At 57.7% G+C, this 57,671-nt stretch carries 50 protein-coding genes, 3 tRNA genes and 1 other RNA gene (2 of these 54 running past the window's edge); 15 read left to right on the top strand and 39 right to left on the bottom strand.

All coding sequences use genetic code 11. The annotated features are described in order from the left end of the window. Positions 1-1,902: the 3' portion of a M3 family metallopeptidase gene (locus M4NBBH2_RS04845; protein ID WP_116269934.1), read on the top strand. It extends 135 nt beyond the left edge of the window; only the last 1,902 of its 2,037 coding nucleotides appear in the window; its start codon lies beyond the left edge, outside the window; it ends in the stop codon at positions 1,900-1,902. After that, positions 1,899-2,690, top strand: a complete 792-nt coding sequence (gene xth, locus M4NBBH2_RS04840; RefSeq protein WP_116269933.1) for an exodeoxyribonuclease III — start codon at positions 1,899-1,901, stop codon at positions 2,688-2,690. Before M4NBBH2_RS04845 ends, xth begins: the two co-directional genes overlap by 4 nt. Before the next feature lie 5 nt (positions 2,691-2,695). Here the strand turns inward: xth and M4NBBH2_RS04835 are convergent, their stop codons facing one another. Further along, positions 2,696-3,772, bottom strand: a complete 1,077-nt coding sequence (locus M4NBBH2_RS04835) for a radical SAM protein (protein WP_235005585.1) — start codon at positions 3,770-3,772, stop codon at positions 2,696-2,698. A 106-nt stretch (positions 3,773-3,878) separates the two neighbouring features. Between M4NBBH2_RS04835 and M4NBBH2_RS04830 the strand changes: the two genes are divergently transcribed. Then, positions 3,879-4,649: a glycosyltransferase family 2 protein gene (locus M4NBBH2_RS04830; protein ID WP_116269931.1), complete on the top strand. Its 771-nt coding sequence runs from the start codon at positions 3,879-3,881 to the stop codon at positions 4,647-4,649. A 27-nt stretch (positions 4,650-4,676) separates the two neighbouring features. Here the strand turns inward: M4NBBH2_RS04830 and ntrC are convergent, their stop codons facing one another. The 6 genes from ntrC to rph form a co-directional block, all read right to left on the bottom strand. After that, a complete protein-coding gene (gene ntrC / locus M4NBBH2_RS04825; protein WP_049686653.1) occupies positions 4,677-6,110 on the bottom strand; it encodes a nitrogen regulation protein NR(I) in 1,434 nt (477 codons plus the stop codon). A gap of 16 nt (positions 6,111-6,126) precedes the next feature. Then, positions 6,127-7,230, bottom strand: a complete 1,104-nt coding sequence (gene glnL, locus M4NBBH2_RS04820) for a nitrogen regulation protein NR(II) (protein ID WP_116269930.1) — start codon at positions 7,228-7,230, stop codon at positions 6,127-6,129. 77 nt (positions 7,231-7,307) lie between these two features. Beyond that, complete coding sequence (gene glnA / locus M4NBBH2_RS04815; RefSeq protein ID WP_116269929.1) at positions 7,308-8,720, bottom strand: type I glutamate--ammonia ligase; 1,413 nt, start codon at positions 8,718-8,720, stop codon at positions 7,308-7,310. Between the two features lie 245 nt (positions 8,721-8,965). Next, complete coding sequence (hemW, locus tag M4NBBH2_RS04810) at positions 8,966-10,153, bottom strand: radical SAM family heme chaperone HemW (RefSeq protein ID WP_116270592.1); 1,188 nt, start codon at positions 10,151-10,153, stop codon at positions 8,966-8,968. 5 nt (positions 10,154-10,158) lie between these two features. Then, positions 10,159-10,755, bottom strand: a complete 597-nt coding sequence (rdgB, locus tag M4NBBH2_RS04805; protein ID WP_116269928.1) for an RdgB/HAM1 family non-canonical purine NTP pyrophosphatase — start codon at positions 10,753-10,755, stop codon at positions 10,159-10,161. 24 nt (positions 10,756-10,779) lie between these two features. Further along, positions 10,780-11,517, bottom strand: a complete 738-nt coding sequence (gene rph, locus M4NBBH2_RS04800) for a ribonuclease PH (protein WP_116269927.1) — start codon at positions 11,515-11,517, stop codon at positions 10,780-10,782. A 162-nt stretch (positions 11,518-11,679) separates the two neighbouring features. On the opposite strand from rph, the gene M4NBBH2_RS04795 reads away from it, so the two are divergent. From M4NBBH2_RS04795 to greB, 6 genes are all read left to right on the top strand, one after another. Beyond that, positions 11,680-12,582 carry a YicC/YloC family endoribonuclease gene (locus M4NBBH2_RS04795; protein WP_116269926.1) on the top strand — a complete coding sequence of 301 codons (903 nt, stop codon included), beginning with the start codon at positions 11,680-11,682 and terminating at the stop codon, positions 12,580-12,582. A gap of 180 nt (positions 12,583-12,762) precedes the next feature. Beyond that, complete coding sequence (locus M4NBBH2_RS04790) at positions 12,763-13,182, top strand: DUF4431 domain-containing protein (protein ID WP_116269925.1); 420 nt, start codon at positions 12,763-12,765, stop codon at positions 13,180-13,182. 96 nt (positions 13,183-13,278) lie between these two features. Next, positions 13,279-13,355, top strand: a tRNA-Pro gene (locus tag M4NBBH2_RS04785). A gap of 26 nt (positions 13,356-13,381) precedes the next feature. Beyond that, a tRNA-Arg gene (locus tag M4NBBH2_RS04780) sits at positions 13,382-13,458 on the top strand. A 20-nt stretch (positions 13,459-13,478) separates the two neighbouring features. Then, positions 13,479-13,554 (top strand) — tRNA-His (locus tag M4NBBH2_RS04775). A 70-nt stretch (positions 13,555-13,624) separates the two neighbouring features. Then, complete coding sequence (gene greB / locus M4NBBH2_RS04770) at positions 13,625-14,197, top strand: transcription elongation factor GreB (protein WP_116269924.1); 573 nt, start codon at positions 13,625-13,627, stop codon at positions 14,195-14,197. Between the two features lie 51 nt (positions 14,198-14,248). Here greB and M4NBBH2_RS04765 read toward each other — a convergent pair whose 3' ends face one another. The 3 genes from M4NBBH2_RS04765 to gmk form a co-directional block, all read right to left on the bottom strand. Then, complete coding sequence (locus M4NBBH2_RS04765) at positions 14,249-16,555, bottom strand: RelA/SpoT family protein (protein WP_170135103.1); 2,307 nt, start codon at positions 16,553-16,555, stop codon at positions 14,249-14,251. A 135-nt stretch (positions 16,556-16,690) separates the two neighbouring features. Next, positions 16,691-16,894, bottom strand: a complete 204-nt coding sequence (gene rpoZ, locus M4NBBH2_RS04760; RefSeq protein ID WP_022443819.1) for a DNA-directed RNA polymerase subunit omega — start codon at positions 16,892-16,894, stop codon at positions 16,691-16,693. Positions 16,895-16,932: 38 nt separating this feature from the next. Then, positions 16,933-17,565 (bottom strand): guanylate kinase, encoded by a 633-nt coding sequence (gene gmk, locus M4NBBH2_RS04755; protein ID WP_116269922.1) that lies wholly within the window; start codon positions 17,563-17,565, stop codon positions 16,933-16,935. Positions 17,566-17,782: 217 nt separating this feature from the next. Between gmk and M4NBBH2_RS04750 the strand changes: the two genes are divergently transcribed. Continuing rightward, positions 17,783-19,021, top strand: coding sequence for an IS256 family transposase (locus tag M4NBBH2_RS04750; protein WP_116269921.1), 1,239 nt, complete (start codon positions 17,783-17,785; stop codon positions 19,019-19,021). A gap of 40 nt (positions 19,022-19,061) precedes the next feature. Here the strand turns inward: M4NBBH2_RS04750 and phoR are convergent, their stop codons facing one another. The 16 genes from phoR to ffs all read right to left on the bottom strand — a co-directional run bounded on the left by phoR (position 19,062) and on the right by ffs (position 34,474). After that, complete coding sequence (gene phoR / locus M4NBBH2_RS04745) at positions 19,062-20,408, bottom strand: phosphate regulon sensor histidine kinase PhoR (protein WP_238691398.1); 1,347 nt, start codon at positions 20,406-20,408, stop codon at positions 19,062-19,064. A gap of 25 nt (positions 20,409-20,433) precedes the next feature. Further along, on the bottom strand, positions 20,434-21,144 hold the full coding sequence (locus M4NBBH2_RS04740) for a response regulator (protein ID WP_116269919.1): 711 nt from the start codon (positions 21,142-21,144) through the stop codon (positions 20,434-20,436). A 28-nt stretch (positions 21,145-21,172) separates the two neighbouring features. Continuing rightward, on the bottom strand, positions 21,173-22,507 hold the full coding sequence (glmM, locus tag M4NBBH2_RS04735) for a phosphoglucosamine mutase (RefSeq protein WP_116269918.1): 1,335 nt from the start codon (positions 22,505-22,507) through the stop codon (positions 21,173-21,175). 8 nt (positions 22,508-22,515) lie between these two features. After that, on the bottom strand, positions 22,516-23,358 hold the full coding sequence (gene folP, locus M4NBBH2_RS04730; protein WP_116269917.1) for a dihydropteroate synthase: 843 nt from the start codon (positions 23,356-23,358) through the stop codon (positions 22,516-22,518). A 59-nt stretch (positions 23,359-23,417) separates the two neighbouring features. Beyond that, positions 23,418-25,436, bottom strand: coding sequence for an ATP-dependent zinc metalloprotease FtsH (ftsH, locus tag M4NBBH2_RS04725; RefSeq protein WP_116270591.1), 2,019 nt, complete (start codon positions 25,434-25,436; stop codon positions 23,418-23,420). Positions 25,437-25,600: 164 nt separating this feature from the next. Beyond that, positions 25,601-26,254 (bottom strand): RlmE family RNA methyltransferase, encoded by a 654-nt coding sequence (locus M4NBBH2_RS04720; RefSeq protein ID WP_022443812.1) that lies wholly within the window; start codon positions 26,252-26,254, stop codon positions 25,601-25,603. A 24-nt stretch (positions 26,255-26,278) separates the two neighbouring features. Next, positions 26,279-26,734, bottom strand: a complete 456-nt coding sequence (locus M4NBBH2_RS04715; RefSeq protein WP_116269916.1) for a YhbY family RNA-binding protein — start codon at positions 26,732-26,734, stop codon at positions 26,279-26,281. 23 nt (positions 26,735-26,757) lie between these two features. After that, positions 26,758-27,234: a transcription elongation factor GreA gene (greA, locus tag M4NBBH2_RS04710; RefSeq protein WP_022443810.1), complete on the bottom strand. Its 477-nt coding sequence runs from the start codon at positions 27,232-27,234 to the stop codon at positions 26,758-26,760. 285 nt (positions 27,235-27,519) lie between these two features. Beyond that, on the bottom strand, positions 27,520-28,128 hold the full coding sequence (gmhA, locus tag M4NBBH2_RS04705) for a D-sedoheptulose 7-phosphate isomerase (RefSeq protein ID WP_235005586.1): 609 nt from the start codon (positions 28,126-28,128) through the stop codon (positions 27,520-27,522). Positions 28,129-28,232: 104 nt separating this feature from the next. After that, on the bottom strand, positions 28,233-29,057 hold the full coding sequence (locus M4NBBH2_RS04700; RefSeq protein ID WP_116269915.1) for an ABC transporter permease: 825 nt from the start codon (positions 29,055-29,057) through the stop codon (positions 28,233-28,235). 3 nt (positions 29,058-29,060) lie between these two features. Next, positions 29,061-29,891, bottom strand: coding sequence for an ABC transporter ATP-binding protein (locus M4NBBH2_RS04695; protein WP_116269914.1), 831 nt, complete (start codon positions 29,889-29,891; stop codon positions 29,061-29,063). An 86-nt stretch (positions 29,892-29,977) separates the two neighbouring features. Then, on the bottom strand, positions 29,978-31,015 hold the full coding sequence (locus M4NBBH2_RS04690) for an ABC transporter substrate-binding protein (protein WP_116269913.1): 1,038 nt from the start codon (positions 31,013-31,015) through the stop codon (positions 29,978-29,980). 327 nt (positions 31,016-31,342) lie between these two features. Further along, a complete protein-coding gene (gene recR / locus M4NBBH2_RS04685; protein ID WP_022443651.1) occupies positions 31,343-31,957 on the bottom strand; it encodes a recombination mediator RecR in 615 nt (204 codons plus the stop codon). Between the two features lie 30 nt (positions 31,958-31,987). Beyond that, entirely contained in the window at positions 31,988-32,305 is a 318-nt protein-coding gene (locus M4NBBH2_RS04680) for a YbaB/EbfC family nucleoid-associated protein (RefSeq protein WP_116269912.1), read from the bottom strand. Positions 32,306-32,318: 13 nt separating this feature from the next. After that, positions 32,319-34,100, bottom strand: coding sequence for a DNA polymerase III subunit gamma/tau (gene dnaX / locus M4NBBH2_RS04675; RefSeq protein ID WP_116269911.1), 1,782 nt, complete (start codon positions 34,098-34,100; stop codon positions 32,319-32,321). 275 nt (positions 34,101-34,375) lie between these two features. Further along, positions 34,376-34,474: signal recognition particle sRNA small type (ffs, locus tag M4NBBH2_RS04670), an RNA gene on the bottom strand. Positions 34,475-34,692: 218 nt separating this feature from the next. On the opposite strand from ffs, the gene trxA reads away from it, so the two are divergent. From trxA to M4NBBH2_RS04645, 5 genes are all read left to right on the top strand, one after another. Next, positions 34,693-35,019, top strand: coding sequence for a thioredoxin (trxA, locus tag M4NBBH2_RS04665; protein ID WP_022443656.1), 327 nt, complete (start codon positions 34,693-34,695; stop codon positions 35,017-35,019). Positions 35,020-35,124: 105 nt separating this feature from the next. After that, the gene (gene rho / locus M4NBBH2_RS04660; RefSeq protein WP_116269910.1) at positions 35,125-36,387 is read left to right on the top strand and encodes a transcription termination factor Rho; all 1,263 of its coding nucleotides are present in this window, start codon (positions 35,125-35,127) and stop codon (positions 36,385-36,387) included. Between the two features lie 172 nt (positions 36,388-36,559). Beyond that, a complete protein-coding gene (locus tag M4NBBH2_RS04655) occupies positions 36,560-36,847 on the top strand; it encodes a type B 50S ribosomal protein L31 (RefSeq protein WP_116269909.1) in 288 nt (95 codons plus the stop codon). Between the two features lie 77 nt (positions 36,848-36,924). Continuing rightward, positions 36,925-38,694 carry a glycosyltransferase family protein gene (locus tag M4NBBH2_RS04650; protein WP_116269908.1) on the top strand — a complete coding sequence of 590 codons (1,770 nt, stop codon included), beginning with the start codon at positions 36,925-36,927 and terminating at the stop codon, positions 38,692-38,694. A gap of 1 nt (position 38,695) precedes the next feature. Continuing rightward, on the top strand, positions 38,696-40,087 hold the full coding sequence (locus M4NBBH2_RS04645; RefSeq protein ID WP_116269907.1) for an MATE family efflux transporter: 1,392 nt from the start codon (positions 38,696-38,698) through the stop codon (positions 40,085-40,087). A gap of 119 nt (positions 40,088-40,206) precedes the next feature. Here M4NBBH2_RS04645 and htpX read toward each other — a convergent pair whose 3' ends face one another. From htpX to hemN, 13 genes are all read right to left on the bottom strand, one after another. Beyond that, positions 40,207-41,100 (bottom strand): protease HtpX, encoded by an 894-nt coding sequence (htpX, locus tag M4NBBH2_RS04640; RefSeq protein ID WP_116269906.1) that lies wholly within the window; start codon positions 41,098-41,100, stop codon positions 40,207-40,209. A 126-nt stretch (positions 41,101-41,226) separates the two neighbouring features. Further along, positions 41,227-42,405, bottom strand: coding sequence for a lipopolysaccharide assembly protein LapB (locus M4NBBH2_RS04635; protein WP_116269905.1), 1,179 nt, complete (start codon positions 42,403-42,405; stop codon positions 41,227-41,229). A gap of 257 nt (positions 42,406-42,662) precedes the next feature. Then, positions 42,663-44,360 carry a 30S ribosomal protein S1 gene (rpsA, locus tag M4NBBH2_RS04630; protein WP_116269904.1) on the bottom strand — a complete coding sequence of 566 codons (1,698 nt, stop codon included), beginning with the start codon at positions 44,358-44,360 and terminating at the stop codon, positions 42,663-42,665. 127 nt (positions 44,361-44,487) lie between these two features. Further along, on the bottom strand, positions 44,488-45,153 hold the full coding sequence (gene cmk, locus M4NBBH2_RS04625) for a (d)CMP kinase (protein WP_116270589.1): 666 nt from the start codon (positions 45,151-45,153) through the stop codon (positions 44,488-44,490). A 42-nt stretch (positions 45,154-45,195) separates the two neighbouring features. Continuing rightward, positions 45,196-46,539: a 3-phosphoshikimate 1-carboxyvinyltransferase gene (gene aroA, locus M4NBBH2_RS04620; RefSeq protein ID WP_116269903.1), complete on the bottom strand. Its 1,344-nt coding sequence runs from the start codon at positions 46,537-46,539 to the stop codon at positions 45,196-45,198. Next, positions 46,536-47,420: a prephenate dehydrogenase gene (locus M4NBBH2_RS04615; protein WP_116269902.1), complete on the bottom strand. Its 885-nt coding sequence runs from the start codon at positions 47,418-47,420 to the stop codon at positions 46,536-46,538. The genes aroA and M4NBBH2_RS04615 overlap by 4 nt, the downstream gene beginning before the upstream one ends. Positions 47,421-47,430: 10 nt before the next feature. Beyond that, positions 47,431-48,552 (bottom strand): histidinol-phosphate transaminase, encoded by a 1,122-nt coding sequence (hisC, locus tag M4NBBH2_RS04610; RefSeq protein ID WP_174703612.1) that lies wholly within the window; start codon positions 48,550-48,552, stop codon positions 47,431-47,433. Positions 48,553-48,600: 48 nt separating this feature from the next. Continuing rightward, entirely contained in the window at positions 48,601-49,686 is a 1,086-nt protein-coding gene (gene pheA / locus M4NBBH2_RS04605) for a prephenate dehydratase (protein ID WP_116269901.1), read from the bottom strand. After that, the gene (gene serC / locus M4NBBH2_RS04600) at positions 49,679-50,776 is read right to left on the bottom strand and encodes a 3-phosphoserine/phosphohydroxythreonine transaminase (protein ID WP_116269900.1); all 1,098 of its coding nucleotides are present in this window, start codon (positions 50,774-50,776) and stop codon (positions 49,679-49,681) included. The genes pheA and serC overlap by 8 nt, the downstream gene beginning before the upstream one ends. 95 nt (positions 50,777-50,871) lie before the next feature. Beyond that, a complete protein-coding gene (locus M4NBBH2_RS12020) occupies positions 50,872-54,042 on the bottom strand; it encodes a DNA gyrase subunit A (protein WP_370685642.1) in 3,171 nt (1,056 codons plus the stop codon). Positions 54,043-54,416: 374 nt separating this feature from the next. Next, positions 54,417-54,674, bottom strand: a complete 258-nt coding sequence (locus M4NBBH2_RS04590) for a sulfurtransferase TusA family protein (RefSeq protein WP_116269898.1) — start codon at positions 54,672-54,674, stop codon at positions 54,417-54,419. A gap of 15 nt (positions 54,675-54,689) precedes the next feature. Next, positions 54,690-57,320 carry an alanine--tRNA ligase gene (gene alaS, locus M4NBBH2_RS04585; protein ID WP_116269897.1) on the bottom strand — a complete coding sequence of 877 codons (2,631 nt, stop codon included), beginning with the start codon at positions 57,318-57,320 and terminating at the stop codon, positions 54,690-54,692. A 166-nt stretch (positions 57,321-57,486) separates the two neighbouring features. Next, on the bottom strand, positions 57,487-57,671 hold the end of the coding sequence (hemN, locus tag M4NBBH2_RS04580; RefSeq protein WP_116269896.1) for an oxygen-independent coproporphyrinogen III oxidase. 1,216 nt of this gene lie beyond the right edge of the window; the window shows 185 of its 1,401 coding nt (coding positions 1,217-1,401); its start codon lies beyond the right edge, outside the window; it ends in the stop codon at positions 57,487-57,489.

Below are 57,671 nucleotides of genomic sequence, written 5' to 3'. Positions count from 1 at the left end.
GTGCCCGCGGATTTTGACTCGGTCGCCGAGACTCTCACCACGGCGACACTCCGTCTATCCCGCGCCTGGGGTGCCGTGAGCCACCTGATGTCCGTGAATGACAGCGAGGCGCTCCGCAGCGTCTTTAACGAGATGCTCCCTGAGGTCACGCAGTTCTGGATCGGACTCTCTCAGAATGAGAGCCTGTACGGAAAGTACAAGGCGATGCATGACGCCGCCGGGTTTGAGTCCCTGACACCTGTCCGCCAGAAAATCATCAATGATGAGCTGCGGGACTTCCGCCTTTCCGGCGCGGAGCTCCCTGAGTCTGAGCGCCAGGAAGTGAAGGCGATCAGCGAGCGGCTTTCCGCCCTCTCTCAGAAGTTCTCCGAAAACCTCCTCGACGCGACGAACGCCTGGACGCTCGATCTCGCGGATGATTCCCGCCTGAAGGGCATCCCCGAGGACGCCCGTCTGCTTTTCAGCGAAACCGCAAAACAGGCCGGCAAGGAAGGCTATCGGATCACGCTCCAGTTCCCCTCTTACATCCCCGTGCTCCAGTACGCGGAAGACCGCGCGCTGCGTGAGGAAGCCTACCGGGCGTTCTCGACCCGCGCTTCCGAACTCGGCCCCGATAAGTTCGATAACACGCCGGTGATCCGTGAAACGCTTGAGCTCAGAAAGAAGCTCGCGTCTCTCCTCGGTTTCCGTAACTACGCTGAATATTCTCTCGCGACGAAGATGGCTGAGACCCCCGAACAGGTGGTCGGATTCCTGCGTGATCTGAATAAGAAGAGCCGCCCCTACGCGCTGAAGGATATGGAGGAGCTACGGGAATTTGCCGCGAAGGAACTCGGCATCGAATCGCTTCAGCCCTGGGATCTCAGCTTCGCTGCGGAAAAACTCCGTCAGGCGCGCTACGCCTTCTCTGACGAGGAAGTGAAGCACTACTTCACGCAGGACGCGGTCTTCAAGGGACTCTTCCATCTTGTCGAAACGCTCTACGGCATTCATATCCGCGAGGATCACGCAAGCGTCTGGGATCCGGATGTGAAGTTCTTCCGGATTGAAGATAAGAACGGCAAACTGATCGCCCAGTTCTACTTTGACCTCTATGCCCGTCCCACGAAACGGGGCGGCGCCTGGATGGATGGCGACAGAACCCGCCGCCTCTACAAGGGCAAGCTCGATACACCGGTTTCCTATCAGGTCTGCAACTTCACGAAACCCGCGCCCGGCAAGACCGCCACGATGACGCATGACGAAGTGCAGACGCTCTTCCATGAGTTCGGCCACGGCCTTCACCATCTCCTTACCCGGGTTGATGAGGCTGAGGTCTCCGGCATTTCCGGCGTTGAATGGGACGCGGTGGAAATGCCCTCGCAGTTCATGGAAAACTTCTGCTGGGACTGGTCTGTCGTTGAATCCATTTCGAAGCATGACGTGACGGGTGAACCGCTCCCGCGCGCGCTCTTCGACAAGATGGTGGCAGCGAAGAATTTCGAGTCCGGCATGGCGATGGTGCGTCAGCTTGAATTCGCGCTTTTCGACATGCTCCTTCACATGGACTTCGATCCGGAGCATGACAGCGTGCTACATCTGCTGAATCAGGTCCGCAAGGAAGTCTGCGTAATCCCGGTGATCCCCGAGAACCGCTTCCCGATGAGCTTCTCGCACATCTTCGCGGGCGGCTACGCGGCTGGCTACTACAGCTACAAGTGGGCTGAAGTGCTTTCCGCGGACGCTTTCTCGCTCTTCGAGGAAAACGGTGTTGTCAGTCCTGAAATCGGCAAGAAGTGGCTTGACGAAGTGATTTCCCGCGGCGGCTCCCGCCCCGCGATGGAAAGCTTCGTTGCCTTCCGCGGACGCAAGCCCACGGTGGACGCCCTGCTTCGCCACTCCGGCATGAGTGAAGACAAATGAAAATCGCGACCTGGAACGTCAACTCCCTGCGCGTCCGGCTACCGCACGTTCTGCAGTTTCTGCAGGATGAGCAGTGCGACGTGATCGGGCTTCAGGAAACCAAAGTCGATGACGACAAGTTCCCGGAAGATGAAATCCGGAAACTCGGATACAGCTGTCTCTTCTCAGGGCATAAGGCTTATAACGGAGTCGCTATCCTGACCCGTGACGAATCAGTGGCCGTGTCGGACGCATCGTTCGGAATCCCGGGCTATCCGGATCCTCAGAAGCGTCTTGCCGCGGCGACCATTACGGCTCAGTCAGGAGCGTCGTTCCGGTTCGTCTGCGGTTATTTCCCAAACGGTCAGGCCCCGGGCGCGGCGAAGTATCTCTATAAGCTTGAGTGGTTCTGCGCGCTCAGGTCCGCGATTGAAGCGCGCCTCCGTACGGACCCCAACCTTATTCTGGTGGGCGACATGAATGTGGCGCCTACTGACGAGGATATCTGGGATCCGGAAGGCTGGAAGGGACACATCCTCGTCTCTGACGCGGAGCGCGACGCCTTCAACTCCCTTATTGCCCTGGGACTCACGGACGCGTTCAGAAAAGCACCGGTCACGGAAGGTGACTGGAGCTGGTGGGATTACCGCAATAACGCTCTCCTTCGTGATCAGGGCGCGCGGATTGACCATACGCTCGTCAGCGATCCGCTCGTCGGAAAGATTGAATCCGTGAAAATCCGGCGCGCCTACCGGGAGCTGCCGCAGCCTTCCGACCACGCTCCGGTGGTGCTGGAACTCAGTCTCTGAGTCTCTCAGAGCTGAAAATTCTTCAGAGTGCGGGCTCGGAGCTGCCCGCACCCGCCCTCCACATCCTGAGCCGCGGAGACGCGGATTTTGGCAACAATCCCTCGGGAGCGGAGGATTTCCGCAAGCTCCAGACACTTTTCTTTGTCGGGCCGCACAAAGTCCGATCCCTCCACCCGGTTCACCGGGATGAAGTTCAGCATCGCGTTTTTCCCTTCAAGAAGGCAGGCGAGTTTCTCAATCTCATCCTTCCCGTCATTCACGCCGCGGATCAGCACCCACTCATACTGAACCGGATACTTCACCGCGTCCGAATACGCCTGGGCGCGGCTGATGATTTCTGCGACGGAAAGCGCTCCGGGTTTCGCGATCAGATGCCGGCGCTTCTCATCAATAGCCGAGTGAAGCGATACCGCGAGTCCCGGCCGGACATCTGTTGGCTTCAGGCTGAGCAGCGCATCAAATATCCTCGGATCCCCAACCGTCGAAATGACCAGGCTCTTATGCCCGAAATCCCCATAAGTACCGAGAAACTGGACCGCTTCGAGAACGGCCCGGAGATTGTGGGACGGCTCCCCCATCCCCATAAAGTCGACTTTCCGGATACCGGGATTGATCCGGCGGGCCGCAGCCACCTGGGCCGCGATCTCGGCGCTTCCAAGCTGCCGGATGAGTCCCGAGCGGCCCGTCATGCAGAACGCGCAGCCCACAGCGCACCCCACCTGAGTCGACACGCAGACGCCATCCTTCGGGAGCACGACCGTTTCCACGGTCTCTCCGTCCCGAAGCTTCATCAGAAGTTTTTCTGATCTGCCGTCCCCGCCCCCGCTTCGCAGCGCGGGCACCACGAGCGAGTCAAGATACCGCCTGAGTTCGGGCAGCGCTTCCCTCACGGGTTCCGGAAACCGGAGATCATCCTCTCCCGGCCACGCGGCCCTCCCAAGCCAGGCCCGCGCAATGCCTCTCAGATGCTGCTCCTTCGCTCTGAGCGACCGCAGCTTCTCCGTTACATCACTCAGGCGCGGCGCGCCGTCATTCACTATGAACTCCATCGAGCAGTTTTCCTGATTGGGCAAAGGCGTCATTTTAAAGCCTCCCGGCTTTCCGTTTTCTCATCCTCCCTCATGGACAGGTATCCTCCGGCGATTAAAATGCATCTACTTATCCAACATTTGGTCCGGCCGTATCTCCATGAATAATCTTGCTGTACTGATCCTCACAAAGAATGAAGAAAAGAATATTGCGGAAACCATACAGAGCGCCAGGCAATGTACGGACGAAGTGATTCTGATCGACAGCGGCAGTACGGACCGGACAGTGGAAATCGCGGAAAAAGCCGGTGCCCGGGTGGTCTACCGGGCCTGGACAAATGACTTTTCGGCTCAGCGGAACTTCGGCCTCTCGGCAACCGACGCGACGTGGGTGCTCTACCTCGACGCGGACGAACATCTGACACCGGAACTCGCCTCCGCGATCCGCCGCGCCACGGAGCCGGGAGCGGAACCCGCCGCATACCGCATGCTCAGACTCTGCTGCGCCTTCGGAAAAACATTCCGCCACGGCGTGATCGGCCCCAACTGGGTAACGAGGCTCTTCCCGAGAACGGAGGTGACCTGGGTGAACCAGGTTCACGAGCATCCGGAGTGCAGCCTCCAGGAAAAAACACTGCCCGGCTACATGGAGCACTACACGTATGCTGACTGGAGATCCTGGGAGCGGAAGATGAGTCTCTACTCAACGCTCTGGGCCGAGAACGCTTTCCGCCAGGGACGCAGAACATCGCTTGGCGGGATCTTCGGGCACAGCGCAGGCAGCTTCTTCAAAATGCTGATCCTGAAGCTCGGGTTCCTCGACGGTGCTCTTGGAACCTACCTCTGTTTCCTCAACTTTTCCTACACGATGATGAAGTATCTGAAGTTGCACGAGCTTCAGCGCACCGCGGCGAATAAAAAAGAAGCCTGAGAAAATCTCTCAGGCTCTGCCGGATGTCTACTCCTCCATCCGCAGTTCCTTGATCTTCCGCGTGATGGTGTTCCGGCCCATGCCAAGCCGGGCCGCCGCGTCGATTCTGCGGCCGGATGTCTTTTCAAGAGCGGCCTCAATCACCGTCCTCTCAAACTGATTCCGGAGCGACTCCATGATATCGGGTGCGCCGCGGTCGAGCATATCGGAAACGGTCTGCGAAAGCGCGTCCTTCCAGTCTGAAAGCGCCCCCATGTGTCCTTCGGGAAGCGCGGCGTCCTTCCCGGCCTCCCAGTTCCTCACTTCCTCAGGCAGATCCTCCGCTCTCACATTCTGAGAGGGGGCCATGACCGTAATCCAGCGGCAGACGTTTTCCAGCTGACGCACGTTTCCCGGGAAGGGGTAGCGGGTCAGCGCTTCCATCGCGTCCGGCTCAAGCCGCTTTACTTCAACCCCAAGCTCCTTCGCGGTCCGGATCAGAAAGTGGTGAGCAAGAAGCGGGATATCCTCGGATCGCTCTTTAAGCGATGGGAGCCGGATCCGGATCACATTAAGCCGGTGGAACAGATCCTCACGGAACTTCCCCTCCGCCACACGGCGCTCGAGATTCTGGTTCGTCGCTGCGATGATCCGCACATCGGCGTGCAGCGGCTGATGGCCGCCCACCCGATAGAAATTTCCGTCTGAAAGCACCCGGAGAAGTCTCGTCTGAAGCTCCATCGGCATATCGCCGATTTCGTCGAGAAACAGCGTACCGCCGTCAGCCTGCTCAAACCGGCCGCTTCGTGTCGCGAGGGCTCCGGTGAAAGCGCCCCGCTCGTGGCCAAAGAGTTCAGACTCCATCAGCTCACGGGGAATTGCCGCCATGTTGAGCGCGATGAAAGGGGCTTTGCTTCTCGGGCTGCTGCGGTGCAGAGCCCGGGCCACGACCTCTTTGCCGGCGCCGGATTCACCCGTAATCAGGACAGTCATGCTGGAGTGAGACAGTCTGCCAATCGCCCGGAAGACATCCTGCATCACCGGGGCCTTCCCGATCAGCTCCAGCGTCCCATGTCCCTCTTCCTCATTTTCCTCAGCTTCGTCAGCCGCGGCAGAGGGCTCCTGATCCGCCATCGCGCGCTGCACAAGCTGGACCGCTTTATTGATGTCAAAGGGCTTCGGCAGATATTCAAACGCCCCCTTCTGGAAAGCGGACACCGCGCTTTCCAGATCGGAAAACGCCGTGGTAATGATCACGGGAAGCTTCGGATACTTTTCCTTGATGCGCGTGAGAAGATCGATGCCATTGGGACCCGGCATCCGGATATCGGAGATCAGCACGCCGGGGCAGTCATTCTGCAGGGCGGTCCAGGCCGCATTTCCGTCAGAAAAAGACCGGCAGGTGAACCCCGCCTTTGTCAGCACCTTTTCCAGAACCCAGCGGATCGAGCGGTCATCATCCACAATCCAGACTTCATTCATGAGCTTTTCTCCTTAATCACGCTGGGCTGATATCGCCGGTCTCAGGCGGAGAGAGCGGCAGAAGAATCCGGAAATCGGTTTTCCCGGGTTCGCTCTCCACATCGATCGATCCGTCATGCTGGCGTATGAAATTCTGCGCGAGTGAGAGTCCAAGACCGCTCCCATTCGCTTTCCCGGTCACGAGCGGATAGAAGATCCGATCCCGGATTTCTGGCGGAACCCCCGGACCGTTATCCTGGATATGAATGGAAAGCGCGAGCCGGTAACGCCTGAGCCCGATCTGCACCTGCTGGGCCACGCGCGTTATCACCCGGATCTCAGCCGTGCCTTCGGCAATCTTTCCGTCAAGCGCCTCGGCTGCATTTTTTTCGATATTGAGAAACACCTGCAGCAGCTGCTCACGGTCACCCCGGAGTGTTGGAACCGAAACGTCATAGTCCCGGATAAAAGAGAGTCCCTTCGGAAACTCAGCCAGAATGATCTGCCGGACCCGCTCCAGCACTTCGTGGATGTTGATGTCAGAAAGCGACCGCCCCGTGCGGTAAGGGGCGAGCAGCCGGTCAACGAGATTCTGCAGCCGGTCCGCCTCGCTGATGATGACTCCGGTGTACTCACGGAGCTCCGGATTCGTGAGCTCCCCTTCGAGGAGCTGCGCCGCGCCCCGGATTCCGCCGAGCGGGTTCTTGATTTCGTGAGCGAGGTTCCGGAGCACCTGACGGCTGGTTTCCGAGAGCCCTACCTTCTGCGCCTCATTCTCCGCGATCAGCACGGCTCCAAGATCCGACACTTCCATCAGAATGCCGCCGGTTCCCGGGAAACGGCTGACCGTCACACGGACCTTCCGGCTTTCTGTCGGATTGCTCGGGCAGAACATTTCAGTCCGCTCGGTGAGGGTTGGCTCCCCCCGGACGGTATCCGACAGAAAACGCTCGGTCCAGCGGCGGGCTGATGGAAAAACGGCTTCGGCAGAAATACCAAGCAGGCGGTTCTTTGAGGCTCCTGAAAGGATCTCACTCGCCGCATTGGCATAGACGATCTTTCCCTTCGGGTCCGTCGCGAGGACACCCGTTGCGAGGGAATCGAGAAAAGAGCCCTCAGGCCACGCCGCGTTCTTCGTCATTCAGCCCTCCGCCGTTTATTGAAAAAAAGAGGGGGAAAAATCCCCCTCCTCTGCTGCTTACTGCTTACGCAAGCGCGTTAGCTCGCGAAGTAGAGCGCGTACTCGAGCGGGTGCACCGCAGCGCGGTACGTCGTCACTTCTTCCTGCTTCACCGCGATGTAGGCGTCGATCAGGTCATTCGTGAAGACACCGCCACGGGTCAGGAACTCGCGGTCCTGATCGAGGTAAGCCAGGGCTTCAGAGAGATCGCTGCAGACCGTCGGGATCTTGGCGTTCTCTTCGGGCGGCAGATCGTACAGGTTCTTATCAGCCGGATCGCCCGGGTTGATCTTGTTCTGGATGCCGTCGAGACCGGCCATCAGCAGAGCCGAGAAGGCGAGGTAGGAGTTAGCCGTGGGATCCGGGAAGCGGACTTCAACGCGGCGGCCCTTTTCGCTGAACACCTTCGGAATACGGATAGCGGCGGAACGGTTGCAGGCCGAGTAGGCGAGCTTCACCGGAGCTTCAAAGCCCGGGACCAGACGCTTGTAGGAGTTGGTCGACGGGTTCGTGAAAGCATTCAGGGCACGGGCGTGCTTGATGATGCCGCCGATGTAGTAAAGCGCCGTTTCAGACAGACCGGCGTAGCCGTTGCCCGCGAAGACGTTCTTGCCGTCCTTCCAGATCGACTGGTTGCAGTGCATGCCAGAGCCGTTGTCACCCGGATAGGGCTTCGGCATGAAGGTCGCGGTCTTGCCGTAAGCGGCCGCCACGTTCCAGATCGTGTACTTCTGGATCTGGGACCAGTCAGCACGCTGCACGAGGGAGGAGAAACGGGTGCCGATTTCGCACTGGCCGGCAGCGCCCACTTCGTGGTGATGCACTTCAACCGGGATGCCCTGCTGAGCGAGCAGCGTGCACATTTCAGCACGGATGTCCATCAGCTTATCAACCGGCGGAACCGGGAAATAGCCGCCCTTCGTCAGGGCGCGGTGGGCCAGGTTGCCGCCTTCATACTTGAGGCCGGTGGACCAGGGAGCCTCTTCGCTTTCAATCTTGTAGAAGCAGTCCTGGGAATCATTGCGATAGCGGACGCTGTCGAAAATGAAGAACTCGAGTTCCGGACCAAAGTAAGCGGTGTCGCCGATGCCGGTGGACTTCAAATAGGCTTCAGCGCGCTTCGCGAGGGAGCGGGGATCACGTTCGTAACCCTTGCCCGTGTCCGGTTCCACAACGTCGCAGGTGAGCAGCAGCGTGTTCTGCTCACGGAAGGGGTCCATGCGGGCCGTTTCCGGATCCGGAAGCAGCAGCATGTCGGAGGCCTCGATGCCTCTCCAGCCCTTGATCGAGGAACCGTCAAAGACGTGGCCCACTTCGAACTGGTCTTCAGTCAGCTGATCTGCGGGGATCGTGACGCTCTGCTCTTTGCCGAGCGTATCAGTAAAGCGGAAGCCAACGAACTTCACGTCGTTGTCTTTGACCATCTGGAGGACGTCATTAGCCGTCGTCATCTTTTTCTCCTAAATCAATCTTGGGCCGGGAGAGCATTTCTCCCTGGCATTCGCCCATATATAAGCAACTACCGTGCCAGTTTTTACTTTTCAGCAAAACCTCAGCAAATAGCCCTTCTCCGGCAGACGGTCAGAATTTCACCGTCTGCGCGAATCAAAATGAGGCAGAACCATGCACCATGATAGTGCATCTGCTCCCCAAAAATGAGATTTTTTCAATCGGCAACACTTTACAGGGCACCGGATCAGGGCAGGAAAAGCTCCTGAAGATCGGAAAGGAAGTCGAGCCCCCTGGCGGTTGGCACAAGACGGCCGCTTTCCGCGGTGAGAAGTCCTTCGCCCACTGCCTCGTTCACTGCCGGCTCGATCACGCTGTAACCGAGCCCGGTTCTTTCCTCAAACGACTGGACTGTGACCCCGTCCGTAAGCCTCAGCCCATCCAGCATGAACTCAAACGGCAGCTCATCACGTCCCACCCAACGGGATTCCTGGAATGGCGTCTCCAGCGTCCGGACGTTATCCATATAGCGCCTCGGATCCCCTGTCTGGGCGTAGCGGAAGACGCCCCGCTCATCACTGATCTTTCCATGAGCTCCGGCCCCGATCGCCAGATAGTCGCCGTAGCCCCAGTAGTTCAGGTTATGGCGGCAGCGGCGCCCTTCCTGCGCGTATCCCGACACTTCGTAACGCCTGAACCCCGCACGGGCAAGTTCACTCAGCACCAGGTCTCCCATTTCAGCGAGCGTATCCGGATCCGGAATTCCTTCCGGCACCCGTCGGGCAAAGGCTGTTCCCTCCTCAATCGTGAGCTGATAAAAAGAGAGATGCGTGCTGCCGGATCCGATTGCTTCCCGCAGATCCTCGGCAAGCGACTCCCGGGTCTCCCCCGGAAGGCCGAACATAATGTCGATATTGAAATTATCAAAGGCTGCTGCGGCCTGACGGATTGCTGCTCTCGCATCGTCCGCGGAATGAATGCGGCCGAGAATCCGGAGCTCCCGGTCATTAAAACTCTGAACTCCAAGTGACAGCCGGTTAACCCCGGCCTCGCGGTAGCGGATCAGGGAATCGGATTCCACCGTCCCCGGATTCGCTTCCATTGAGATCTCACACTCGGGCGATACCTCAATCAGATTCCGGACTCCCTGCAGCAGAGTTCCAATCTCCTTCCCTGCCATGAGAGAGGGAGTACCGCCGCCGATATAGATCGTCTCAAGACGTCTTCCGGGCCTGAGATACTCGAGCTGAGACTCCAGATCGCGAAGCAGCAGCGATACATAGGTCTCTGTCGGCAGAGCTCCCATCACCGGACGCGAATTGAAGTCGCAGTAAGGACACTTGCGGACGCACCAGGGCCAATGAATATAGAGGGAGAGCGGGATGCGGCTGCTCTCCGGAACCGGCACTCCGCCCGTGCCCGGAAGCGTCTTCATGCGGCTCACCACCCCCAGTGATTCCTGAGAAGCGAGAGAAGGCCCTGAACCGCCTGGCCGCGATGGCTCACGCTGTTCTTTTCTTCCTCGGAAAGCTCGGCCGCGGTCTTTCCTTCCTGCGGAAGGAAGAAGTACGGGTCATAGCCAAAACCGTTCTCACCCCGGGGCGTATCCACAATTTCGCCGTGCCAGTAACCGGTCGCCACCAGCGGATCAGGATCGTCTGCCGACTTAACTCCGATCAGAACGCAGACATAGTGAGCCTTGCGGTTTGCTTCGCCCTGAAGCCGGCTGATGAGAAGCTCGTTATTGCGGGCATCGCTTTTCGGCAGACCGGCAAAGCGGGCGGAATGAACGCCGGGGGCTCCCCCCAGGGCGTCCACGCAGATCCCGGAATCATCCGCGATTGCCGGGAGTCCCGTCTGACGGGAGGCATTGCGGGCCTTTGCGAGGCAGTTTTCAAGGAATGTCTCAAAGGGCTCCTCGGCGGGCGTGACGCCAAGCGACCCCTGAGCCACCACTTCAATCCCGAGAGGAGCGAAGAGCTTATTGAATTCACGAATTTTCCCCGGATTATCCGAGGCCAGAACCAGACGCTTCATCCGTCGATCTCCAAATGGTTTCTTTCAGGCCTTCAGCGCTTCGTTCTGCGCCTCGGCAAGTTCCTTATTGCCCTTTTCCGCAAGGTCAAGCAGGCGGTTCAGATCATCGCGCGTGAAGGGATCGCCTTCAGCCGTGCCCTGGATTTCCACAAAAGCGCCGCTCCCCGTCATGACGACATTCATATCGGTGTCGCTCGAAGAATCTTCCACGTAGTCGAGGTCGAGCACCGGCTGACCTTCGCTCATGCCGACAGAAATCGCGGACACCGAGTCCTTGAGCGGACTCTTTTCAATGAGTCCCTTGGAAATCATCCAGTTAACCGCGTCTGCGAGTGCCACATAGGCACCCGTAATCGAGGCGCAGCGGGTACCGCCGTCAGCCTGCAGCACATCGCAGTCGATCTTGATCGTGTTTTCGCCAAGCGCCTTGCGGTCGATCACCGCGCGGAGGCTGCGGCCGATCAGACGCTGAATCTCCTGAGTCCGGCCGGTCTGCTTTCCCTTCGCGGCTTCACGGTCCGTACGGGTTCCGGTCGCGCGCGGCAGCAGTCCGTATTCCGCGGTCACCCAGCCTTCACCCCGGCCCTTAAGCCAGGAAGGAACGCCCGTGATCACCGAGGCCGTGCAGAGAACCTGCGTTTCGCCGTCTTCAATCAGGACAGAGCCCTCGGCGTACTTCGTGAAGTGGCGCGTAATTTTTACGCTCCGTTTTTCATCTGCTTTCCGGCCGTTCGTACGTTCCACTTCGCTTTCTCCCTGCAGCCCGTCGCTGCGTGTATCTGATGAAACAGAGCCGCAGGGCTGACCTGAGCCCGCGCTTCCCTGTTGATGATCCCAAAACCGTTACAATCTGCATGCGCCTTCCGCCTGGACTTTCGCATCGCAGGCAGAGGCATCCAGCAAACTCGGACAAGGATATATCTTATGGCATCCGTTTTCAGCATGACAGGTTACGCGACGATCCAGTCAGCGATCGCGTCCGGCCAGCTCACTGTCGAACTGCGCTCCGTCAATTCCCGTTTTCTCGATCTCACGCTCAGAATTCCTGATGATCTCCACTCTCTGGAATCAGCCATCCGTGAAACGATCGGTTCCCGCGTAAAGCGCGGCAAGATGGAGTGCCGGCTCTCCCTTAAGTCTGAGACGCTCGGTGCCACGTCACGTCTGAGCCCGTCTGCTCTCACGACGCTCGCGTCCCTGCAGGGGGAAGCGCTCAAAGCCTTCCCGGAAGCCCGCGCGCTCTCTGTCAGCGAAATTCTCTCTTACCCCGGCGTTCTTACGTCTGATTCCGTCGACGCGGAGCAGGTGTCAAAAGACGTTCTCGACGCGCTGAACCGCGCGCTGGATGCCTTCCTCGCCTCCCGCGAACGCGAAGGCGCGGCTCTTGCCAAAGTGCTTCTGGGGTACTGCGACAACATCGAGGGAATCGCCCGCGATATCGCGTCCCGACTCCCTGACATTCTTGCCGCCATGAAGTCGAAGCTCGAGGAACGGCTCTCTGAGGCACTCACCCAAGCGCTTTCCGATAAGTCTTCCCTGACGCCGGAAGACGTGAACGAACGGATCCGCGCAGAACTTACGCTCTACGCTCTCCGCATGGATGTGGCTGAGGAAATCAACCGCCTCATCACCCACGTCAATGAAGTCCGCCGTGTGCTGACCGCTGGCGGTCCTGTCGGCCGCCGCCTCGACTTCCTCATGCAGGAACTGAACCGCGAAGCAAATACTCTGGGCTCCAAGGCTGTGGCAATCGAGATGACCAATGCTTCTCTCGATCTGAAACTTAATATCGAGAAGATGCGCGAGCAGATCCAGAATCTGGAGTAACAGAAGAAAGAGCGGGTTACGCCGCTCTGGATTCTTTTGAAAGTCCCGCCTCCGCGGGGCTTTTTTTATTTCACACCATTTTCCGTCAGGGTTTCTCTGCAAGCCTTAATCGTTATCTACATTATTACTTTATAAAGTTTGAGTCTATAATTCTCTCAATTTTTCTTCAGGAGTCTATTTATGTACCGCTGGCTTCTTGCAGGCCTTCTCGGTCTCACTTTCACGCTTTCCGCATCAGCTGCCACGTACCGCTACGGCACCCCGGTTTCTGTGACGGGTACGCTCGGCAGCCGTCAGGGTGTTGACTGCTGCAACATGGGGAAAGAAGAGGTGGTCGAATTCCCCGCCATTATCCTGGATCACCCCATCAACACGATCCCGGCCGACAGACAGGATGAGGAAGGTCCGGTCAACGGCGTTCTCATCATGCAGCTTGTCATGGGAAACGACAGCCAGTGGAAGTTTTATAAAAACAATCAGGGACACCGGGCCCGCCTGACCTGTTCCATGTTCGTCGCACAGACCGGTCACCATCTGACGCAGGTCCTGTGCAATGTGGACTCCATGAAAAAGGCGTCGCCGAAGGATACCTTCCGGTAAGAGACACGCTGCAATTTCATCGTTCTCCGGTCATTTCCGGGCGTCTGAAATTTAAATTTTGCTTTTTGGCTTTCCTTATGTATAATTGACTTCTCTCGGGGTGTGGCGCAGTCTGGTAGCGCGCCTGCTTTGGGAGCAGGATGTCGGGAGTTCGAATCTCTTCACCCCGACCAGACAGAGTCTGCAAAGCAGAATCGATCCGCCCGTAGCTCAGTTGGATAGAGCATCTGCCTTCTAAGCAGAGGGTCGCTGGTTCGAATCCTGCCGGGTGGACCAGTAGTAAATCAGTTGTAATGGTGGGTGTAGCTCAGTTGGTAGAGTCCCGGATTGTGATTCCGGTTGTCGTCGGTTCGAGTCCGACCCCCCACCCCAGATTCAGAGTCCGTGAAGGTTGATGCCTTCACGGACTTTTTTCATATCTCTCCCAGAAAAGGAGCAAGGCATGAATACGGCTCAGGATGAAGATGACGACGAAGAAGGCGTAAAGCTGCCAGGACTGCCAGCCAACGCCCCGAACTACATGACGCCGGAATGCTATCGGAGAATGCTCGACGAACGGGAAAACCTCGTGCGGACAGAACGTCCGAAAGTCGTGAGCATTGTCTCCTGGGCGGCGTCGAACGGCGACCGGTCCGAGAACGGCGATTACCAGTACGGCAAGCAGCGTCTGAGAGCTATTGACCGCCGGATCCGCTTCCTCAATAAGCGTATTGAGTCCGCCCAGGTGGTGGATGTCCGGGGGCGGGATACGGATCAGATTTTCTTCGGCGCGACCGTGACCTATGCCAATAACCTTGGCGAAGAGCACACAGTCCGCATCGTCGGCATCGACGAGATGGATCCGGAGCATGGCGATGTTTCCTGGATCAGCCCGGTTGCCCGCGTTCTTATCAAGGCGCACGAAGGCGATGAAGTGAAGCTTCCGACACCTAAAGGTGTGCAGACGCTCGAGATCCTTGAAGTCCGCTATACCGGCGAACCGCCGATCCCTCACGAAACACCGAAAGACGAATAAGAGAAAACGGAGCGGAATTTTCCGCTCCGTTTTTTATTTCCCGCTGTGGAATCAGGCTCCGCCGCCTGCCGGGCTCTCCGCGTAAAGATCCTCGGAATTGAGTTTCTTCATCCGGGGTTCCTCAGGCGCGGCCTTCGGAATATCGTCCTGCTCAGAAGTCCGGCGCCAGACCTGCTGGACACCCGGGATTCTCGCGAGATGACGCATCACGTGGGAGAGGTGGGTCTTATCCCTCACCTGCACCACCATGTGGAGGCGGGTTGTATTGCTGTTTTCTGAATCCACGGAGAAGCCGACAATCGCCGACTGCTCTTCAGCGATAGCCGCGACGCTGGCCGCGATCACCGCTTTCTCCTGTTCCTCATCCGCGGTCACTTCAACCGGCACAGGGTACCGGGCAGAGAGCGGCTGCGGGAGCCACTCGGCCGCCATCCAGCGGCCCGGATCCGCGGAACGCCCCTTCACCGTATGCTCGCAGGACGTGCAGTGAATGGAGAGGCCCTTTCCGGGGCGCATGAAGCCCCAGATATCGTCGCCCGGGATCGGGTGGCAGCAGGTCGCGAGACTGACCGCGACGCCCTCATTGCCCGTCACCTTCACCGCCTTCATCATGGGGCTCTCGGTCCGGCCGGCAAGTCCCGTGATCGGGGCCGTCAGCGCGGTAAAGCGGTTCACAATGGCACCCGCGAGATATTTTCCAAGTCCCAGATCCGCGAAGAACGACTCCTTTGAGTCGACACCGGAGTCTCTCAGCACCGCCTTCCAGACCGCTTCAGGAACTGTGTCGATATCGAGATTCACCTCCTCCCCGGCGCGCTTGAGAAGCTTGTGGCCCAGCTTCACTGAGTCATCAAACTTCATCGTACGGAGGAACTGACGGATTTCGGCGCGCGCCTTGCCGCTGCCGACATAGCGCACCCATTCGGGGTTCGGCGTCGCGTCAGGCGAAGTGCGGATTTCAACCATGTCGCCGTTATTCAGTTCCTGGGTGAGAGAGCTGGGTTCGCCGTTCACGCGGCAGGAAAGCGCGTGATTGCCGACGTCGGTATGAATCTGATAAGCGAAGTCGATCGGAGTGGAGCGTTTCGGAAGAGAAATAATTTTCGACTTCGGGGTGAAAACGTAGATGCGGTCCGGGAAGAGATCGATCTTGATGTTTTCAATAAATTCAGAGGAATCCGCGCTGTGCTGCTGAATTTCAAGCAGCGACTGAAGCCAGGCGGTCGTTCTCTGCTGAATTTCCGTGGCACTCGCCCCGTCATCATTGAAAAGCCAGTGCGTGAGAATGCCGTACTCGGCGATCCGGTTCATTTCCTCTGTCCGGATCTGATACTCGATCGGCGTGCCGTTCGGACCGATCACCGTCGTGTGAAGACTCTGATATCCGTTCGTCTTCGGCACCGCGATAAAGTCCTTGAAGCGCTTCGGCACCGGCTTATACATCGCATGCAGGGCGCCGAGAGTGAGGTAGCACTCCTCAGGGGTGCGCACAATTACCCGGAAACCATAGACGTCCAGCGCTTCGCGGAACCGGATGTGCTTATCCCGCATCGTGTTATAGATGCCGTACATCGTCTTGTCACGGCCGATCACGCGGGCCTTGATGCCGGCCTTCGGAAGCATGCGGCGGGTTTCATGCAGAATCCGTTCGAGAATATCCTTTCTCTTTTCGCGCGTTCTCACCACGGCGTCATGCAGCACCCGGTAGCGGATCGGGTGCATGTTGAGAAACGCGAGTTCCTGCAGTTCGCGGAATACGTGATTCATGCCGAGGCGATGGGCAATCGGCACGTAGATATCCAGCGTTTCGCGGGAAATGCGGCAGCGCTTCTCGTAGCGCATGATGCCGAGAGTGCGCATGTTATGCACACGGTCAGCGAGCTTCACGAGAATGACGCGGACATCCTTCGCCATGGCGAGAAGCAGCTTTCTGAAGGATTCTGCCGCGGCGACCTGAGTGCTCTTGAATTTGAGCTTATCGAGTTTGGAGACGCCGTCGACAACGTTTGCCACTTCGATACCGAAGCGCTCCGCCATCTCGATCTTCGACACGCCGGTATCTTCCAGCACGTCATGCATGAGCCCAGCCTGAATGGTCACGCAGTCCATATGCCAGCTCGCGAGAATAGACGCCACCGCGAGAGGATGCGTGATGTAAGGCTCGCCCGATTTGCGGAACTGCCCCAGATGATGTTCGTCAGCGTAGCGATAGGCCTTGAGAATCGTCTGGCAGTCGCTTTCCGACAGATAAAGCCTGCACCGGGTCAGCAGCTCGTTCGCAGAAACGATCTTGACGTCAGCCGGCTGCATGTAGAGTGGCAGATCATCTGACGAGTTATCGTCCGTCAGACTTTCCATGTGGGGTATGACCACTTGCGAGTCCGCATTGATTGCAGGCATAGGATGTTCCTCGCTTCCGGTTCGGCGGGTTAGAAATTAAAAAGGTCCTGTCCCTTTCTTGGAACAGGACCCGTAAACGGACTGAGAGGCGTCTTAGCGGGGAACTTTCTCCAGCATCTCTTTTCCGGTCTTGCCTTCGGCGATTTCGCGCAGGGCGACCACCGTCGGCTTATCCTTCGCGTCGACCTTCGGGGCATAGCCCTGGGAGATCTGACGGGCGCGGTAAGCGGCGCACAGCACGAGCTCGAAGCGATTCGGAATCTTCTTCAGGCAGTCTTCAACAGTAACACGAGCCATTTATATTTTCTCTTTCAGAAATTTTGAACTTTCAACGATCAGGCGGGAACACCCAAAGATGCAAACAAAGCCTGCTCACGCCTCGCCTGGCACTCATAGCGCAGACGCGCGGCGCGGATGATGGACTGAAGCTCGCAGGAAGCCTGATTGAAATCATTGTTAATTATAACGTAGTCGAATTGCGGGGCATGGACTATCTCAGCTCCTGCCCCCTTCAGACGACGCGCGATGACTTCCGGCGCATCCGTGCCGCGGCCGACGAGACGCTGCTTCAGTGCCTCGATCGAAGGCGGCAGGATAAAGGTGGAAATCACCTCGGGGAAAATCTTTTTCACCTGGAGCGCGCCCTGCCAGTCAATTTCCAGCATGACGTCGTATCCGGCGGCGAGTTCCTGCTCAATCCAAAGACGGCTGGTGCCATAGTAATTTCCATGGACGAAAGCCCATTCGAGGAACTCGTGGTTCTTCTTTCGCTCTTCAAAATCCTCCTGCGAGATGAAGTGATAGTCCACTCCATTCTGTTCTCCGGGGCGAACCTCGCGGGTTGTGTAGGAAATTGAGAGATGCACTTTCGGATCTTTCGTGATCAGATCATGCACAAGAGAGGATTTCCCTGCGCCGGAAGGCGCTGAAACGAGGAAAAGAAGTCCTTTCGCTTTCGAATTATCCATCGGTTTAATCCTGTCAATGGGCGAAACCGCTGTCTGGAAATAACTTGATCAAGCTATGGAGAGAAGCGCGAGCCGCAAGAAAAAAATTTTCAAGATTCTAGCAAAATAAAACGGGCAGTTTTTCCAACTGCCCGTCTCCATCTTTATGACTTATGACGCGAGGGTGAGGAAAATTTTGTGGGTGACTCTGAGATAATTGCTCTTGGAGGAGCCTCAAATGAAACGAAAGACAGACCCCTTGGATAGTGTTGCAGGACAGATTTTAGAAAACGCCAAGAAATCCGGGCTTGAGATTAATACCGCAGAGGATGCGGAAAATCTTATGGCCCATATGCTCGGTCGGCTGCTGACTCAAATGCTTGACGGTGAAATGACCAATCATCTCGGTTACGAAAGAGGCGGTAAACGTGTCACCGAAAATGAGCGTAACGGGCATAGTTCGAAAACCCTCAAATCGTCCAGCCTTGGAAATATCCGTATTGACGTACCCAGAGACCGCAAGGGAGAGTTTGAGCCGAGGGTCGTTCCTAAGCATAAACGCCAGCTGGCGGGGTTTGAGGACAAGGTTCTGGCCTTGTACGCCAGAGGGCTCTCAACCCGGGAAATTCAAGGCTTTCTCTATGATGAATACGGTATGGAGACCAGTGCCGAATTTATCAGCGATGTTACGGACGCCATCCTTCCTGAGGTTGAAAAATGGCAGAACCGTCCTCTGGATCCGTTTTATACAACTGTTTTCTTTGACGCTATTCGAGTCAAAATCCGAGGTGATAATGGCATTGTTACCCCGAAAGCGGTCCATCTTGCCTTGGGCGTAAACGCCCAGGGCCGCAAGGAAGTTTTGGGGATGTGGGTCGCTGATAACGAAAGCGCAAAATATTGGCTTAAGGTCTTCACTGAACTCAAAAACAGGGGGGTGTCTGATATTCTGATTGCTGTCACAGACGGACTCAAGGGAATGAAGGAGGCGCTTGAAGCTGCCTTTCCCAACACTCTGCTGCAGACCTGCATTGTTCACCTGATCAGGAACAGTCTGAAATTCGTCGGATATAAGGATTACAAGGCCGTAGCCGGCGCGCTGAAGCCCATTTACCGGGCCGTAAACGCGGCTGATGCGCGGAAGGAACTGGACGCTTTTGCACAGTCGGAACTGGGGCTCAGATACCCTTACATCGCCAAACAGTGGATCGATTCCTGGGATAAGGTGATCCCCTTCTTTGATTTTTCCCCAAATATCCGCAGACTTATTTATACAACCAATGCCATAGAGAGCCTTAATCGGGATCTAAGAAAAGTAATTAAGACCCGAGCTGCTTTCCCTACTGAAACGGCTGCTTTGAAACTTCTCTTTCTGGCAATCCGGAAAGTAGAGAAAAGATGGGTGCGGCCTTCTCCATACTGGAGTGCCGCTATGAGAGAATTGGTTGTGCTATTTGGTGACCGAATCACCCCCTAATTAACCTTGAACGAGCCGCCCACAAAAAATTACACACCCTCTATGACGCAATTCCGGTGTCACTGTCCTGAATCACTTCAGGCATCGGCATTTCAAGTTCCGTCGGGAACTGCATCGTAAAGGTCGAACCCTTGCCAGGCTCCGACTCAATCTTCAGGTGACCGCCATGCCGTATCAGGACATGCTTCACGATAGCGAGTCCGAGACCAGTGCCGCCCGAATCTCTCGACCGGCTCTTATCCACGCGGTAGAAGCGCTCAGTCAGTCTCGGCAAAAATTCGGGCGCGATTCCGATACCGTCATCCTTCACAGCGAGTTCGAGCCACTCGGGGGACCGCTTCCAGGTGATGCTGATATGGCCGCCGGGCGGCGTATAGCGGACAGCGTTCGCGACAAGGTTCCCGATGGCGCTCAAGATTTCATCCTTGTACCCCTTCAGGCAGAACGGCTCAGCGCTCTCCGTGATCTCGTGGCGGCCGCCCGAAATCGCACGGCCTTCCTTGGCGGTCTCGCGGATCATCACCGGGACATTCACGGTTTCAGGCGCGCGGTCAGGGCTGCTTTCCTCAAGTTTCGAGAGCGTGAGAAGATCATTCACGAGGCGGCTCATCCGGTCAGCCTGCTCTTTCATCAGCGCCAGATGCTCGCGCCCGATCCTGACCGGGCCCGGATCCTTTGAACTGATGGCGAGATCGATAAAGCCATTGATCACCGTGAGCGGCGTTCTCAGCTCATGACTTACGTTCGCCACAAAGTCACGGCGGATCGAATCCAGCTTCTCGCGATCCGTGACATCGTGAGTCACAATCACGGCATTCTTGCGTCCCAGCACCACGACATGCAGCTCAATCGTCTGCGCGTTTTCGCTGTTATGGATTACAAGCGGCTTATCGAAATTGCCAGCCGTGAGGTAATCGATGAAATCCTTCGAATCGTAGGCTTTGTAGACCGGCTGCCCGCGGTCCTTCATCGAGTCGAGCCCCAGCTGATCCTCAGCCGACTCATTGCACCAGTCAATCCGCCAGTCGCTCTTCACCAGCGTGATGCCGTCAGGGAGTGACGACAGCGTCTTGCGGTACCGGGTTTCACGCGTCTGCAGATGCTTCGCGTTCTTTTCAAACTGGTGACGCTCATCCCGCAGCATCTCAAAAACAATGCGCCACGGAGTCTCACGCCCGGCTGACGGGATTTCATCTGCCACCGGATTCTCAAGCCAGCCGATCAGCCGGAACAGAAAGAACAGATTCTGAATAAACAGCCAGATCACACCGGCAAGCGCTACGCAGAGCGCCTCTACCGGGCCAAACGTAAACCCCGTCACTATGGCCACGACAGCAATAATGACGAGCACAAACACCAGCGGCACTGCCAGCCGGGAGCGCTTCATCTCAGCCAAATCGAATCTCCTCGGATCAGAGGCTCTTTTTCGGATCAACTACCCGATAACCAAGACCTCTGACCGTTTCAACCATGTCTTTCGCGTCAGTCGCGGAAAGCTGTTTCCTAAGTCTGAGAATATGCACATCTACCGTTCGCTCGTCAATGGTTGCCGCATCGTCATCCCACACGCGGCTGAGCAGCTGCTCACGGCTGTAAACCCGGCCCGGTGTCTTTGCCATCTGCTGCAGGAGCTTGAATTCAATCACGCCAAGCTTCACAGGCTGCCCGCTTACCGTCGCCTCGAACTTCAGCTCATCCATGGTGAGAGGGCCACACTGAAGGACACTCTCCTTCGTGTCAGTCCCGACGCTTCCCGTTCTGCGGCGAAGCACCGCGCGAAGCCGCGCCACGAGCTCACGGGGCGAGAAAGGCTTCACGACATAGTCATCCGCCCCGGCTTCGAGGCCGCTTACCCGATCCTCTTCCGTTCCGCGCGCAGTGAGGAGTACCACCGGAATTTCGGCATAGTCCTCTGACGCCCGGAGCTGCACAAGCCACTCGAGTCCCGAGCAGTCCGGCAGCATCCAGTCGAGAACAATAATGTCCGGCTTTTCGACCGAAAGCTTTTCCTTTGCCTCTGCGACGCTTCCGGCCTTCAGCGCGTGAAAGCCGCTTGCCTCACTGGCGAAAGCGACAAGTTCAAGAATGGCACGTTCATCCTCAACGATGAGCACTGTATTCATTTCGGTCGTCCAGCTCCTTCAGTATTGGTTATTTGATGGTCGAAGCGATCCGTTCGGCAAGCGTCTGGGCTTCCTCGCGGTCTTCTGACTCCACCATGATGCGGAGAAGAGGCTCAGTGCCCGACGGACGGATCAGAACCCGGCCGCGGCCTTCAAGAATCTTTTCCACTTCTTCCCGCGCTTCGATCAGAGGCTTCTGGCGCGTCCAGTCAAAGCCCGGGGCCAGTCGGCAGTTCACGAGGACCTGAGGCAGCATATGAAGGTCCTGCGTCAGTTCAGCAAGCGAGCTCCCGGTTCTGCGCATCGCGGAAAGCACCTGCGTCGCACTCACGATGCCGTCACCCGTCGTCTGACGATCGAGGCAGAGGATGTGTCCGGAACTTTCGCCGCCGTAGAGCCAGCCCTTCTCAAGCAGCCGCTCGAGCACATAGCGGTCACCCACCTTCGTGCGGTCAAAAGGAATCTGCATTTCGCCGAGACGCTTTTCGAGACCGTAATTCGTCATCAGCGTACCGGCAACACCGGCCACCGGGTGCTTTCTCAGACGATCGCAGACGATGATGTAAAGCAGCTCATCTCCGTTATAAACGCGGCCTTCGGCATCCGCCATGATCAGGCGGTCCGCGTCACCGTCCAGAGCGAGACCGACATCGCAGCCCGCCTTCGCTACGCGCTCAGAGAGTGTCTCCGTATGCGTCGCGCCGCAGCCCTGGTTAATGTTGAGACCATCCGGATGATTGAATTCGCACGTGACCTCGGCACCGAGTTCGTGGAACACCGCAGGGGCAACCTTGTAGGCAGCGCCGTTAGCGGTATCGATATAAATCTTCATCCCCTTGAAGTCGACCTTGCCGGAAATCGTCGACTTGCAGAACTCGATATAACGGCCGGCCGCGTCATCGAGACGCACCGCTTTGCCGAGACGGCTGCTGTCGACACACTTCGCGACTCCGCTTTCAAGCTCCTGCTCGATTTCAGACTCAATGTCGTCAGGCAGCTTCATGCCTTCGTTCGAGAAAAACTTGATGCCGTTGTCGCTGTAGGGGTTATGCGACGCGCTGATCACGACACCCGCAGTCAGACGCAGGGCCTGCGTGAGATAGGCGACAGCCGGCGTGGGAATCGGGCCGCAGAGCACGATATCAACACCTGCACTCGAAAAGCCGGCCTGCAGACAGGCTTCCAGCATGTAACCCGAAATCCGGGTGTCCTTTCCGATCAGCACCGTGGGGTGCTCATCCGCGGAATGCTTCGCGAGGACCTTACCGGCCGCATAGCCGACGCGCACAACAAAATCAGGAACAATCGGGAAGGTGCCTACCGTACCGCGCACGCCATCCGTACCAAAGTATTTACGAGACATAAAACCTCTTAATGAGTCTGAGCGAGGACGGCCTTCAGCACCGACAGCGCCTGGAACGTCTCCGGCACATCGTGCACCCGGACAAGCTGAGCACTGCGCTCAACTGCAAGCAGCGCTCCGGCTACTGATCCTGAGACGCGCCGCGCCGCATCAGCTTCGCCTGACGCGGCACCTATCGCCCTCTTCCGGGAGAGCGCCATCAGGAATGGCTGCCCTTCCTCAACAAACCGGCGCGTTTCCGCCACCAGCTCGAAATTCTGTTCCACAGTCTTTCCGAAACCAAACCCCGGATCCCAGCAGATTTTATCTGATTGGGCTCCGGCAGCCACCAGCACGTTCTGACGTTCCCGCAGATATCGGATGACAGCCGACACTTCGTCAGCCTCTCCCCGGTCCGCGTCTTCCTTCGCCGCATCCCACCCGTGCATCACAATGAGTCCGGCTCCCGTTTCAACAGCAGCCTCAACAGCCCCCGGAAGCGTAAATGCCCGGACGTCATTCAGGATTTCGGCTCCGGCGGCTACTGCTTCCCGCATCACCCGGGCGCGGCTCGTATCCACTGATACCGCAAGTCCCCGGGACGCGAGCGCCTGAACGACAGGGATCACCCGACGCAGCTCTTCCTCTTCAGACACCGCGGCTGCTCCAGGACGGGTTGACTCACCGCCCACATCGATAATGTCCGCGCCGTCCTGCGCCATCCTCATAGCCCAGGCAATGGCCTGCTTCGGTTCATTATGCTGACCTCCGTCCGAAAACGAATCCGGTGTCACATTCAGAATCCCCATGATGAGAGGCTTGCTGAGATCGAAGCGCCGCGTTCTGCACGGCCAGTACTGTGCTTGAGTCATTGAGCTTTCTCCAAAAAAGAACCGGCGCCTGTTTTACCAGACGCCGGATTGAAATTCAATTATTTCTGATTGTCCGGACTGTCAGCCGGATCCTTCTTTTCAGAAGGCTGCGGAGGCTGAACCGCCTCGGGAGCTTTGGCCTCAGGAGCCACGGCAGAAGGCTGAGGAGGCTGCGTTTCAGAAACCGCGTTCTGCTGCGGCTCATCCTTCGCTTCCTTCACCTCATTCTGACGGGCGCGCTCCGGATCCACCTGCGGCTGATCGCCGGTAATCACCTGATGCGGGGGACGGGGAGGACGGCCGGCCATGATGTCATCAATCTGGTCGCTGTCGATCGTTTCCCACTCAAGCAGGGCGTGAGCCATCGCTTCCATCTTGTCACGGTTATCCGTGATGATCTTCTGGGCGAGAGCATACTGCTGGTCGATGATCCGGCGGATTTCCTGATCAACCTTCTGCATCGTGGCCTCAGAAATCTGCTGGCTCTTCGTGACACTCTTGCCAAGGAAGACTTCGCCTTCCTTCTCAGCGTAGACCATCGGTCCGAGGTTCTCGCTCATGCCGTACCGGGTCACCATGTCGCGGGCAAGGCTCGTGGCGCGTTCGAAGTCATTTGAGGCACCGGTAGTCGCGTGGTGCATGAAGACCTCTTCAGCGATACGGCCGCCGAAAAGAATAGCGATCTGGTTCAGGATGTACTTGTCATCGTAGGAGTAGCGATCCTCGGTCGGCAGCTGCATCGTGAGACCCAGCGCGCGGCCGCGCGGAATGATCGTGACCTTATGCACCGGATCGGTACCCGGAAGCATGCGGGCAACAACAGCGTGGCCGGACTCGTGGTAAGCGGTATTCTTCCGCTCTTCCTCGGTCATCACCATGCCGCGGCGCTCAGCGCCCATCATGATCTTGTCCTTCGCGTTCTCGAAGTCGATCATCTCGACGAGGCGCGCGTTGCGGCGTGCCGCGTAAAGAGCCGCCTCGTTCACGAGGTTGGCCAGATCAGCACCGGAGAATCCCGGCGTGCCGCGGGCGATAAGGTCCTCGCGGACATCCTGTCCGATTGGCACCTTGCGCATATGGACGCGCAGAATCTGTTCACGGCCGCGGATATCGGGCAGCGGCACCACAACCTGACGGTCGAAGCGGCCCGGACGGAGCAGAGCCGGGTCAAGCACGTCAGGACGGTTCGTCGCGGCGATAACGATCACATTCGTACCGGTATCGAAGCCATCCATCTCAACGAGCATCTGGTTCAGGGTCTGTTCACGTTCGTCATTGCCGCCGCCGAGACCGGCGCCGCGCTGACGGCCGACCGCGTCGATTTCGTCAATGAAGATGATGCACGGGGCATTCTTCTTAGCGGTTTCGAACATGTCGCGGACACGGGCCGCGCCCACACCGACGAACATTTCAACGAAGTCAGAACCGGAAATCGTGAAGAACGGAACACCAGCCTCACCAGCAATGGCCTTCGCCAGCAGCGTCTTACCGGTACCAGGAGAGCCCACCAGCAGAATGCCGCGCGGAATATGACCGCCAAGCCTCTGATACTTGGAAGGATCGCGGAGGAAATCCACCACTTCCTGCACTTCCTGCTTCGCCTCATCGCAGCCTGCGACATCAGAGAAGCGGACCGGATTGCTCACACCGTCCAGCATACGGGCCTTGCTCTTCCCAAACGAGAAGGCACCGCCCTTGCCGCCGCCCTGCATCTGGCGCATGAAGAAAATCCACACACCAATCAGGAGAAGCATCGGGAACCAGGAGACAAAGATGGTCGTCCAGACAGAAGGCTCTTCCTCAGCCTTGCCGTACACGGCAACGCCATCCTTCCGCAGGTCATCCACCATCCAGAGGTCGCCCGGCGACGTGATCTGGTACTCGGAGCCGGAATTCGGCTTCACGAAAATCTTCCGGCCCTGAATATCGACACGCTTGATCTTCCCAGCCTTGGCGTCATCCATAAACTGGGTGTAGCTGGTGGTATCAACGGCAACATCGGTGCGGTTGTCGAACTGCTTAAAGACCGTAAAGAGGACGACAGCCACCAGTACCCATATGGCCACGCGTCCAAGCATCTTATTGTCCAATGCTGAGCTCCAATGCTAGAGAAACTGTATCGCAGGCACGAAAACGGCGGTTCCGCTTTCGGTTTTGTGCCGGATAAACATAGTTTATAAGACTAATGGAAAAAAGAGACGGCGTGAGGAATATGCATGGGATGCACATTCCTCTTTATGAATCAGCGGCTCTTTTTAAGATCCCGCGCAACGATGTACTGTTCGGGAGAGGTGTCGCGGCTCGCCTCAGGCTTCAGAGCCTGAACCTTGACGAACGAGCGCTTGACGGTTTCGACAAACTGAGAGTAGCCGCTGCCCTGGAACGCCTTCGCGATGAAGACGCCCCTCGGCTTCAGATGATCGAGCGCGAATTCCAGCGCCAGCTCACAGAGCAGCATGGAACGCGAGGCATCGCTCGCCGCAATGCCGGAGAGGTTCGGTGCCATATCAGACATGACCAGATCCACCCGGTCATCGCCCACGATCTCTGCCAGCTGATCGCAGACAGACTGTTCGCGGAAGTCACCCTGCAGAAAATCGACCCCTTCAACAGGATCCATCGGCAGAATATCCATGGCAACGATCCGCCCGTCGAGCGTACCGTCTTTCCTCGAAAGGAGCTTCCTCGCCACCTGAGACCAGCTGCCAGGAGCCGATCCAAGATCGACCACGGACATGCCGGGGTGGAAGATATGCTCTTTCTCATTGATCTGAATGAGCTTGTAGGCTGATCTCGCCCGATACCCTTCCTTCTGGGAGAGCTTCACCCAGCGGTCAGAGAGATGTCTCTCAAGCCAGGCCCGGTTGGATCTCAGTTTCTTCGTTGATACAGGCATTTCACCTTCTCAAGTATTCCGCGGTCAGGAAGCAGCGCCCTGGGCCTTCTTCACCGTACGCTTGCGCTTCGGATGAGCGCGGCGGATCGGTGTCTTGCGCTTCGCGATCCGCTTCTTGTCGGTACGGAGAATCTTGCCGCCGCGGCTTCTCGGACGGTCTTCCTCCGAATCCTTGGAGGACACCGCGCGGGAGTTTTCCTTCTCAGGCATCGGGCGCCAGATCGTGACGGTCTTGCCAATCGTCTGGATACGGGCAGCTCCCATTTCGTTCAGGATCCGTTCAATATCGGCGTCCCGCTCTTCGCGGTCATCACCCGGGATACGGATCTTCACGAGGCCATGGGAATCGAGCGCCTTGCCGATTTCCTTCAGCACCGCGTCCGTAAGGCCGTTCTGCCCCAGCAGAACCATCGGATTCAGCGCGTGGCTCTCAGAGCGCAGCTTCAGCAGCTGCTGACGGTCAATTTTCAGTTCAGTCATATTTTCCTAAATTCAGCCGTGGCTTAGATGTATTCCACCGCGACGACCTCGTAGGTGAGGTCGCCCTTCGGGGCGTGCACGGTCACTTCGTCCCCTTCGGATTTGCCGATCAGCGCACGCGCGATCGGGCTGGAAACGGAAACCTTATTGTGTTCGATGTCGGCTTCGTCAACGCCCACGATCTGATAGGTGACTTCCTTGTCGGAGTCTTCGTCAGCAAGCGTCACAGTGGCGCCGAAAACAATCTTGGAACCAGCGTTCAGCGTCTTCGGGTCGATCACCTGAAGCGCGGGAATGCGGCTTTCGAGCACGGCGATACGGCCTTCGATGAAGCTCTGCTTCTCGCGGGCAGCATCGTACTCAGCATTCTCTGAAAGGTCTCCCTTGGAACGGGCTTCCTCAATAGCCGCCACCACTTCCGGGCGGTCGACCTTGCGCAGATGATCCAGTTCCTGCTTCAGCTTCTGGGCGCCGGCGGCGGTAATAGGGATACGGTCCATGATATCAATCCTGAAAACATAAAAAGCCGCCCCTCCGCAGGATTTCCATCCTGCAGAGAAATAGCGGTCAAGTGAAAAGTTAAGCGCCGGAACTGTGCCCGGCGCATTCAGACCAGGAGAGCGGGGCTGGCTGTGCCGCTCCGCCTTTTTTCTGCTGGCCTTCCGGGATGATTCGAGCCGCAACGGCTGAAGCCTCTCCCGGAGAGAGTATGTGTATTAGTAATTCTGCACGGTTTGAACTGCAATTGCAAAAGCTTACAAGCTTTTTTACAAGAGAACCCGGCGTTACTCCGGATCCGGATAATTTTCCGGATTGAGCTGCCGCTCGGTGAGTTCAATCAGAATATGAATCACCTTGATGTGAAGTTCCTGAACGCGGTCCGCATAGCGCCCGGCAGGGGTCACAACCGCGACGTCCGCAAGTTCCTCGAGCGGAGAGTCATGGCGCCCGGTGAGACCGATCACTTTCACGCCCTGCGCCTTCGCCGCGCGGACCGCTGCCAGAATATTCCGGCTCGTGCCGCTCGTGCTGATTGCGAGAAGCACATCCCCCTTCTTTGCCACACCTTCGACATAGCGGGAGAACACCGCCTCATACCCATAATCATTTCCGACACAGGCCATGTGGGAAGGATCCGAAATGGCGATTGCCGCATACGGCGGGCGGTCATTTCTGAACCGCCCCGTCATCTCTTCGGCAAAATGCATGGCATCGCAGAGGCTGCCGCCGTTTCCGCAGCTGAGCACCTTGCCGCCCGCTTTCTGGGCCTCCACAATCAGATCAGCCGCGCGGCTGATATTTTCCAGGACTTCCGGAGACCCGATCAGCCGGTTAAGACCTTCCGCAGCTTCCTGAAGGTCAAAACGAATCACGTCAAGCGCATTCATCGGCATCTAAAACTCCTTCCTATACAGTTCGCCCAATTATAGCGGGGCCCCGCCCGGCTACACCGGAAGGGGCCCCTTGGGAGAGCTGCCGCTTCGGAAAGATTTTTCTATCAGAGGCTCTGCTCGGTTCTGACACTCGCAGTCTTCGGCTGCCAGCGCATGAGACGCGCTTCCGCAAGGCTCACGAACCAGTCAAGAATCACCGCGAAAAGCGTAAGCACCAGAATGCCGGCCATCACCGTATTGATATCGAAGACGCCTTCTGCCTGGAGAATCAGGTAGCCAACACCTTTCGCCGAACCGAGATATTCGCCGATCACTGCGCCGACGAACGCCATGCCAACCGAAGAGTGCAGTGACGAGAACACCCAGCTCATGGCGGATGGCAGGTACACCGCGGTGAGAAGCTGACGGCGGTTCGCGCCCAGCATCCGGACAGAATTCAGGACATTCGGATTCACCTCACGGATGCCCTGGAACACATTGAAGAACACGATGAAAAACACAATCGTGACACCGAGGGCCACTTTGGATGCCGGTCCAAGTCCGAACCACACGGCAAAGATCGGGGCGAGAATCACGCGCGGGCAGGAGTTAAGCCCCTTGATGAACGGGTCCGCGATTGCCGCCGCCCGAGGGCTGAGGCCAAGCCAAAGACCCACGATAAGACCGGAAACCGTACCGATCGCGAACGCGAGCACCGTTTCCCAGAGCGTCACGGCGAGGTGCTCATAGATTTCATGGTTCACAAAGAACCAGTCCCAGATGCGGTGGAAGATTTCCACCGGCTCACCGAAGAAGAAGGCCGCCTGGGTGTCATTCTCAAAAATAAAGGGAGGAATGAGCCCAGGCTTAGTGAGTGCCCACCAGGCAACGAAAATAACGGCGAGAAGCACCGCCTGCCAGAAGTGAAGGATCCATTTGCTCTTAAACATGACTTACTTCCTCTGCATCTGATTTTCGTAGCCCTTCAGCACTTCTTCGCGAAGCACATTCCAGATCGACCGGTGGAGCGAGACAAATCTCGGATCTCCTCTCACCTCGGTGACGTCCCGGGGACGGGGAAGGTCAATCAGGAATTCGCCGATCGGGTGTGAAGCGGGACCGGCTGACATCACGATCACCCGGTCACTCATGGAGATGGCCTCGTCAAGGTCATGCGTAATAAAGAGCACCGCTTTCTTTTCGCCCGACCAGAGGTCGAGCAGCAGATTTTCCATCAGCTGCCGTGTCTGGATATCCAGCGCGGAAAAGCTTTCATCCATCAGAATGATGTCGGGATCCATGATGAGTGTCTGAGCCATCGAGACACGCTTTCTCATGCCGCCTGAAAGATGATGCGGGTAGCTGTCCTCAAATCCGGCGAGCCCCACACGGCGAAGCCAGTGACGGCCCTTCTCAATTGCCTCGCTCTTCTTCACGCCTTTGAATTCAAGCCCGGCGATGACGTTGCCGAGCGCGCTTCGCCACGGCATCAGATTCTCCGCCTGGAACATATACCCGGCCCTGCGGTTCAGCCCGGAAAGCGGCTCGCCGAAAATGCGGATCGTGCCGTGAGACGGCTTAAGAAGTCCCGCCGTCATGTTGAGAATCGTGGATTTTCCGCATCCCGTGGGACCCACGATGCTCACAAATTCACCGGCTCGGATGGAGAGATTGACATCCCGGACCGCGGTGTAGTGCGACTCCTTCTTTCCGTCGCCGGAAATAAAGGTGCAGGCGAGATCCGAGATTTCTATCGCGGGCGTATTGGTTTCAGGTGTATTCATTTCTTATAGCCTGGGTTTCTGTGCGTGAATTCGGTGGAAGGATTCCGGGCTGCCGAGAGAGACTGCCCGGAATCCCTATGCGGGGATCAGCGATAGCGCTTATTCGCTTCCGCTGCGAACCGGTTTGTATAGGTCGCCTCCAGATCAAGCCTCGCGCGCTCGATCTGAGGATTCACCGTGCTCAGGGCGTGCTTCGCGACTTCAGGAGCCTTCGCGGGGATCAGCCCGTCGCGGGAAAGCGCCGGACGGTTGCTGAGGAAGGACTGGATATAGAGTTTTTTATCTCCCATGAAGTAGCTGGAAGGCACGACCTTCACGACCTGTTCCGGTGTCGCCTTGGCGATCCACTTGTCGGCGCGCACCATGGCGTTCGTGATCGCCTGGATCGTGTTCGGATTCTTGCGGATAAAGGATTCCGGAGCGTAGAGGCAGCCGGCCACCATAGGTCCGCCGTAAAGCCGGTCGCTCTCCGCCACTTTTCGGGTATCAACAATGATCGCGATTTCCTTCTTCTCCATCAGCATCGAAATCACCGGATCCAGCTGCACGAAGGCATCGACCTGACCCGAACGGATCGCGGCAATGGCGCCAGAGGAAGAGCCAATACCAATGATTGACACCTCGTTCGGCTTGATGCCGGCAGCCTTCAGGCAATAGTTCGCCATGATCTGGGAGGAAGACCCCGGGGCCGTCACACCGATACGTTTTCCCTTCAGTTCCTTGGCGCTTCGGAAATTCTTCATCGTGTGGAGATTCGCCGCGAAGACACACTGCGGAGCCCGGCCCTGGAGCACGAAAGCCTGCATGCGCTGGCCGCGGGTCTGCATGATGACTGTGTGCTCGAACGCACCCGAGCAGATATCGGCTGATCCACCGACAACCGCCTGAAGCGACTTGGAGCCGCCCTGGAAGTCAATCACGCTGACATTCAGACCCTCATCGCGGAAGTAACCGAGACGGTCAGCGATCGTGAGCGGGAGGTAGTAAACGAGCTGCTGACCGCCGACCGCGATCTTGATGTTCTTCTTCTCAGGAGCCGCGGCGAAAGCTTCGCCAAACGGGAAGGCGGAAGCGGCGGCCATGCCGGCAGCAGCAGTGATGAATGCACGACGGGTGATAGTCATTTTCAGTACTCTCCAGACGATTCAGGCAATAAAAAAAGCGGATACACAACAGACTCAGATGAATCCGTGTATCCGCCTATGGCGACAAATATGTTTAAAAAACGGCTCTATTCAGCCCTAAACAATCCTCCCATGGCGGATAACGGGTAGCAGTAGTCCGCCTAGGGCAAGAAGGAATTCACGGGCAGCACGAACGGGGGCTTTCTTGGAAAGTCCCTGGCAGGCGTTCGGATTGTCAGCCGTGAAATGCACTTGAGGTGCCTCTGAATAAAAGTCGTAAGAACTACATTATTCCCGAATAGGGGAAAAAGCAAGAAAATCGCTCTTTTACCGCGACTCCGCGTCACGCCGTCCCAGGATTGCGTGAGCCACGGTTGCCACATCGGTGTACTCGAGCTCAATCCCGGTCGGGATGCCCCGGGCGAGTCTTGTCAGCCGTATATCCGGGCGATGGCGGGACACTGCGAGCGCAATGTAGTGGGCTGTAGCGTCGCCCTCGGCGGTGAAAGAAGTCGCCAGAATCACTTCCTTTACCTCCGGCTCCTTGATTCTTTCGATCAGACGGCTGAAGCCCAGCTGCTCAGGGCCCCGGTTCTCCACCGGTGAAAGCCGTCCGCCGAGTACGTAATAGAGTCCCCGGTAGGAGTGCGATCCCTCAATCACGAGCTGATCTGCCGGCGTTTCCACGATGCAGAGCTTATCTTTCTCGCGGGTTTCGTCCGAACAGGTGTCGCAGATCTCGGACTCGCAGAGCGTATTGCATCGGGCGCAGTGCCTGACGGACGCCGCGGCATCCTCAAGCTCCTTCGCCAGACGGTGCGCTTCGGCGTGCTCGTCATCCGAAAGGAGATGAAACGCGATCCGCTGAGCCGAAAGCGGGCCGATGCCCGGCAGTTCGGCGAGCGCCTCCGCGAGTCTTCTCAGCTTGGGACTAAGCGCCATAGCCGTTCTCCGGATTCCGTGGCGCGATCATCAGAAGCGCATCCCGGGAGGAAGAGGCATGCCGGCCGTGGCGACCTTCATGCGTTCCTGGGTCGTACGCTCAACTTCCTTCAGTGCGGCGTTCACAGCGGCCGTCACGAGATCCTCGATCATGTCGCGGTCTTCGTCATAAAGCGACGGATCGATCTGAATCTGCTTGCAGACGTACTTGCAGGTCATCGTGACCTTGACGGCACCGCTGCCCGCTTCTCCCGTCACTTCGACATTGGCGAGCTCAGACTGAAGGCGCTGAAGGTTCTGCTGCATCTTGGCGGCCTGGGCCATCAGCGAATTAATGTTTCCTCTCATGTTTTCCTCTTACTTAGTGCAGGGGCTTCGGCTTCGTATTCCAGTCCACGGAATCCTCGCGCACCTCGCCCTTAAACTGGTTAATGATATTGCTCACGACGCCGGAGCTGCGGAAATCCTGAATCAATTTCTGCCTTGCCGCGGCCTCTTCCCGGTTCACCTGAGCCCAGACGGTATCCCCCTTCACCTCACCGGTCTGGAAGGTCACCGAGAAGGGATGTCCAAGACGCTTCGAAAGCGCCCGTTCAAGGCTCTTTCTCACGTTATCGAACGTCAGCGTGGATGAACTGTTCTTCAGCACCACCCCGGTACTCTTCAATTCAACGCATTCGGACCGGGAAGCAGACTGCCACTCCAGCCCTGAAAGTTCCGCGCTGCGGATCAGACTCTGCCAGTCGAGCTCCTCTGAATCGGCGGAACGCTCTTCAGGAGGGATGGTTTCCTCGGCTGGCTCAAGCTGCACCCAGGGCGGAAGATCCTCCTCTTCATCGGGTGAGGCTTTTGCTTCTTCTGGAGGCGGTGGAGGCGCCTTAGGCTTCAATTTTGGTTTGGGTGCCGGAGCAGGTGCGGGCGCCGGAGCCGGGGATTCCGCCTTCGCGGGCGCAGCGGCCGCGGACTCCGCCTTGGAGACCGGCGCCGGAGGCTCAAGCGGCTTCCCGCCATGAGGCAGCTTCGCGATGCGGGCCGCCACCGGGCTTCCGGCCGGCTTGAAGGCGAGCATCCGGAGAAGCGTCATCGTGAAACCCGCATATTCATCAGGCGCCAGATGAAGGTCATTCCGTCCGTTGATCGCAATCTGGTAGTAGAGCTGCACTTCGTCAGGCGTAAAAGCCCCGGCAAGCTCCCGGATGGAATCCGCCTCAGCGTCGCCGGAAATGCTTGCCGGCACCCGCTGGGCAATAGCCGTCCTGTGAAGGAGGCTCGCGATATCGCGGAGCGCCTGACGGAAGGAGAAGCTGCGCATCGCCATCTCATCCGCGATGGAAAGCATGCCGGCCGCGTCGTTATCACGCAGGCAGCGCAGCAGTTTCACGAGGATTGAGGAATCGACAACGCCGAGCATTGACTGAACACCAGCCAGTGTCACCGCGCCATCCGAGAACGCGATCGCCTGATCAAGAAGCGACAGACCGTCGCGCATGGATCCCCGGGCGCCGGCGGCGAGGAGCCGCAGCGCAGCGGGTTCGGCTTCGATCTTCTCCACCTGCAGGATATGCGCCATGTGATCAGCCACTTCCTGCGGCGTCATATTGCGGAGATTGAACTGCAGGCAGCGCGACAGCACCGTGATCGGCACCTTCTGCGGATCTGTCGTCGCAAGAATGAATTTGACGTACTCGGGCGGCTCCTCCAGCGTCTTCAGCATGGCATTGAAGGCCGTGCTGGAAAGCTGATGCACTTCGTCGATCATGTAGACCTTGAAGCGGGCGTTCGTCGGCGGGTACATGGCCTGCTCAAGCAGTGCCGTCATCTCATCCACGCCTCGGTTGCTCGCCGCGTCCATTTCGATGTAATCGACGAAATGGCCTTCATCTATTGCGCGGCAGGCTTCACAGACGCCGCATGGCTTATCGGTGATATCACCCTTGCCGTCAGGACCTGTGCAGTTGAGGCATTTCGCAAGGATGCGGGAGAGCGTGGTCTTGCCAACACCGCGGGTTCCGGTGAAAAGGTAAGCGTGATGAATCCTCTTTTCACGCAGCGCATGTCTCAGGGCTTTGACGACGTGCTCCTGGCCCACCACGCTGTCAAAGTCGTGAGGTCGCCATTTTCGAGCAAGAACCTGATAGGACATTAGTCATTTCCTATTGGGAAGAGACGCGGATCCGGCAGCCGGATGTTCGCAGGAGTGCGGCCGGGAGCGCAGACATTTCTGCCCCGGGAGTTTCAGTCGGATCTCCGGACAGTCTTCCGGCGTCTCAGCCGAACCATATCTGAATGATCGTTGACTCTAGCAGAATTTGACCGCCGGGGCGATCGCTTGGGGGGACAGGCTGGGGAACTGTACTGAAACGGATATCCGGCGGCGGAAACGAATGTTCTGCCCGAGACGGATAGTACAGATACAAAAGTGGCGAGCCTTATCCTCGGCACTGAAGAAAATCCACTGTGGCTGCTTCGTTCCCGACCTGACCAGATTCATGGCTTCCTCATGCGAGGGGACCCGCCGAGGACGCATTGTACACGAATTCCCCGGAGAATCCAGACTGGCTCTGAGCTTTCCTTTTTTTTCTCCAAAGTGATACGATGAGCCAGAAAATCGGAATAAGCATTTTTGATTTCCAACTATCGGCCGTTTCCAGGCCGATCCTCCAGCAGCACATTCCAAATTCACAGATCCTCCTGGAAACTGAGCACGCTCGGTTTATTTTCCTATGGGTGCGACTATGGCTTTTACCAACGTTACTGATCAAAACTTCGACGCCGAAGTCGTGCAGGCTTCCTCCACGCTTCCCGTTCTCGTTGATTTCTGGGCTCCCTGGTGCGGTCCCTGCCGTCTGCTTTCTCCGCTCATCGAAGCCGCCGCGGAAGAATTCAGCGGCAAGCTGAAGGTCTGCAAGTACAACTGTGATGAATCCACGTCCGTGGCTGCCGGCCTGGGGATCCGTTCGATCCCGACCGTTGTGGTCTATAAGGACGGAAAACCCGCCGCGACTCAGGTCGGCGCGATGAATAAGAATGAGCTGACCGACTGGATCCAGTCCCTTCTTTAACTTCTAACTTCGTTTCAGGGAAAGCGCGGCGAACCGGAACTGCTTTCCGCACGACCGGTGCCCGTTCGGGCCCTTCTCGTCTGTCCGCCATTTCCCTTTACTCCTATGCATCTTTCTGAACTGAAATCACTGCGTATCACTGAGCTTTTTGAAAAAGCACAGGAACTGGGCATCGAAAACGCCCAGAGAATGCGCAAGCAGGAACTCATGTTTGCGATTCTGAAGAGAAAAGCAAAGAGCGGTGAGCAAATTTTTGGCGACGGCACGCTTGAGGTGCTCCCCGATGGATTCGGATTCCTTCGTTCTCCTGAATCGTCCTATCTCGCCAGCACGGATGACATCTATATCTCTCCCTCCCAGATCCGCCGATTCAATCTCCATACCGGCGACTCCATGGAAGGTGAAGTCCGCATTCCGAAGGACAGCGAACGCTATTTCGCGCTCGTCAAGGTGGAAACGGTGAACGGCCAGCCGCCGGAAAACCTGAAGCACCGGATGCTGTTCGAGAACCTGACGCCGCTCTTCCCGAACGAGCCCCTGAAGCTCGAACGCGACATGAAGGGCAACGAGAACCTGACGGGCCGTCTGATCGACATCATTGCTCCGATCGGCAAGGGCCAGCGCGGTCTGATCGTCGCCCCGCCGAAGTCCGGAAAGACAGTGCTGATGCAGCACATCGCGCACGCCATCACGGCGAACCACCCCGAATGCATTCTGATCGTTCTGCTGATTGACGAACGTCCGGAAGAAGTGACGGAAATGCAGCGCTCCGTGAAGGGCGAAGTGGTCGCCTCCACGTTTGATGAACCCGCTGCCCGCCACGTCCAGGTGGCCGAGATGGTGATTGAAAAGGCCAAGCGCCTCGCCGAATCGAAGAAGGATGTGGTGATTCTGCTTGACTCCATCACCCGACTCGCCCGCGCCTATAACACCGTTGTGCCGACCTCCGGCAAGGTGCTCACAGGCGGCGTTGACGCGAACGCCCTGCAGCGTCCGAAGCGTTTCTTCGGCGCAGCCCGAAATATTGAAGAGGGCGGCTCGCTCACGATTCTCGCGACTACCCTCGTTGACACCGGCTCCCGCATGGATGACGTGATCTATGAAGAGTTCAAGGGCACCGGCAACATGGAAATTCACCTGGAACGCCGTCTTGCCGAGAAGCGTGTCTACCCGGCCATCAACGTCAACCGCTCCGGCACCCGCCGCGAAGAACTTCTGCTCCCGCCCGATGTGCTGCAGCGCGTGTGGATTCTGCGCAAGGTTCTTTACAGCATGGATGAAGTGGAAGCGATGGAGTTCCTCCTCGACAAGATCCGCGCAACGAAGAACAATGCCGAATTCTTCGACATGATGAAGCGGGCCAACTGATCTATTCTCATCGGTTCGCTCTGACGGTTGCTTTTTCTGGGGAAGGCGTTCATAATGTTAGACTTTCCCAGTCTGGCACGTGGACTGCATGCCTGCCGTAAGACCCGTTTCGCACGGGCGGGTTTGCAAGGCAAGTCAGGGCGACCGACGTTTAACTAGGAATTCATAAAAAATGAAGCAGGGCATTCACCCGGAGTACCGCGAGGTCGCGTTCCTCGACATTTCCGTCAATCAGACCTTTATCATCTCCTCGGCCGTTCAGACCAAGGAAACCATTGATATCGACGGCAAGACCTATCCCCTTTTCAAGGTCGATACCTCTTCTGCCAGCCACCCCTTCTACACCGGCGCTCAGACGCGCATCGTTGAAGCGGGCCGTGTCGAGAAGTTCCGCGCGAAGTTCGCCGCCAAGACCAAGGCTGTGAACGAAGCCGCCGCCAAGGCAAAGGCCGCCAAGTAATTGGTGCCGCGCAGTTAGCCTGGTATTCCAAGGGGCAGTTTTCAACTGCCCCTTTTAATTTGTTTAGAAAATGCCAAATGATTAGCAACCGACAGTCGCCTCTTATTGTTTCTGCAGCCGCTGCGGCCAAGCTCCCCCGCTGGGCATTGCTGATAGTTCTTGCTACCTTCGCTCTGGCATGCTTCTCAGGACACGCGTTCTGGAACAGCCGGGACGAACAGATTTTCGGCCTGATGTGGAACATGGCGACAGGAAGCGCAAGCGCCTGGTTCCTTCCCACCATTGCCGGCACTCCTTACACGGCCACCGGTCCGGGCATTGCCTGGCTCGGCGCGGCGCTTATCAAGTTCCTCTCGCTTTTTGCCAAACCGATGATTCTCGCGCGAGTCCCGAGCCTGCTCTGGTTCGCTCTCGCGACGGGGTCCGTCTGGTACGCTACATGGCATCTCGCCCGGCGGGAAGAGGCTCTCCCGATCTCGATGGTATTCGGTCAGGAAGCGAGTCCCCGGGATTACGGCCGTACGGTCGCTGATTCCGCAACACTCCTCTTCATCGCTACCTTTGGCATTGTTTCCCGGCTTCACGAAATCGGTCTTCCGATCGTGCTGCTTGCGCTGACCGGCGCGACGCTGCTCGGCGTTATCTGGTCACTCGTCCACCTTAAGGCCGGTTCTTTCGTGACCGGCCTTTCTCTCGGCGCTCTTGCCCTCTGCACGAACCTCTATTGGTTCATTGTTGAGTCCTGCACGATTCTCACGATCCTCTGCTGCGTTCACGCATTTGCGCCGTTCAGAACCCGCCGTCTGCTGATCATTGCCGCCACTGCCGCTGCCACGTTCCTCGTGTGGCCTGTCGGGGCGATTCTGTCGGGCGCTTCGTTTGACGCATGGTATCAGTCATTCGCCCGGATTCAGGCTGCCGGCTTCGCGCTCCCGCGCGCCGGATCCTGGCTCTGGATGGCCCGCAATATCGTCTGGTACCTCTGCCCGATCTGGCCTTTCGCGCTTTACGCGATTTATGCCTGGCACCGCGTGATTCACCGCACGCATATTCTTCTTTCCATCATCGCGCTCGTCTTCCCGCTGCTCTTCCTCTTTATTTCCGGAACCGCGCCTGAGTACACGCTCACTGCTATGGTGGTGCCGACCGCGATTCTCGCCTCCTTCGGCATTGCAAGTCTCAAGACACATTCCCTGAAGAATATCCTTGACTGGTTCTCCGCCACGATCTTCTCTCTTGCGACGATCGGTCTCTGGAGCTACTTCATCGCCTGGACAACCGGGTTCCCGCCGAAGATGGCCGCCAGCCTTCACAGGCTCGCTCCCAACACGGTGCCCTGGGTTGAGCCGTCGCTTCTCGTCTGCACGGCGCTCGTCACCGCGATCTGGTTCGCCATCGTGATCTGGCGCCTCCGCCGCCGTCCGAAGGCTCTCTGGCGCGGTCCCTGGCTTGCCGCTCTCGGCATCACGCTGATCTGGACAGTCGGCACCGCGCTCTTCAGCCAGATGCTGGATGAAGACCGGTCTCATACCACGGCAGCCCGTGAGGTCGCCGGAAAGCTCCGAATCTTTGGCTACCTTCCCGGCGACTGCGTCCGCAGTGACGGACTGCCGCTCAGTCTCAAAGGGCTTGTCGCGTACTCCGGCATTCGGTTCTCCGACAGCACGGACTGCCGCTACACCGTCTCCCGCATCGGTCCCGGTGAACCGATTCCGGCTGACAAGATCGGCATCCCGACGTCATACCACCGCGGTTCTGAGTTCTATGTGATCCGCCCGGGCGACGCCTCTCCCATCAACAGCGGCACTGAACTCAACAGCAATAACAACAGGAAATCTGAGAAGTAACATGGCAGGAAACATCAATGCGGCGCATCGCCTCACCCCCCCAGATATTTCGGTCGGAGGCCTTGCGAAGCTCGCCAGTCCTATTTTCGTGGCGAACCTTGCCGTCATGGGCAACGCAACGATCGACACCATCATGGCAGGCCGGCTCGGCGCTGAGGACCTCGCGGCTGTAGCGCTAGCCAGCGCTTCCACGGGCTGCATTTTCATGCTGCTCGTCGGCATCGTGCAGGGGCTCTCCCCGATCTGCGGGCATCACTTCGGCGCCCGGAAGTTTGAGCAGATCGGTTTTGAAATCAATCAGTCGCTCTACCTTGTGCTGCTGCTCTCGATTTTCGGTATTGGGATCCTCAGCTGGACGTCCTTCTGGACGGAGCTTGGCGGTGTCACGGGGCGTATCGCGTCGCTTGCCTCGCTCTACCTGATCGCGTCAGCGGTAGCCGTTCCTGCGGCGCTTCTCAACCGGGTCTTCATCTCAGTCAACGCTGCCATCAATCAGCCGCGGATCACGATGTGGATTTCGCTTCTGATGCTTGCGCTGAAAGCTCCTGTGAACGCTCTCTTCATGTACGGGCTCTTCGGTCTGCCGGAGCTCGGAGGCGCCGGTGCCGGTGTCGGCAATGCAGTTCTCGCCTGGTTCGGCCTTATTTTCTATGCCGGATACTTCTTCAAGGGCGCTCACTATAAGCCGATGCACGCAAAGCGCTGGTTCGGACCGAGCTTCGACGCGCTGAAGGAACAGCTTCGGATCGGTCTCCCGATCGGGCTCTCTGTGTTCTTCGAAGTGAGTTCCTTCACGCTGATGGCGATCTTTATTTCCCGCATGGGGGCTGTCGCGGTGTCCGCTCATCAAATCGTGAGCAACATTACGTCGACCCTCTACATGGTGCCGCTCTCCATCGGTATCGCAGCGAGCGTTCTTGTCTCTCAGTGCCTCGGCGCCGGTTTCCCGGATGCCGCTGAGCGGATTACGCGCCGGTCTCTCGCTGTGACTGTTGCCATCTCGGCCACAGCCTGCTGCCTGCTCTTTATCTTCAGCCACTTCATCATCAGCATCTATACGACTGATATCGCTGTGATGCAGATCGCCGGCACACTGATTCTCTGCGGCGTGATTTATCACACGTTTGACGCCGCGCAGTCAGTGAGCAGCTTCATCCTCCGGGGCTACAAGATTGCCTGGGTTCCGATGATCGTTTCCGGCGTCGCACTCTGGGGCGTGGGGCTTTTCGGAGGCTACAACCTCGCTTTCCGGGAATCCTTCCTCGGCGCGCCGCTCGGTCCCCTCGGATTCTGGATTGCCTGCGCCTGCGGCCTGATCCTTTCAGGCATCACGCTTGTCTCCTTCGCGCTCTATCACGCGCGGTCTGTGAAGCTCGCGGCTCAGAAGGCCTGATTCCGGAAAATTCTTCCGGCCAGCAAAAAACCTCGTCCTGTCAGGACGAGGTTTTTTTATTCCATCAGGGAAGCGCCCCTCAGGGACGCCTCATGATTCCTACCGCACGTCGGAGCCGATTACTTCTGCAGAACCCGGAGCGCCGCAATGCGGTCTTCAATAGAAGGATGGGTGGCGAAGAGCGAACCAATACCGCCGCTCACGCCGAAGCCCTTCACCGGACCGGGAAGTTCTTCCGGCGTGATGGAGCCCAGTCTCTGGAGCGCGGCAATCATGTTCTCGGGAGAACCGGTCAGCATCGCGGAACCCGCGTCAGCGTGATACTCGCGCCAGCGCGAGAAAGCAGCCACCACCATACCGGCAAGGAACCCGAGCACGATATCAAGAATCAGGCTCGTCACATAGTAGGCGGCACCCGGAGCGTCGCTGTCGTTACGCATCACCTGGCGGTCAACGGCCCAGCCAATCACTCGGGAGAGGAACACAACGAAGGTATTCATCACACCCTGCACCAGGGTCATCGTGACCATATCGCCATTGGCGACGTGAGTCATTTCGTGCCCCAGAACGGCTTCCACTTCCTTCTTGTTCATCAGCTGAAGAAGACCGGTGGAAACAGCGACCAGCGAGCTGCTGCGGGACGGACCCGTGGCAAACGCGTTCGGGTCACCCTCGTAGATCGCCACTTCAGGCATCGGGAGCTTCGCGCGGTTAGCGAGTTTGCGGACCGTGCTGACGAGCCAGGCTTCGAGATTGGTCGACGGATTGTCGATATCAATCATCTGCAGCCCCATCGTCGACTTTGCGATCATCTTCGAGGTCAGCAGCGAGAAGATGGATCCCGTAAAGCCAATGATCAGAGCGTAGATGCTGAGGGATGTCAGGTTAATGGACTTGCCCGCCATACCGCCCCAGTTGATTCCAAACACGACGCCAACAATGCTCAGGATCACGTTGAGCATGACCACGATTGCAATGTTGGTCAAAATCAGAAGACCGATACGCTTTAACATTACTTACCTTTTTACTTTAAGACCTAAGAATGGGCTCAGACTGTCAGGTCTGAATGAATTAATTTTATGGGAACTGTCAGAACTGATCGTATCCCGGGTAAATAAAGTGTAAGAAATAGTACGACTTTACTTATCCCGCCTGAGTGATTGATCCTGCACCCGAAGTGTCGGATACGTATCCCATCCGCCGCAGCCCGGACACTGCCAGAGGTAGCTGTGCGAGAGGAATCCGCAGTGACGGCACTGATAGCGGCCCTGGCGATCGGATTCCTTCTTCAGCATTTCAGAGAGTCCCTGCAGCTGTTCGTCATCCGGGGCGATCATTTTGCGGAATTCCATCGCGACGGAAAGAGTGCCGAGAGTCGGATGGCCGGAAAGCCCCTTGCTCACAATTTCAGCGGCAGCCTGCTGTCCCTTATCCTTGAAAGCCCGCTTCATCGCCTGCTCCACGACTTCAGAGGTGGGGAATCGGTTAAGTGCGTAGTCGATCACGGCCTGAGCGCCTGCCGCGTCACCCAGCGCGTCGTACCCCTTCACCAGCCGGCTGAAAACGAGCGGGAAGTGATCCTCGGAATGCTGGCGCAGCTTCTCCCAGTCTTCCACGGCTTCCTTCACCTGATTCTTCTGGAACGCAAAGTCACCAGCCAGCATCAGAGCGCGCGGAGAGTAAGGTTTCTCCAGCAGTGCGAGCGACACCTCGCGTTCCGCGGCTTCCGGATTCTTCTGTTTCACTGCCAGCTCGGCAAGCTCGCAGTGGAAGTGAGCGATATCGGCGCTGTGGTCTTCTGAGGCTTCCTTTTCAAGCCGCCGCGCGGATTCAATAGCGGCCTCCCAGTCATGCTCGGTGCAGCGGATTCTGAGAAGCGACCGCAGCGCATCCAGCCGATACTCATCATTCTTTGAAAGCCGCTCAAGGCAATCAATCGCCTTGTCATAGATACCGGCCTTCAGATAGTCGTTCGCAAGCTCTGAAAGCGCCCGCAGCCGATCCTGATCCGGCAGATCCGCGCGGTTGATGAGATGCGTATGAATTCGGATCGCCCGGTCAAATTCGCCTCTTTTGCAGAAAAGGTTGCCGAGCGCGTGATGCAGTTCGATCGTCTCCGGATCGATCTTCACCACTTCGATAAAGGCGTCAATTGCCTTATCGGGTTCATTAGAGAGGAGCAGCGACAGGCCCCGGAAATAATTGTCCGGCAGGTCCTTGTTTTCCTCATTCCGCTGTCTCGCGTCATAGCCTCGCAGATACCATCCGGCCGCAAACAGCAGCGGGACCGCGATCAGATACCAAAGTTCAAATTCCATGAAGTGCTCTCCGCGAGTATTGAGTGGTCAGAATTGTAGCGGTTCAGCGCTTCTGTACCACACAGAAAAGAAAAGGACCACGGGCAGAAATTCCGCCGGTGATCCTTAAGTCGGAAAGAGAAGGCAGCGAAACCTTCTCTCTCCATTTTTTGCTTCTCCGTGCCTCAGAGGAAACGAGGGCAGCGGGTGAAGCGTTTATCAGGGATAAAGCCCTGAATGGAATCCGCAGCGGAAACCGCGGATCCCTCCGCTATTGATTAGCGGCTCTCGAGCTTCGCCTTCAGCAGGGCGCCGAGATTGGTCGTACCGGCGGACGGAGCGTCATTGTTCATGCGATCCATAGCGCGGCGGGCCTCAGCGGCTTCCTTCTGCTTCACGGAAACCTGGATGTTGCGGGTCTTGCGATCCACGCTGGTGATGACGGCAGAAACCTTGTCGCCAACCTTCAGCTGGGTCGTGGCATCTTCAACGCGATCCGGAGAGATTTCGGAAGCGCGGAGATAAGCCTCAGTGTCGTTGCCGAGATCAAGGACGGCGCCGCGGGCGTCGACAGACTTGACCGTACCTTCAACGATGGAGCCCTTCTCGTGGGCACCGGCGAAGTCGGAGAACGGGTCACCGGAAAGCTGCTTGATGCCGAGAGAGATGCGTTCGCGTTCGGTATCGATCGCGAGAACGACAGCCTCGACTTCATCACCCTTCTTGTAGTTGTGAACAGCCTGTTCGCCGGGTTCCTTCCAGGAGAGGTCGGAGAGGTGAACGAGGCCATCAATGCCGCCGTCAAGACCGATGAACACGCCGAAGTCGGTGATCGACTTGATCTGACCCTTGACGTGATCGCCCTTCTTGTGGGTCTGAGCGAACTCTTCCCACGGATTGGCCTTGCACTGCTTCATGCCGAGGCTGATACGGCGACGGTCTTCGTCGATCTCGAGGACCATGACTTCGACTTCTTCGCCGAGCGTCACAACCTTGCGCGGATCAACGTTCTTGTTCGTCCAGTCCATTTCGGACACGTGAACGAGGCCTTCGATGCCGTCTTCGATTTCAACAAACGCACCGTAGTCGGTGATGTTGGAAACCTTGCCGAAGAGGCGGGTGCCGGACGGATAGCGGCGGCTGATGCCGATCCACGGATCCTCACCAAGCTGCTTCAGGCCGAGAGAAACGCGGGCGCGTTCGCGGTCGAACTTGAGAACCTTGGTCTCGATTTCCTGACCAACCTGAACGACTTCGCTCGGGTGGTGCACGCGGCGCCAGGCGAGGTCGGTGATGTGGAGCAGGCCGTCGATGCCGCCGAGGTCAACGAACGCACCGTAGTCGGTGATGTTCTTGACGACGCCCTTAACAATGGCGCCTTCCTTCAGCGTGGCGAGCAGCTTGTTGCGCTCTTCGCCCATGTTGGCTTCGAGCACAGCGCGGCGGGAAACCACCACGTTGTTACGCTTGCGATCGAGCTTGATAACCTTGAATTCGAGGGTCTTGCCTTCGTACGGGGTCGTATCGCGAACCGGACGGGTATCCACGAGGGAGCCCGGGAGGAACGCGCGGATGCCGTTGGTCATAACGGTGAGACCGCCCTTGACCTTGCCCGTGATCGTACCGGTAACCAGTTCACCGGATTCCTGAGCCTTCTCAAGATTCATCCAGGCAGCGAGGCGCTTGGCCTTGTCGCGGGACAGAATCGTATCGCCATAGCCGTTTTCAACGGACTCGATGGCCACAGAGACGAAATCACCGGGCTTGACCGTGACTTCACCCTGATCATCCTTGAACTCTTCAATCGGAATGTAAGCTTCAGACTTAAGGCCGGCGTTCACGACGACAAAGTTTCCGTCCATGCGAACGACTTCGGCGGAAATAACTTCGCCAGGACGCATTTCCTGAGCAGCAAGGCTCTGGTTAAACAGGTCGGCAAAAGATTCGGTGTTTTTGGTTTCTTCAGTGTTGGACATGAAAAAAAATCAGCACACCCAGATGCAAAGTGCACAGGGTGGAGTTAAACAAATAAAAGCAGGGGACCGTCACCTGACGGCCTCTGCGACCGGTACTGCAAATGGAATCAAAGATCTGCGGATGGGATCAGTGAGAACGTGAAACCCACCAGTACAGTATCTTATCAACTGTTTCCTGAATCGTGAGGAATGAAGAATCCAGTATCTTCGCGCCTTCAGCGGGCGCAAGCGGAGCATGGGCACGGCGCATATCGCGAAGATCCCGTTCCTTCATTTCTTTGACGAGGTCATCTAGTGTAACGTCAATCCCTTTTTCGATCAACTGTTTATAGCGGCGATGTGCACGCGCTTCCGCGGAGGCCGTAAGGAAAATCTTCAGTTCGGCATCCGGGAAGATGATCGAGCCCATGTCGCGGCCGTCTGCCACGAGGCCCGGCTCGCGGCGCGCTTCGCGCTGCAGCTCAAAAAGAGCGTTGCGGACCGAGGGGATAACAGCGATGCAGGAAGCTGCCTGGCCGACATCTTCCGTGCGGATGACATTGGTGATGTCTTCGCTGCCAAGAGAAATCCTCCCTCCCGCAAACACGGGAGAGATACCCATCGCGTGTGCCGTGACGGCCGCGATGTCCTTCAGATCAACGTTGGCCCTCAGACAGACAAGTCCCACGATGCGATAAAGCGCGCCGGAATCGAGGTAGTGGAACCCGAGAGCCTCCGCTACTTTCGACGCGACCGTGCCCTTGCCGCTCGCGGTCGGGCCGTCAATCGTAATTACAGGAACCTGTCCCTTCATTTCTGTCATCAGAAAACCTCGTCAATTAAAGAATGAATGCGCCTAGTCTTTATCCGTCAGAGGGGCTGTTTTCACCAGTCCTGCCAGCCGCTCAAAATAGTCCGGGAAAGTCTTGGAAACGCACCCGGGATCAAGAATGCGTACAGAAACCCCGCCGCAGGCAGCGAGCGAAAGGCTCATCGCCATACGGTGGTCCTTATAGGTACTGACCTCTGCTGGAAGAAGCTTTTGAGGAGATGTTACGCTTAACCAATCATCGCCGGTTTTCACATCGGCGCCGAATTTGGAAAGCTCAGCCTGCATGGCCGCAATCCGGTCTGTTTCTTTGACGCGCCAGGAGCCGATACCGGTAAGCACCGTTTCCCCTTCAGCCATCAGCCCGATCGCGGCAAGCGTCATCGCGGCATCCGGAATCTCCGTGCAATCCGCGTGAATGCCGTGAAGTTTTCCGGATACGGGCGGTCTCGCTTCGATCCAGTTTTCCCCCCAGGCAATTCTCGCTCCCATGCGCTCGAGGAATGCCGCGAACTGCACATCTCCCTGAATGGAATCGCGCCCCACTCCGGTGACACGGACTCCGGGACCGTCAGCCGGACCGGAAAGCGCTCCGAGCGCGAGAAAGTACGACGCCCCGGACGCGTCTCCCTCAACCAGGTAAGGATTGCCGCGGCGATACTCTGCGTGCGGAACAAAGAACCGGTCACCCTGATCTTCCGCGTGAACCCCAAACTGCTCCATCAGCTTCAGCGTCATGAGCACGTAAGGGCGCGAAATCAGATGTCCATCCACAATGATCTCAAGTCCCTCAGGACCGGAGTAAACCGGCGAGGAAAGGAGAAGTGCGGTGATGAACTGACTCGACACTTCGCCGCTGATGTGGCAGGAGGCTTTTCCGGAAACGGAACGGCGTTCACCGATCCGGAGCGGAAAGTATCCTTCCCGGTTCAGACACTCAATCTCAGCCCCTAGCGACCGGAGCGCCACGAGAAGGTCTCCGATCGGACGCTCCCGCATCCGCTCAACGCCATCCAGAAGGTAACTGCCGCCGGCAAGCGCCAGCGCCGCAGTAAGCGGCCGTGCCGCTGTTCCGGCGTTTCCGAGGAAAAGCTCCGCGCTGCGGACCGGAAACCTGCCGCCGCAGCCCTCTACCGTCACCGACTCGGGATTACCTTCATCAATTTCCACTGAAACACCGAGTTTCCGGAGCGATTCCATCATGCGCTCCGTATCGTCAGCTCTCAGAATTCCCTTAAGTTCAGTCCGTCCAGAGGAAAGCGCCGCGAGCAGCAGCGCGCGGTTCGAAATCGATTTTGAACCCGGCATCGGGACTTCACCCGCGGCGCTGAGAATCGGGCGCACGGTCAGCACTTCTGGAAAAGTCTTCATGGCTTCTTCACCTGAGTCTTAAGGCTGTCACCCTGGCCAAGTTTCCGTCTTGCCTGCGCGGCGCGGGCAAAACCGGCCACCAGCTGATCGGCGTTTCCATCATCAATCGCTTTCTGGAAGAGTTCGAGCTCGGCACGGTACCGCCGCAGTCCTTCGGAAATCGCTTTCCGGTTCGCGAGGCAGATATCACGCCACATAACGGGGCTCGAAGCCGCGATACGGCTGAAGTCGAGGAATCCTGTGCCGCCCATGGAGAGCAGCGTATCGGGATCCCGGCTCTCCGTGATCATCGCGACGAGCGCGTAGGCGAGCACGTGAGGCAGATGGCTCATCAGGGCAAACACTTCATCATGACGCTCGGGCGACATGCGGATAATCTGCGCACCGCAGGACTTCCAGAGCGACTCGATGATCTCGACCGCGCGGGCGCTCATGCCCTCTTCCGCGGTACTGATGACTTTTTTCCCGACAAACATGTCGGCAAAGGCATACCGGACACCGGGCTTTTCGCCCCCGGCGATTGGATGACAGGGGGCATACTGCGAAAACTTTGCCCCAAGCGCCCGGCGGGCGCCTTCCTGGACCATACCCCGGACTGAACCGATATCCGTCACAACAGCGTCCGGTTTCATCACCGGAGCGATCTGCCGGAAAATCGACTCCATCGTCATCACCGGTGTCGCGACCATAATGACATCAGCAGAGCGCGCGGCCTCGGCGGGATCCGATCCCCCTTCATCCGCGATACCCATGCTGATCGAGTCCGAAACAGCCTCCGGGCTCATGTCGCAGGCGTACACCGAGTGGATCGTGCCGGCCCGCTTCATGGCGAGCGCGGCCGATCCCCCCATCAACCCCATTCCGATTACGGCAAGCTTCAACCCCGGCTCCTTATGCGGCGGAGAGCTTCGCGAGAAGCTCCTTCAGGGCGGCAAGGAACCGTTCATTCTGATCGGCCGTACCGACGGAGACACGGATCCACTCCGGGAGCCCGAAGCTCGCGCAGGGGCGGATGATAATGCCGCGGTCAAGAAGCGCCTGATTGAGTTCAGCCGCCTTCGGTCCGATGTGAACGAGAACAAAGTTGCTCTTCGTCGGCACAAATTCGAGGTTAAGAGACGAGAATCCGTCTTCCAGCTGCTTCACGCCGCTGCGGTTCATCTCATAAACACGGTCAAGGAATGCCTGATCGTTCACACAGCCGGCAGCCGCCGCCTGAGCGAGGGTGTTGCAGTTAAAAGGCGGACGGATACGGTTCACGAGTTCAGGAAGTTCGCTGGAATTCACACCGAACCCGACGCGGAGACCCGCCAGACCATAGGCCTTGGAGAAAGTGCGCGTCACAAAGAGATTCGGATACTTCTTCACGAGCGCGATGGAATCAATCCGGTCTTCCTCCGGCACAAACTCGCGATAGGCCTCATCAAGCACCACCGTCACGCTCGGGGGAATCTTTCCGAGGAACGCCTCAAAATCAGCCTGGGAAATCGTGAGGCCGGTGGGATTATTCGGAGTCGTGAGAAACACCACGCGGACTTCGGGTGTCACAGCCTTCGCAATGGCGTCCAGATCGATCGCAAAACCCTTCGCGGGAACTTCAACCGGCGTGCCGCCGCAGGCGAGCGTATCAATGCGGTAAACCGAGAAATAGAACTGGGAATAAACCGACTTGGCGCCCGGTTCGAGAAGCGCCTCACAGGTGAGCCCCATCAGCTCATCACTGCCGTTGCCCACAATGATCCATTCAGCCGGAACACCCAGCCGCTTGGCAATAGCGTGCTTCAGGTTATAGGCGTTTCCATCGGGGTAGAGAGCCACGTTATGTGCGGTCGCGGCTTCCCGGACTGCCTGCAGCGCGGATTCCGGCGCCCCGAGGGGATTCTCATTGCTGGCGAGCTTGAGAATATTCTCAGGCTGCAGTCCCTTTTCACGGGCGAGTTCACTGATCGGCTTTCCAGCCTTGTACGGCTCAATTCCGCGGATATAGGACGGAGCTGAAAGGTTATCTGACATGCTGTTACTCCCAATATTTTTTATTTTGACTGAGAAGCTGCCGCGGGCTTAATCGAGCGCCTTGGGGTAGGAGCCGAGAAATTTGAAGACGGCCGTTTCCGCTTTGATTTCGGTAAGAGCTTTCTTCACCGCTTCATCTTCGATGTGACCTTCGACATCAACAAAAAAATTGTATTCCCAGGCGCCATTCCGGGCAGGCCGGCTCTCCAGGTGCGTCATGGACACACCGTGACGCGCCAGAGGCTCAAGCCCTTCGAAAAGCGCACCGGCTTTATTCACCATGGAGAATTCAAAGGTCGTTTTATCCTTTCCGGGTTCCGGACTGCGATGTGTCGGATGGTGCCCGAGAACAAGGAAACGCGTGCGGTTCCCCGCCCAATCCTGAATTCCTTCGCCAGCGATACCGAGCTGATAAAGTTCCGCAGCCCGATGCGAAGCGATAGCACCGACCGAGTCATCCTCGGAAGCAATCCTTGCCCCCTCCGCGTTGCTGGAGCAGCTCACCTGTCTCGCGCCGGGAAGATGAGTCGAGAGCCACTCCCGGCACTGAGCAAGAGCCTGGGGGTGAGCCATCACGGTCTTCACTTTTGACAGATCGCCGCTTCGGGTGAGGAGGTTATGGATGATCGGAATCGACACCTCGCCCACAATGGTGAGAGATGTATCGAGAAGCAGATCCAGCGTCACCGCCACAGTTCCCTGCGTGCTGTTCTCCACAGGCACCACACCGAAGTCTGTACGGCTGTTCTCCGTCATCCGGAAGACATCCGCGATGGTTGAGCAGGGCCTGGCCTCAACGCTGGAGCCGAACTGCCGGAGCACCGCCATTTCACTGAAGGTTCCCGCAGGGCCGAGATACGCCACCGTGGTCGTTCGCTCCAAGGCTCTGCAGGAAGAAATTATCTCCCGGAAAATCGCCTTGACCGCGGGACCGTCGAAATTCCGGCTGAGAGACGCCGCGCGCTCAAGAATCAGGTTCTCGCGCTCGGGACGGAATACAGCAGTCCCGGTTGCTCCCTTCAGCTCGCCTACCCGGCGCACGACATCCGCGCGCTGATCGACAAGTTCAACGATCTTCGCATCGATTCCGTCGATCTCACGGCGGAGTTCTGCAAGCTGGGTTTCTTTATCCATGGCGACGCTCAAAATCCTTCATAAAGTCCGCAAGCTGCGTCGCACCTTCTGTCGGAACGGCGTTGTAGACCGAGGCCCGCATGCCGCCGATACTGCGGTGGCCGCGGATATTCTTAAGACCGAGAGCCGCGGCTTCCTCAACAAAGAGGTCATTCAGCGACTCGTCCTTAAGCCAGAAAGTCACATTCATGCGGCTGCGGAAAGCGGGCTTCACTTTCCCCGAATAGAAGCCGTCTGAAGCATCAATCACACTGTAGAGCGCACCCGATTTTTCAGCGGCCCGTTTTGCCATTTCAGGCACGCCGCCCTGCTTTTCAAGCCAGTGGCAGACGAGGTTTGCGATATAGATCGCGAAAGTCGGAGGCGTATTCAGCATGGAGTTCTTGCTCGAATAGCTCTTCCAGTCAAGCATCACCGGACAGTTTTCGGGAGCCCGGCCGATCAGGTCATGGCGGACAGCCGCAATGGTCAGACCCGCGATGCCGAAATTCTTCTGAGCGCCGAACCAGATGGCTCCGAATTTCCGGATATCAAACGGCCGGGTCAGGATGTTGCTCGACATATCAGCAACAAGCGGCACCCGTCCCGTATCGGGAACATAGTTGAACTCAATCCCGTGGACAGTCTCGTTATCGCAGTAGTAAACATAGGAGGCGTCCTCCGGAATCCGGAGATCCTGCTGCTGAGGCACGTTGGTTTCATCCCCTTCAGCCGCGATCGAAATACCGCCGAGCCGTCCGGCCTCATGCGCCGCCTTGCGGGACCAGGTCCCATTCACGATATAGCAGCCGCCGCCTCTGCGGGACGGGTCGGCCGACACCGGAGCCATCAGGTTGAGCGGCACCATGGAGAACTGCATATGGCCGCCGCCCTGCATGAAGAGAATGTCGTACTCCTCAGGAATGTCGAGCAGAGAGCGAAGCATCTGCTGGGTCTCGTTATGCACCTCAGTAAAGGCCTTGCTGCGGTGGCTGATCTCCATGATGGAGCAGCCAGTGCCTCTGAAATCCAGCAGTTCGTCCCGGACCTGTTCCAGAACTTCGAGAGGCAATTCCGAGGGACCTGCCGAAAAATTAAAGCAACGGCTCATTCTCTGACTCCTAAAACTGAATTTTTCCTGCTTGAAGTGCCGGAAGGGAATGCCGCAGGAGCATTCCCTTCCTTCTCTTTTATACCTGAACCGGATCAGAGATCGTCAAGCGACGGAGTCTCTTCCGGGGACGGATCCTCCGGACCGTCTTCCGACCCCTCGCCATCATCTCCCTCAGGAGCAGGCTCAGCATCGTCCCCGCCCTGATCCTTCACCGGGGTCACGCTCACCAGATCATCATCCTTCAGATTGACGAGCTTCACACCCTGCGTCGCGCGGGAGCAGATGCGGATATCGCAGACCGGAATACGGACAAGCTTGCCCTTCTTCGTGAGAAGAATGACTTCATCATTCTCATCAACCAGGCAGGCTGCCACGACCTTGCCATTGCGCTCCGTGGTCGCGATGGCGATCATGCCCATCGTGTTGCGGCCATGCATCGTGTACTCGGCGATCGGAGTGCGCTTGCCGTAACCGTTTTCTGTCGCGGTGAGCACCATCTGGCCTTCGTCATTGGCGACGATCATCGCGATGATCCTGTCTTCAGGACGGATCTTCATGCCGCCGACACCGCGGGCCGTGCGGCCCATCGGACGCACTTCGTTTTCATCGAAGCGAAGCGCCTTGCCAGCGTCCGAGAAGAGCATCACGCTGTGGGCGCCATCTGTCAGATCCGCTCCGATCAGCACGTCACCTTCATCCAGAGTGATCGCTGACGTGCCGCCGTTCTGGACCTTCGAGAATTCACTGAGCGGCACCTTCTTCACAACACCGCGGGCGGTGGCGAAGAAGACAAAATGCTCGCGGGCGAAGTCACTGAGCAGCGTGAGACGGAAGGCCTCGCGGGCAGCGTTTCTGGCCTTTGCAGGGAGATCGCCAAGCGTCACGGCATCCCATTCAGCGCCGTGTTTTGCCGCGAGATCATTCAGCGCCTTGTCGCAGATCGTGCGGGCCTGGCTCTGAATATCTTCCGAAAGATCCTGAACATTCATCATGCTCCAGGTCTTGCTGTTCTTCTTCGCGCGGCGCTCTTCTTCCTTCTCAGGCGTGTCCCACCCGGTCAGTTCTTTCAGCTCGGTCTGCACACAGATCGGAAGATCCGTGAGCGAAAGCTGACGCCACTTTTCATCCGGAAGTCCCGGCATTTCATCCCGGTCAGAGCAGACATCCGTGCGGATCGATTCACGCACATCCTCAGGCAGTTCCTCGAGCTTCACTTCATCGCGGTTCAGTCTCAGGAGCTGATTCCTCACCGGCAGACGGGCCGTGGCGAAGAAGACGCAGTGACTGTCATCCGGGGTCGGAATCGACAGGATGTTCGTCACACGTTCGAGCGCCATTTCCTTACCGCCGTTGCCATCATCCTGCTCGTACTGCTGGAGCGAAATCAGATTCTGGATCGGGCGTCCTTTGGAGCCCGCGCTGCCGGCCGGCACCATATAGGCGTGGTTGATCAGGTAGAGTCTGCCGAGATTCGTGAAGCACATGATCTGATCATGCGTGCTCGCGACAATCAGCTGATCGCCGGCATCTTCATCCCGGAGCTTGCCGGAATTACGTCCCATTCCGCCGCGATGCTGCGCCTGGTAGTCAGAAAGGTCCTGACTCTTGATGTAACCGTCGCGGCTAAGCGTAACGACGACATCCTTTCTCGGAATCAGATCGAGTTCATCAAAATCCGGATCGCCGGAAGGATCGATCTGCGAGCGGCGGGCATCGCCATACTTTTCCTTGATGTAGAGAAGGTCATCAGCGATGATCTTCACCACACGCTCATCCTTCGCAAGAATGTCGAGGTAGTCGGCAATCTGGGCGCAGAGTTCCTTATAGGCGGCAATGATGCTTTCCTGCTGCGTCGCGGTGAGAGTCTGGAGACGCATATCGAGAATGCGTTCAGTCTGCACGCGGGAGAGCCAGTAGAGGCCATCCGCGCGGAAGCCGCTGTTCGGTTCCACATCCTGAGGCCGGTAGTCGCGGTAGTTGCCCGCCACGGAACCGATCATCTCGTTCACGATCTTCGCGTTCCAGCCCTTGCCCATCAGGCGGTCACAGGCCTCGGCGCGGTCAGAGGACGACTTGATGATTTCGATGAACTCATCAATGTTCGCCAGCGCGATGGCAAGACCTTCCTGCAGATGGCCGTCCGCACGGGCCTTACGAAGCAGGAAACGGGTCCGGCGCACAACCACTTCGCGGCGCAGGCCGATAAAGGCATTCACGAGCTGCTTCAGATTCAGCAGCTGCGGGCGGCCGTCAAGCAGCGCCACCATATTGATACCAAAGGTCGTCTGGAGCTCGGTCAGCTTGAAGAGGTTATTGCGGACCGCTTCCGTATGCGCGTCGCGCCGGAGCTCGATCACGATACGGATTTCCTTTGAGGACTCGTCCCGGAGATCCACAATGCCGTCGATCTTCTTTTCGCTCCGGAGGGCCGCGATCTTCTTGATCAGCTCGGCCTTGTTCACCATGTAGGGAAGCTCGTCCACAACGATAGACGTGTGTCCCTTGTCGTCGGTTTCGTCGTGCACTTTGGCGCGGATCAGCATGGAGCCGCGGCCGGTGCGGTACGCCTGACGGACACCGCTGAGACCGAAAATGATGCCGCCGGTCGGGAAATCAGGAGCCGGGAGGAAGCGGATCAGATCATCCACGCTCGCCTCAGGGTGATGCAGGGCGTAGAGGCACGCGTCAATGGTTTCACCGAGGTTATGCGTCGGGATGTTCGTCGCCATACCGACCGCGATACCCTGGCTGCCATTCACAAGCAGCTGCGGGAAACGGGCAGGCAGCACCGTCGGCTCTTTTTCCGTACCGTCGAAGTTCGGCGTCATATCGACCGTATCACGGTCGATATCAGTCAGCATCTCTTCGGCGATGCGGCTCAGACGGACTTCCGTATAACGCATGGCAGCCGCGGGATCGCGGTCGATCGTACCAAAGTTGCCATGGCCGTCAACGAGCGGATAGCGGAGCGAGAAAGGCTGCGCCATACGGACGATCGTGTCATAGACAGCGGTATCACCGTGCGGGTGGTACTTACCGATCACGTCGCCGACCACACGGGCCGACTTTTTATAGGGAACATCGTGGCGGTTGCCGAGTCGCCACATGGCATAAAGCACGCGGCGGTGAACCGGCTTGAAACCGTCCCGGGCATCCGGGAGCGCGCGTCCGACCAGCACGCTCATCGAGTAATTGAGGTAGGCCTCCTCCATCTCATCAGAAATATTGACCTGATGAATATCTTCCTGGAGCTGAGAAACCATTTCGGAACCGGAATTGTTTCCGGAAGACGGATTCGCCTTGCCTTCGTTTTCGTCTGTCGCCATAAACCAGCCTGTGAAAATTGGCGGACCGGGAAAGCAGCCGCCAAGCAAAAAAAGTTGGGGTTAATTTTAACAGATGGGGCTCATCATTCCGGCCAGAACCGGCTGAAATCCCAAAGAAAACGGCTCCAGAAGAGGCTGAAACGCAATTCTCGGATTTTTTAACCTGTCCCCATTTTTATTTATCAGTCTCCTTCGCAATCCGCGGATCGAAATCTGAGGCGCGGCAGGGAGAATTCCGGGCGCGGATAAAAAAACACCCGGAAGCTGCAAAAAAACAGCATCCGGGTATCTCAGCTGAAAAGGCCTTCTGATCAGCGTTTTCTCAGCCAGTGAATGTAGTGAACGGCTCCGGCCTCTTCTTCCGTTTCCTGAGCGAGAAGCACGTTCCCTGTCTGATCAGAAAACGCCTTCAGGTCATGAACGGAAACCGGGTCGAGGCAGATGACTTTCAGAATTTCTCCTGACTGCATGCCTCTCAGAGCCCGGGCGCTTTTCAGCACGGGCTCAGGGCACTTGCCATCGACCGAGATCTCCTGATCGGGATGAAGACGGGATTCCGTTTCACTCATTCCTTGCCTCTCCGATCAGGCGCGTTCGCCGACCCAGCCGTAGACAGACTCAAGAGCCTTCGGCAGAGCTTCAGCATCGGAACCGCCGGCCATGGCGAAGTCAGGCTTTCCGCCTCCCTTGCCGCCGACCTGAGCCGCGACGAACTTCACGAGTTCACCGGCCTTCAGTCCCTTCTTCACGAGATCAGGCGTGACACCGGCGCAGAGCTGGAGCTTGGCACCATCCTTCGTGGCGAGAACCACAACAGCGCTGTGGAGCTTATCGCGGAGCTTATCAGCCATTTCGCGGAGCGCGTTGGCATCGGCACCGTCCACAGAGACCGCCACCACCTTGACGCCATTCACTTCGCGGGCGTTTTCAGCGATGTCAGAGCTCGCGCTCGCGGCGATCTTCGCCTGGAGCGAGGCGACTTCTTTCTCGAGCGAGTGGATCTGCTCAATGCAGGCGCTCACCTTCTCAGGCAGCTCGGATTCCTTCACGCCGCGGAAGTTCTGCTGGAGTTCGCTCACAAGAGCGGTCTTCTGCTGCAGGACGTGGAGCACGTTCATACCGGTCACGGCTTCGATACGGCGGACGCCGGCCGAAATACCCGCTTCGGAAATGATCTTGAAGGAACCAATGTCACCCGTACGGGCAACGTGCGTGCCGCCGCAGAGCTCCTTCGAGGAGCCGATCGACACAACGCGGACTTCCTTGCCGTACTTCTCGCCGAACAGCATGGTGGCACCCGTCTTCTTCGCGTCTTCGACAGACATTTCCTCAGTCTTCGTCGGGACGTTGGCGAGGATTTCCTCGTTAACGAGCTGTTCCACTTCCGCAATCTGCTCAGCGGTAACCGGGTGATCGTGCGTGAAGTCGAAACGCGTGATCTCAGGCGTTACCAGGCTGCCCTTCTGGGCAACGTGGGCGCCGCAGACCGTGCGCAGCGCCTTATGCATCAGGTGAGTCACGGAGTGATTGCGGGCGATGGCGGCGCGGCGTTCAGCGTTCACGCTCACGGAGAAGATATCGCCGATATGCACCGAGCCCTCGTGAATGTGGCAGCTGTGGCCGAACACGGAGGCCTTGATCGTCATCGTGTCGAGAATCTGAGCGATCGTGGAGGCGTTTTCAGCCACGCCCTGATCACCCACCTGGCCGCCCATTTCGGCGTAGCAGGGAGTCTTGTCAAACACGAGAACCGCATCATCGCCGGCTTCAGCCGACGTCACATCGGTGCCGTCCTTATAAATCGCGAGGACGCGGCAGCCTTCAGTGCGGAGCTCCTGATAGCCGCGGAATTCGTTCGTCGGGCCGTTGTAGACCAGGCCGGCGGCAATCTTGAACTTGCCAGCGGCACGGGCCTTCGCACGCTGCTCTTCCATCGAGCGGTCGAAAGCGTCCGTATCCACCTTGATGCCCTTTTCACGGCAGACGTCAGCGGTAAGGTCAGCCGGGAAGCCGAACGTGTCGTGGAGCTTGAACACCACGTTGCCGTCGAGCACGCCGTTCGTCGTCTTGGCGATGGCGTCTTCGAGAATCTCCATGCCGTTCGCGAGCGTGAGGAAGAAGCGCTCTTCTTCAGCCTTGATCACCTGAGCGATATTCGGCTTGTTGAGCTCAGGGTACACATCACCCATTTCGCGGGCGAGCGGTTCAACGAGCGTGTAGAAGAACGGAGCGCGGGCACCGAGCTTGTAGCCGTGGCGGATGGCGCGGCGGCAGATACGGCGCAGCACATAGGCGCGGCCTTCGTTGCCCGGCAGCACGCCGTCAGCGATAGCGAACGAGCAGGCGCGGATATGGTCAGCAATCACCTTGAGAGAAGGCGTACCGGGTTCCACGTCCGTAGCTCCGGCCTTTTCAACAGCGGCCTTAGCGGCAGCCATCAGATTGCGGAACAGATCGATGTCGTAATTCGTCGGAACGTTCTGGATCACGGAAGCGATACGCTCCAGACCCATGCCCGTATCAATGTTCGGATGCGGCAGACGATTCATCTTGCCGGAGGCATCACGGTTGAACTGGGTGAACACGAGGTTCCAGATTTCCAGGTAACGGTCGCCGTCCTCATCCTTGCTCCCCGGAGGTCCGCCCTGAACCGACGGACCGCGGTCAAAGAAGATCTCGGAGCAGGGACCGCAGGGGCCCGTGTCGCCCATCATCCAGAAGTTATCGGACATGTACTTGCCGCCCTTGTTATCGCCGATACGGACGATTCTTTCAGCGGGAATGCCGATTTCCTTGTTCCAGATGTCGTAGGCCTCGTCGTCATCAACGTAAACCGTCACCCACAGGCGGTCTTCCGGCAGCTCGAGAACCTTCGTCAGGAATTCCCAGGCCCACGGAATAGCGTCCTGCTTGAAATAGTCGCCGAAGCTGAAGTTGCCCAGCATCTCAAAGAACGTGTGATGACGGGCGGTATAGCCGACGTTATCGAGGTCGTTATGCTTGCCGCCGGCGCGGATGCACTTCTGGCTGGTCGTCGCGCGGGTGTACTCGCGCTTCTCGATACCGAGGTAGCAGTTCTTGAACTGGTTCATGCCAGCATTCGTGAACAGCAGCGTCGGGTCATCCTCAGGCACTACGGGGCTGGAGGGAACAATCGTATGTCCCTTGCTCTGAAAGAACTGGAGATAAGCGTTTCTTATCTCCGAGGCAGTCATGTATTTCATTAAAACGGTCCGTATTGAAAAGGCGGAATCAGCTTCCGCCTTCGCAGAGTAATTTCTTTGCAGGTAAAACTGCGCAGCAATGAATTCGCTGATTCTAACCCGTATGCGCAGTTACCTGAAGTGGGAGCGGTGAGAGAAACTCCTAAGAAGAGCTTCCTCAGGCAATCGTCGAGTAGCCGCCCGCGCGGTCAGACTCGCGCAGATAACGGTCAAACTGCATGGCCACCGCCCGCACAAAGATCTTCCCCTTCGGGGACACGACGATGCGGTCCGGATGAAGCTCCACGAGCTCATGCTTCTCATAGTGGGCGAGATGCTTCAGCTCCCAGGCGAAGGTCTTGT

The sequence above is a fragment of the Mesosutterella multiformis genome (assembly GCF_003402575.1).
Lineage (GTDB): Bacteria > Pseudomonadota > Gammaproteobacteria > Burkholderiales > Burkholderiaceae_F > Mesosutterella > Mesosutterella multiformis.
Note: the sequence above shows the minus strand (reverse complement) of the source record. Positions and strands in the feature narration are given on the sequence as shown.

Excerpts from the sequence above, each read along its gene's own strand:
- xth (WP_116269933.1), top strand. The coding sequence starts at position 1,899 with ATGAAAATCGCGACCTGGAACGTCAACTCCCTGCGCGTCCGGCTACCG.
- M4NBBH2_RS04835 (WP_235005585.1), bottom strand. The coding sequence starts at position 3,772 with ATGACGCCTTTGCCCAATCAGGAAAACTGCTCGATGGAGTTCATAGTG.
- M4NBBH2_RS04830 (WP_116269931.1), top strand. The coding sequence starts at position 3,879 with ATGAATAATCTTGCTGTACTGATCCTCACAAAGAATGAAGAAAAGAAT.
- ntrC (WP_049686653.1), bottom strand. The coding sequence starts at position 6,110 with ATGAATGAAGTCTGGATTGTGGATGATGACCGCTCGATCCGCTGGGTT.
- glnL (WP_116269930.1), bottom strand. The coding sequence starts at position 7,230 with ATGACGAAGAACGCGGCGTGGCCTGAGGGCTCTTTTCTCGATTCCCTC.
- glnA (WP_116269929.1), bottom strand. The coding sequence starts at position 8,720 with ATGACGACGGCTAATGACGTCCTCCAGATGGTCAAAGACAACGACGTG.
- hemW (WP_116270592.1), bottom strand. The coding sequence starts at position 10,153 with ATGAAGACGCTTCCGGGCACGGGCGGAGTGCCGGTTCCGGAGAGCAGC.
- rdgB (WP_116269928.1), bottom strand. The coding sequence starts at position 10,755 with ATGAAGCGTCTGGTTCTGGCCTCGGATAATCCGGGGAAAATTCGTGAA.
- M4NBBH2_RS04795 (WP_116269926.1), top strand. The coding sequence starts at position 11,680 with ATGGCATCCGTTTTCAGCATGACAGGTTACGCGACGATCCAGTCAGCG.
- M4NBBH2_RS04790 (WP_116269925.1), top strand. The coding sequence starts at position 12,763 with ATGTACCGCTGGCTTCTTGCAGGCCTTCTCGGTCTCACTTTCACGCTT.
- greB (WP_116269924.1), top strand. The coding sequence starts at position 13,625 with ATGAATACGGCTCAGGATGAAGATGACGACGAAGAAGGCGTAAAGCTG.
- M4NBBH2_RS04765 (WP_170135103.1), bottom strand. The coding sequence starts at position 16,555 with ATGGAAAGTCTGACGGACGATAACTCGTCAGATGATCTGCCACTCTAC.
- rpoZ (WP_022443819.1), bottom strand. The coding sequence starts at position 16,894 with ATGGCTCGTGTTACTGTTGAAGACTGCCTGAAGAAGATTCCGAATCGC.
- gmk (WP_116269922.1), bottom strand. The coding sequence starts at position 17,565 with ATGGATAATTCGAAAGCGAAAGGACTTCTTTTCCTCGTTTCAGCGCCT.
- M4NBBH2_RS04750 (WP_116269921.1), top strand. The coding sequence starts at position 17,783 with ATGAAACGAAAGACAGACCCCTTGGATAGTGTTGCAGGACAGATTTTA.
- phoR (WP_238691398.1), bottom strand. The coding sequence starts at position 20,408 with ATGAAGCGCTCCCGGCTGGCAGTGCCGCTGGTGTTTGTGCTCGTCATT.
- M4NBBH2_RS04740 (WP_116269919.1), bottom strand. The coding sequence starts at position 21,144 with ATGAATACAGTGCTCATCGTTGAGGATGAACGTGCCATTCTTGAACTT.
- glmM (WP_116269918.1), bottom strand. The coding sequence starts at position 22,507 with ATGTCTCGTAAATACTTTGGTACGGATGGCGTGCGCGGTACGGTAGGC.
- folP (WP_116269917.1), bottom strand. The coding sequence starts at position 23,358 with ATGACTCAAGCACAGTACTGGCCGTGCAGAACGCGGCGCTTCGATCTC.
- ftsH (WP_116270591.1), bottom strand. The coding sequence starts at position 25,436 with ATGCTTGGACGCGTGGCCATATGGGTACTGGTGGCTGTCGTCCTCTTT.
- M4NBBH2_RS04720 (WP_022443812.1), bottom strand. The coding sequence starts at position 26,254 with ATGCCTGTATCAACGAAGAAACTGAGATCCAACCGGGCCTGGCTTGAG.
- M4NBBH2_RS04715 (WP_116269916.1), bottom strand. The coding sequence starts at position 26,734 with ATGACTGAACTGAAAATTGACCGTCAGCAGCTGCTGAAGCTGCGCTCT.
- greA (WP_022443810.1), bottom strand. The coding sequence starts at position 27,234 with ATGGACCGTATCCCTATTACCGCCGCCGGCGCCCAGAAGCTGAAGCAG.
- gmhA (WP_235005586.1), bottom strand. The coding sequence starts at position 28,128 with ATGCCGATGAATGCGCTTGACGTGATTCGTTTTGACCTTCAGGAAGCT.
- M4NBBH2_RS04700 (WP_116269915.1), bottom strand. The coding sequence starts at position 29,057 with ATGTTTAAGAGCAAATGGATCCTTCACTTCTGGCAGGCGGTGCTTCTC.
- M4NBBH2_RS04695 (WP_116269914.1), bottom strand. The coding sequence starts at position 29,891 with ATGAATACACCTGAAACCAATACGCCCGCGATAGAAATCTCGGATCTC.
- M4NBBH2_RS04690 (WP_116269913.1), bottom strand. The coding sequence starts at position 31,015 with ATGACTATCACCCGTCGTGCATTCATCACTGCTGCTGCCGGCATGGCC.
- recR (WP_022443651.1), bottom strand. The coding sequence starts at position 31,957 with ATGGCGCTTAGTCCCAAGCTGAGAAGACTCGCGGAGGCGCTCGCCGAA.
- M4NBBH2_RS04680 (WP_116269912.1), bottom strand. The coding sequence starts at position 32,305 with ATGAGAGGAAACATTAATTCGCTGATGGCCCAGGCCGCCAAGATGCAG.
- dnaX (WP_116269911.1), bottom strand. The coding sequence starts at position 34,100 with ATGTCCTATCAGGTTCTTGCTCGAAAATGGCGACCTCACGACTTTGAC.
- trxA (WP_022443656.1), top strand. The coding sequence starts at position 34,693 with ATGGCTTTTACCAACGTTACTGATCAAAACTTCGACGCCGAAGTCGTG.
- rho (WP_116269910.1), top strand. The coding sequence starts at position 35,125 with ATGCATCTTTCTGAACTGAAATCACTGCGTATCACTGAGCTTTTTGAA.
- M4NBBH2_RS04655 (WP_116269909.1), top strand. The coding sequence starts at position 36,560 with ATGAAGCAGGGCATTCACCCGGAGTACCGCGAGGTCGCGTTCCTCGAC.
- M4NBBH2_RS04650 (WP_116269908.1), top strand. The coding sequence starts at position 36,925 with ATGATTAGCAACCGACAGTCGCCTCTTATTGTTTCTGCAGCCGCTGCG.
- M4NBBH2_RS04645 (WP_116269907.1), top strand. The coding sequence starts at position 38,696 with ATGGCAGGAAACATCAATGCGGCGCATCGCCTCACCCCCCCAGATATT.
- htpX (WP_116269906.1), bottom strand. The coding sequence starts at position 41,100 with ATGTTAAAGCGTATCGGTCTTCTGATTTTGACCAACATTGCAATCGTG.
- M4NBBH2_RS04635 (WP_116269905.1), bottom strand. The coding sequence starts at position 42,405 with ATGGAATTTGAACTTTGGTATCTGATCGCGGTCCCGCTGCTGTTTGCG.
- rpsA (WP_116269904.1), bottom strand. The coding sequence starts at position 44,360 with ATGTCCAACACTGAAGAAACCAAAAACACCGAATCTTTTGCCGACCTG.
- cmk (WP_116270589.1), bottom strand. The coding sequence starts at position 45,153 with ATGAAGGGACAGGTTCCTGTAATTACGATTGACGGCCCGACCGCGAGC.
- aroA (WP_116269903.1), bottom strand. The coding sequence starts at position 46,539 with ATGAAGACTTTTCCAGAAGTGCTGACCGTGCGCCCGATTCTCAGCGCC.
- hisC (WP_174703612.1), bottom strand. The coding sequence starts at position 48,552 with ATGTCAGATAACCTTTCAGCTCCGTCCTATATCCGCGGAATTGAGCCG.
- pheA (WP_116269901.1), bottom strand. The coding sequence starts at position 49,686 with ATGGATAAAGAAACCCAGCTTGCAGAACTCCGCCGTGAGATCGACGGA.
- serC (WP_116269900.1), bottom strand. The coding sequence starts at position 50,776 with ATGAGCCGTTGCTTTAATTTTTCGGCAGGTCCCTCGGAATTGCCTCTC.
- M4NBBH2_RS12020 (WP_370685642.1), bottom strand. The coding sequence starts at position 54,042 with ATGGTTTCTCAGCTCCAGGAAGATATTCATCAGGTCAATATTTCTGAT.
- M4NBBH2_RS04590 (WP_116269898.1), bottom strand. The coding sequence starts at position 54,674 with ATGAGTGAAACGGAATCCCGTCTTCATCCCGATCAGGAGATCTCGGTC.
- alaS (WP_116269897.1), bottom strand. The coding sequence starts at position 57,320 with ATGACTGCCTCGGAGATAAGAAACGCTTATCTCCAGTTCTTTCAGAGC.